42 protein-coding genes are annotated in these 42682 nt (G+C 42.7%); 23 read left to right on the top strand and 19 right to left on the bottom strand.

Annotated elements, in window-relative coordinates; all coding sequences use genetic code 11:
- Complete coding sequence (locus CAPGI0001_RS12910; RefSeq protein WP_002667189.1) at positions 1 to 186, bottom strand: hypothetical protein; 186 nt, start codon at positions 184 to 186, stop codon at positions 1 to 3.
- A 113-nt stretch (positions 187 to 299) separates the two neighbouring features.
- Entirely contained in the window at positions 300 to 1388 is a 1089-nt protein-coding gene (locus CAPGI0001_RS04620) for a DUF4434 domain-containing protein (RefSeq protein WP_040359668.1), read from the bottom strand.
- A 392-nt stretch (positions 1389 to 1780) separates the two neighbouring features.
- Here CAPGI0001_RS04620 and CAPGI0001_RS04615 point away from each other — a divergent pair, with 392 nt between their 5' ends.
- From CAPGI0001_RS04615 to CAPGI0001_RS04530, 18 genes are all read left to right on the top strand, one after another.
- The gene (locus tag CAPGI0001_RS04615; RefSeq protein WP_002667153.1) at positions 1781 to 2569 is read left to right on the top strand and encodes a hypothetical protein; all 789 of its coding nucleotides are present in this window, start codon (positions 1781 to 1783) and stop codon (positions 2567 to 2569) included.
- Positions 2570 to 2625: 56 nt separating this feature from the next.
- Entirely contained in the window at positions 2626 to 3321 is a 696-nt protein-coding gene (prfH, locus tag CAPGI0001_RS04610) for a peptide chain release factor H (protein ID WP_002667128.1), read from the top strand.
- A gap of 3 nt (positions 3322 to 3324) precedes the next feature.
- Positions 3325 to 3774 carry a hypothetical protein gene (locus CAPGI0001_RS04605; protein ID WP_002667176.1) on the top strand — a complete coding sequence of 150 codons (450 nt, stop codon included), beginning with the start codon at positions 3325 to 3327 and terminating at the stop codon, positions 3772 to 3774.
- A 189-nt stretch (positions 3775 to 3963) separates the two neighbouring features.
- The gene (locus CAPGI0001_RS04600) at positions 3964 to 4371 is read left to right on the top strand and encodes a hypothetical protein (protein WP_002667172.1); all 408 of its coding nucleotides are present in this window, start codon (positions 3964 to 3966) and stop codon (positions 4369 to 4371) included.
- A 32-nt stretch (positions 4372 to 4403) separates the two neighbouring features.
- Entirely contained in the window at positions 4404 to 4859 is a 456-nt protein-coding gene (locus CAPGI0001_RS04595; RefSeq protein ID WP_002667169.1) for a hypothetical protein, read from the top strand.
- An 11-nt stretch (positions 4860 to 4870) separates the two neighbouring features.
- Positions 4871 to 5317: a hypothetical protein gene (locus CAPGI0001_RS04590; protein ID WP_002667184.1), complete on the top strand. Its 447-nt coding sequence runs from the start codon at positions 4871 to 4873 to the stop codon at positions 5315 to 5317.
- Between the two features lie 88 nt (positions 5318 to 5405).
- Positions 5406 to 5960: a 3'-5' exonuclease gene (locus tag CAPGI0001_RS04585; protein ID WP_002667199.1), complete on the top strand. Its 555-nt coding sequence runs from the start codon at positions 5406 to 5408 to the stop codon at positions 5958 to 5960.
- Between the two features lie 10 nt (positions 5961 to 5970).
- On the top strand, positions 5971 to 6591 hold the full coding sequence (locus tag CAPGI0001_RS04580) for a hypothetical protein (RefSeq protein WP_002667232.1): 621 nt from the start codon (positions 5971 to 5973) through the stop codon (positions 6589 to 6591).
- Between the two features lie 36 nt (positions 6592 to 6627).
- Positions 6628 to 7464 carry a hypothetical protein gene (locus CAPGI0001_RS04575; protein WP_002667195.1) on the top strand — a complete coding sequence of 279 codons (837 nt, stop codon included), beginning with the start codon at positions 6628 to 6630 and terminating at the stop codon, positions 7462 to 7464.
- 25 nt (positions 7465 to 7489) lie between these two features.
- The gene (locus CAPGI0001_RS04570) at positions 7490 to 7837 is read left to right on the top strand and encodes a hypothetical protein (RefSeq protein WP_002667193.1); all 348 of its coding nucleotides are present in this window, start codon (positions 7490 to 7492) and stop codon (positions 7835 to 7837) included.
- On the top strand, positions 7834 to 8232 hold the full coding sequence (locus CAPGI0001_RS12905) for a DUF4304 domain-containing protein (RefSeq protein ID WP_002667231.1): 399 nt from the start codon (positions 7834 to 7836) through the stop codon (positions 8230 to 8232). Before CAPGI0001_RS04570 ends, CAPGI0001_RS12905 begins: the two co-directional genes overlap by 4 nt.
- 6 nt (positions 8233 to 8238) lie before the next feature.
- The gene (locus tag CAPGI0001_RS04560) at positions 8239 to 9630 is read left to right on the top strand and encodes an RtcB family protein (protein ID WP_002667151.1); all 1392 of its coding nucleotides are present in this window, start codon (positions 8239 to 8241) and stop codon (positions 9628 to 9630) included.
- Between the two features lie 122 nt (positions 9631 to 9752).
- The gene (locus CAPGI0001_RS04555; RefSeq protein WP_002667165.1) at positions 9753 to 10805 is read left to right on the top strand and encodes an ankyrin repeat domain-containing protein; all 1053 of its coding nucleotides are present in this window, start codon (positions 9753 to 9755) and stop codon (positions 10803 to 10805) included.
- Between the two features lie 54 nt (positions 10806 to 10859).
- Entirely contained in the window at positions 10860 to 11438 is a 579-nt protein-coding gene (locus CAPGI0001_RS04550; protein WP_002667185.1) for an SMI1/KNR4 family protein, read from the top strand.
- Between the two features lie 76 nt (positions 11439 to 11514).
- The gene (locus CAPGI0001_RS04545) at positions 11515 to 12291 is read left to right on the top strand and encodes a hypothetical protein (RefSeq protein ID WP_002667130.1); all 777 of its coding nucleotides are present in this window, start codon (positions 11515 to 11517) and stop codon (positions 12289 to 12291) included.
- Between the two features lie 32 nt (positions 12292 to 12323).
- Positions 12324 to 12932: an SMI1/KNR4 family protein gene (locus tag CAPGI0001_RS04540; RefSeq protein ID WP_002667203.1), complete on the top strand. Its 609-nt coding sequence runs from the start codon at positions 12324 to 12326 to the stop codon at positions 12930 to 12932.
- A 35-nt stretch (positions 12933 to 12967) separates the two neighbouring features.
- On the top strand, positions 12968 to 13672 hold the full coding sequence (locus CAPGI0001_RS04535) for a DUF4272 domain-containing protein (RefSeq protein WP_002667178.1): 705 nt from the start codon (positions 12968 to 12970) through the stop codon (positions 13670 to 13672).
- Between the two features lie 106 nt (positions 13673 to 13778).
- Complete coding sequence (locus CAPGI0001_RS04530; RefSeq protein WP_002667233.1) at positions 13779 to 14462, top strand: hypothetical protein; 684 nt, start codon at positions 13779 to 13781, stop codon at positions 14460 to 14462.
- A 36-nt stretch (positions 14463 to 14498) separates the two neighbouring features.
- Here CAPGI0001_RS04530 and CAPGI0001_RS04525 read toward each other — a convergent pair whose 3' ends face one another.
- From CAPGI0001_RS04525 to panC, 3 genes are all read right to left on the bottom strand, one after another.
- Entirely contained in the window at positions 14499 to 15770 is a 1272-nt protein-coding gene (locus tag CAPGI0001_RS04525; protein WP_002667159.1) for a polysaccharide deacetylase family protein, read from the bottom strand.
- A 106-nt stretch (positions 15771 to 15876) separates the two neighbouring features.
- Positions 15877 to 16671, bottom strand: a complete 795-nt coding sequence (locus tag CAPGI0001_RS04520) for a TrmH family RNA methyltransferase (RefSeq protein ID WP_002667190.1) — start codon at positions 16669 to 16671, stop codon at positions 15877 to 15879.
- A gap of 2 nt (positions 16672 to 16673) precedes the next feature.
- Positions 16674 to 17519 carry a pantoate--beta-alanine ligase gene (panC, locus tag CAPGI0001_RS04515; RefSeq protein WP_002667156.1) on the bottom strand — a complete coding sequence of 282 codons (846 nt, stop codon included), beginning with the start codon at positions 17517 to 17519 and terminating at the stop codon, positions 16674 to 16676.
- A 103-nt stretch (positions 17520 to 17622) separates the two neighbouring features.
- On the opposite strand from panC, the gene CAPGI0001_RS04510 reads away from it, so the two are divergent.
- On the top strand, positions 17623 to 18429 hold the full coding sequence (locus tag CAPGI0001_RS04510) for a glycogen/starch synthase (RefSeq protein WP_002667154.1): 807 nt from the start codon (positions 17623 to 17625) through the stop codon (positions 18427 to 18429).
- Between the two features lie 20 nt (positions 18430 to 18449).
- Here the strand turns inward: CAPGI0001_RS04510 and sppA are convergent, their stop codons facing one another.
- From sppA to CAPGI0001_RS04440, 13 genes are all read right to left on the bottom strand, one after another.
- Complete coding sequence (gene sppA, locus CAPGI0001_RS04505; RefSeq protein ID WP_002667132.1) at positions 18450 to 20240, bottom strand: signal peptide peptidase SppA; 1791 nt, start codon at positions 20238 to 20240, stop codon at positions 18450 to 18452.
- 20 nt (positions 20241 to 20260) lie between these two features.
- Positions 20261 to 21586, bottom strand: coding sequence for an anaerobic C4-dicarboxylate transporter family protein (locus CAPGI0001_RS04500; RefSeq protein ID WP_002667155.1), 1326 nt, complete (start codon positions 21584 to 21586; stop codon positions 20261 to 20263).
- A gap of 127 nt (positions 21587 to 21713) precedes the next feature.
- Positions 21714 to 22283 carry a hypothetical protein gene (locus CAPGI0001_RS04495; RefSeq protein WP_002667192.1) on the bottom strand — a complete coding sequence of 190 codons (570 nt, stop codon included), beginning with the start codon at positions 22281 to 22283 and terminating at the stop codon, positions 21714 to 21716.
- The gene (locus CAPGI0001_RS04490; RefSeq protein WP_002667171.1) at positions 22280 to 23107 is read right to left on the bottom strand and encodes a hypothetical protein; all 828 of its coding nucleotides are present in this window, start codon (positions 23105 to 23107) and stop codon (positions 22280 to 22282) included. The genes CAPGI0001_RS04495 and CAPGI0001_RS04490 overlap by 4 nt, the downstream gene beginning before the upstream one ends.
- A gap of 12 nt (positions 23108 to 23119) precedes the next feature.
- Complete coding sequence (locus tag CAPGI0001_RS04485) at positions 23120 to 23590, bottom strand: hypothetical protein (protein ID WP_002667137.1); 471 nt, start codon at positions 23588 to 23590, stop codon at positions 23120 to 23122.
- A gap of 13 nt (positions 23591 to 23603) precedes the next feature.
- A complete protein-coding gene (locus tag CAPGI0001_RS04480; protein WP_002667133.1) occupies positions 23604 to 24509 on the bottom strand; it encodes a hypothetical protein in 906 nt (301 codons plus the stop codon).
- Positions 24510 to 24657: 148 nt separating this feature from the next.
- Positions 24658 to 25125, bottom strand: a complete 468-nt coding sequence (locus CAPGI0001_RS04475) for an SMI1/KNR4 family protein (protein ID WP_002667228.1) — start codon at positions 25123 to 25125, stop codon at positions 24658 to 24660.
- On the bottom strand, positions 25122 to 25445 hold the full coding sequence (locus CAPGI0001_RS04470; protein ID WP_040359661.1) for a hypothetical protein: 324 nt from the start codon (positions 25443 to 25445) through the stop codon (positions 25122 to 25124). Before CAPGI0001_RS04470 ends, CAPGI0001_RS04475 begins: the two co-directional genes overlap by 4 nt.
- Before the next feature lie 225 nt (positions 25446 to 25670).
- Positions 25671 to 25868 carry a hypothetical protein gene (locus CAPGI0001_RS04460; protein WP_002667157.1) on the bottom strand — a complete coding sequence of 66 codons (198 nt, stop codon included), beginning with the start codon at positions 25866 to 25868 and terminating at the stop codon, positions 25671 to 25673.
- A complete protein-coding gene (locus tag CAPGI0001_RS04455; RefSeq protein ID WP_002667181.1) occupies positions 25865 to 26404 on the bottom strand; it encodes a methylated-DNA--[protein]-cysteine S-methyltransferase in 540 nt (179 codons plus the stop codon). The genes CAPGI0001_RS04460 and CAPGI0001_RS04455 overlap by 4 nt, the downstream gene beginning before the upstream one ends.
- 18 nt (positions 26405 to 26422) lie before the next feature.
- Positions 26423 to 27775 (bottom strand): SMI1/KNR4 family protein, encoded by a 1353-nt coding sequence (locus CAPGI0001_RS04450; protein WP_002667174.1) that lies wholly within the window; start codon positions 27773 to 27775, stop codon positions 26423 to 26425.
- A gap of 10 nt (positions 27776 to 27785) precedes the next feature.
- Entirely contained in the window at positions 27786 to 28403 is a 618-nt protein-coding gene (locus tag CAPGI0001_RS04445; protein WP_002667197.1) for a hypothetical protein, read from the bottom strand.
- A 146-nt stretch (positions 28404 to 28549) separates the two neighbouring features.
- Entirely contained in the window at positions 28550 to 29707 is a 1158-nt protein-coding gene (locus CAPGI0001_RS04440; RefSeq protein ID WP_002667205.1) for a 5-(carboxyamino)imidazole ribonucleotide synthase, read from the bottom strand.
- Between the two features lie 372 nt (positions 29708 to 30079).
- Here CAPGI0001_RS04440 and CAPGI0001_RS04435 point away from each other — a divergent pair, with 372 nt between their 5' ends.
- Together CAPGI0001_RS04435 and CAPGI0001_RS04430 are read left to right on the top strand one after the other, a co-directional pair.
- A complete protein-coding gene (locus CAPGI0001_RS04435) occupies positions 30080 to 30976 on the top strand; it encodes a YitT family protein (RefSeq protein WP_002667207.1) in 897 nt (298 codons plus the stop codon).
- A 1-nt stretch (position 30977) separates the two neighbouring features.
- Positions 30978 to 32108 carry a DUF2062 domain-containing protein gene (locus tag CAPGI0001_RS04430; protein WP_002667229.1) on the top strand — a complete coding sequence of 377 codons (1131 nt, stop codon included), beginning with the start codon at positions 30978 to 30980 and terminating at the stop codon, positions 32106 to 32108.
- A gap of 333 nt (positions 32109 to 32441) precedes the next feature.
- Here CAPGI0001_RS04430 and CAPGI0001_RS04425 read toward each other — a convergent pair whose 3' ends face one another.
- Positions 32442 to 32978, bottom strand: a complete 537-nt coding sequence (locus tag CAPGI0001_RS04425; RefSeq protein ID WP_002667235.1) for a PAS domain-containing protein — start codon at positions 32976 to 32978, stop codon at positions 32442 to 32444.
- Positions 32979 to 33218: 240 nt separating this feature from the next.
- Here CAPGI0001_RS04425 and nhaD point away from each other — a divergent pair, with 240 nt between their 5' ends.
- Positions 33219 to 34550, top strand: coding sequence for a sodium:proton antiporter NhaD (gene nhaD / locus CAPGI0001_RS04420; RefSeq protein ID WP_002667187.1), 1332 nt, complete (start codon positions 33219 to 33221; stop codon positions 34548 to 34550).
- 218 nt (positions 34551 to 34768) lie between these two features.
- On the top strand, positions 34769 to 42682 hold a 7914-nt coding region (locus CAPGI0001_RS04415), incomplete at its 3' end, for a hypothetical protein (RefSeq protein WP_002667166.1).

The following is a 42682-nucleotide window of genomic DNA, read 5'->3' as shown; positions in this document are numbered from 1 at the left end:
TCATCGTAGTTCTCTTATTGCAGCCTCTACGGCTTGGTCATAGAGGATATTTTTGTGATGATGTGTTTCTTTGTAAGCCTTGAACTGGTTGTAGAGCTGTTCTTTTTCACTGCGAGCGGCCTTACGGAGATTCATTTTCTTATAGGAGGCCATCAGGCGGTAGTAGTCTATCACAAAAGGGCGCAAGACCTTATCCTTATACTACTCCTTATCGGCCAAGGAGAGTTTCTCCCTGAGGGTCTGTGCCTGTAAGAGCTGAGGAAGTAATAGTAGGAATAGGTATAAAATTCTTATAGTCATTATTTTATTTTTTGATTCAGCCATTTCTTGTAGGCTTCTCTAAGGGCTTGAGCTTGCGCCTTGTGAGGGCTGAGGGTACTCATATCGTCATAATACTGGAAGGAGACTGCCTTACTTACCTTGGGCAGTGCTGTTTCTATAGTGAGCTGTTGCTTTACCCTATCGAAGGATGCTGGCGTAAAAGGGTATTCCCCTGTAGGAGAATAGAAGGTCTCCAGATCAGTCCAAAAAACTCCTTTGTAGTTCTTGTTTTCCTCAAAAAGTCCCTTTTGGGCACTTTGGTAATAAGTGCCTAATTGGTCAAGTGTTACGTGCTTGGCTCCTACGCCATCCTGTAACATGATGATTTGCAGATGGCTCTTAGCCAATTCTGCCATAAAGTGTTGGAGCTGAGCGGGAGAGGTAAGAGCGCTATTCCAAAAGGCGGCGATAGAAATAGGTTTGCGATCCCACTGATGGATGCTATCGGCAATAGGATTTACCAATACCTCTCTAAAAAGGGCTATTTTTTCGTCGGAACCATAAGCATAGGGTTCAGGTTCATGAGGTATATACCATCCTTTGAAAGCAGGATGATTACCAAACTGGGTATGCAGTTCTTTGGCTAAGGCAATACAGCGTTGGGCATTAAGCTCCAGCCAAGCCCTATCGGTCTGGTGCTGCCAATAAGAATCGTCAAAGTGGAGTCCTATATGTACCTCTACTCCTTTCTTTTGTGCTGCCTCAAGGACTCGTGCCAAGGTAAGGCGGCTCTTCTGAGTGGTGAAAGTATTGGCTGAATCGAACCAAGTAATATCGTTATACGCATTTTTGAAGGCAGTATATTGTACGATGAGGGTATGGATTCTTAGCTCCTTGAGTTCCGAGAGGTACTGCTCCCATTGGGAAGGGGTCCAGTCATCTTTTCCAAAGAGCTGGAGGAAAGTTCCTGTAAGAAAAGTCTCCTTGGAGGAGGACTGTTCTTTTGAGGGAGAGGGGTGTCCCTCTTCCTTTTTAGGCATAGGGAGCTGATTGTCGTAAGTGGCCTTATTACAAGCCGTTAGCAGCAAAAAGCTGCTAAGAATAAAGGGTAAAAAATACTTTTTCATAGAGTGCAAAAATAAGGATTAATTTTAATATTGAACGATTAATGTTTATCTGGAAACTGTTAATTATTTGTTATTAATCATTAATCGTTGAACATTAATCGTTACCTTTGCTCCCGATTTCGAGAACAAATTGTTTAACCTTAATAAAAATAACAGAAGAAATGAAATATATCAAGTTACATATTACCATAGAATTACCTTTGCACAAGGTAACGCTTCGTGGCGTATTAGCTTGATGTAGCATTACTCTATCATACAACAAAAGCCCGGAGCGACAGCTTCGGGCTTTTTGTTGCTACTTTCTACAAAAATCCCAAGCAAATATCGATTTAATTGTTAATTGTTAATGGTTAGCCTGATTACTGACCACTGACAGCTAAAAACTGATTAGCATGGGAAATCTATATATCACCCCCGAAGGCGTTTCTCGCCTCCGCAATTTGCGTTCTCGCAAGCGCATTGCTCGAGAAGACCACGAGAAGTATTTGCGCGCGTGCATCAAACGCCAAAAAGCACTCTTTAAACAACGTCGTGAACTGCCACTTGTGCCACTTGAAAAACCTTACCAAAAGGGCTATGTGCGTTTCTTTGTACTGAGGGAAGATGTGCGACAAGGCAAGCAAGCCGATTTCTTTGAAACTCTTTTAGAGAAAATCAACACCTATCAATACGCCGATACACGTAAGTTCCAGAAGAAGAAAAAGCGCCGTGGCAAGCGTGTTTACATAGCTCGCAAACAGGAATTGTACACTTTTAGTCAGTGGGAATGGGAAAGAGCCCTTGAAAGGGGGAAGTTCACCCAAAAAGAACGTGCCTATTTTGCAAAAATAGAGTGTTTCAATCGGCAAAAAGACCGTTTTGAAATCCATTACGAGTTTACCGAGGCGTGGCGTTTTGAACTGCGCGTAAAGCCTAATATGATTACGCATTACCGTCCGGTAGATGTAGCCATAGAACGCGAACTCGCCGAGCTTGATAAAATCATAAATGATTACAACAACTGGAACATCATTACCAAAAAAATATATGGGCATAGCTATCGCTATTCTTGGATGTACTATGAAAAACGCTATAATCCAAAAGAAAAGTACAAGCGCACCCCGCTGAAAGAAATCACAGCCCTTAAGTATCACACCTCAGCAATGGAAATCGCAGATATCCTTTTGGAGGTCAATCTTTAACCTTATCCGACCAGTCCGCCCTGTCCGACTCGTCCGGTTTACAAAAAAACAAAAAAATGGAAGAAAAAATCATACAAATCACCGCAGGTCGCGGTCCCTTAGAATGCCAATGGGTAGTGGCGAAAGTGCTCAAGACTTTCCTGCAAGAAGCTACTCAAGCAGGCATCAGCTATACCATTCTCAGCCGAGAGGAAGGCGATGCCAATCTCACTGTAAAATCGGTTACCCTGCAACTCAAAGGCAAGGAGTTAGCGTCGTTTTTGAAAACTTGGCTCGGCACCGTGTGCTGGGTAGGCAAGAGTACTTTTCGCAAGTTTCACCAGCGCAGCAATTGGTATATAGGCGTTTTTGAGCTCGACCAACTGCAACGCCAGCTTTTCTCAGAGCGCGATGTACAGTTCCAAACCACTCGCTCGCAAGGCAATGGCGGACAGAATGTGAACAAGGTAAATTCGGCAGTGCGCGCCACCCACCTGCCTACGGGTATCAGCGTATTGGCACAAGATTCACGTTCACAACTGGACAATAAAAAACTCGCCCTTGCCCGCCTTAAAGAAAAACTCGCCGAAATGGAGCTTCAGCAACTTGCTGAGCAAGCACAGAACCATTGGAACAATCACACCCAAGTGCAACGCGGTAACCCTGTGCGCACTTTCAAAGGCACCGATTTCAAAAGCACTTATGTAGAAAAAAGCTATAAGAAAGAACGTGCAGAAGCGAAGAGGGAAATTAAATTAGTTGTTAGTCGTTAGCTTATGGTAAAATACATACAAGAACTCTTATATAGTATTCCTCAGGAGGTTACTTATACTACCATTCCTGAAGAACTTGATCTTGAAGATGTGCCACAAGAGCGCATTGATGGTGTGTGTAAATTACTAACCCATGAAGAGGAATATATACAGCTATCAGCAGCTATCTTGCTCTGCTCTTGGGGTATAGATGAAGGTTTTCAGGCATTGGTACAACGCTACGAAACAGGTGCTGTAGAAGGTTGTTATACCCATCGCTTGTATGGCTATGATGAAACGGCGGAACATATCTTGTGGGCTCTTATATTTTATCAAGGAAACAAAGCAGATATTTCTGAGCAAGCAGGAGAGAAAGCCCGCCAACAGATACAGCCTTATGTAAAGGAACTTTTGCAAAAAGTCGCTCACCCTGAAGATTGGGAAAAAACAAGAGTAAAAGAAATTCTTGCATAAAGGGATAAATCGTTTATGGTACTACGACCTTTGGCAAAGTTTATTACTCTGATAATCAATCACTTTTAGAGTATGTTGTGTAGGAAAGCCAGCGATAGCTGGGTATGTGCTGCAAACGCCCATAAAACAACGTTTTATAAATGCTCTCCAAAAAAGAACTTTTTAGACACTCTCAAAAAAATAAACTTTATGACAGGAAGAATGTACCAAGATACCCATTTCAACCTTACGTTGCTCAATGGTTTGCCCATAGAGCAACTCAAAGTGTGTGTAAATCCTGATGATGGAAATGTTTTAATCGTCTATCTGAAAGCAGAAGGACAACCTATTTTTCATTTCTTTTTAGATGTGGGTATTGCTTTTTGTGAGTGTTGGAATGAGTATGAAGTAGATGAGGACGATGATGACTATCGCTTTGATGACCTTACTGAGGCTTGGCAACTCAAAGGCAAACACATTAGCGCTATTTTTGCCGAAAAAGTAGCCGGAAATAGTGAGATTACCTTTCTTTTGGAAGAAGGTGAAAAGCTCAGACTCTACTATTGCCCCACAGAAGATAAGAGCTATTTCATTAAGGACAATGAGGCAATGGGATAATTTGGCGAAGATGAGTAAAAACTAAAAGCAATATGATCAGAACAATTATTTTTGAAAAAGAAGAAGGTATATCCTCTACCATTAGCGATATATTGATTCCGAGTTTGGGTGCAACACTGCCTATATGGATATATAATGAAACAGGAGAAGCAGGTTTCTTTTCGCCTAAGCAAGAAGTTGCCTTTGAACAGTTCTTTTATCACAATTCCTATCGGGAACAACTGAAAGAGCAATTGCGGGACTTTTACGAAGAGTTGGTTAACGAAGGAGAGCTGGAGCGAAAGAATACACACCATTTCGAGCTTGATTTTGAGTTTGTAGCTATTCCCAGTCAGTGTAAGACCTCTAAAAATGTTATTTATGTAGGAGCTTTTACCAATTGGGATAGAGAGGATAGTGAATTTCCTTTGGAGGTAGAAATTTGTTTTGAAGATGGAGAAGTGATGTGGATAGATGAACTCCACGGTAATTATATTTTTCCACATTAAAAAATAAAGTTATGGAAGAACAGATACAAGAACTTTTAAATAGTATTCCTCAAGGAGTTACTTACACTAGCTTTCCTGAAGAACTCGAACCAGAGGATATTTCTCAAGAGCGCATAGACGGTCTTAAGAAACTGCTTACCCACGAAGATGTCTTTATTGAGCTTTGTGCTGCTAAATTGCTTTGTGCGTGGGGCATAGATGAAGGTTTTAAGGCTTTGATACAACTGTATGAAGCAGGAAAAGCCGAAGGTTATTTTACGCATCGCTTGCACGGTTATGATGAAACTGCTGAACAACTCTTCTGGCCACTGTTGTATTATCAATCTACTAAGGAAGGGATTTCAAAAGAAGCAGGCGAGAAAGCCCGTTTGCAGATTCGCCCTTATGTAAAGCAATTGTTACAAAAGGTACATAACCCAGAGCAATGGAAAAAATATGTAAAGGATATTATCAATTAATACATTCATTCTATCACAAAAAGAAATATTCACGGTATTCGTATTTTTGAAAGTGATATAGTATGAGTTTCATTAAAAAATTAAAACAATGACAAACAAAATCATTATTATAGACTTAGAAGCGACTTGTTGGGAGGGAATACCCCCCAAAGGAGAAGTGAGCGAAATTATAGAAATTGGCATTTGCCTGCTCGATACCCTTACAGGTGAGGTCAGTGATAACAGAGGTATTTTGGTAAAACCTACACATTCCAAAATCAGTCCTTTTTGTACCCAACTTACCACCCTTACCCCCGAACTGGTAGCGCGGGAAGGCGTAAGTTTTGAAGAAGCCTTGCAAATCCTTAAAAAGGAATACCAAGCCTATCAGTACACTTGGGCGAGTTATGGGAATTACGATAGGAATATGCTCCAAAAGCAATGCGCTCTTAGGAAACTGCCTTACCCAATGCGCAATGAGCATATCAATGTAAAGGAACGCTTCCAAGAGGTAACCCAGCACCCCAAGCGATTGGGAATGCATCAGGCACTGAACTATCTCAAGATACCCCTTGTAGGAACCCATCACCGAGGCAAAGATGATGCTTATAACATTGCCAAGATTATGTATAAGTTAATAACTAACCCTCTGGAACAAAATTAAAAGCAATATAATGAAAGAACTTACTTGTCCTAATTGTAACAGAACCTTCCTGCCGGAAACACTTTCTGATTATGACTTTAATTTTTTGAAGGAAGCTATCGGGAAGCAAATGCAGTTTATGTTTTTACATTGCCCTCATTGTACAGCTATGTTTGATTTTAATCCTATGCAATGGATATCGCCTTCTGCACTATCTCAAAGTAAGGAAAATCATACAAGTAGCCCTAAAAGTGTAAGGTCATTGCCAGGGAATAAGGAAGTTAAATCCTTATCCCCAAAATACAGAAACTATCTAAAAGCACAGAAAGAGATCGTTTGTTTTCCTATCTTTTCAGAGCAAACGCCTTTTGTGTTGTATTCATTGGAAGAACTTTGCAAAGAGATAACGATAGACAAGCATCAATGTACTATCATTACTCAGCTAAAAGCTTATGCTACTACGCTGCAAGAGGTAGGCTATGAAGAAGGTTCTTTCTCTTTAGAAAGATTGTCGCAAAGCCTTTCCATAGGATATGAGAATGAACGCCTTTTGTTTGTTGATAGTCAGGACAATAGTTCACTTTATATATTTGAGGTAGAAGATGGTGATATACTGAAAACGGATTATACCTTAACCGATTTAATTCGTTAATTTTGGTTGTCAGGGCTTACAATAAACAACTGTTTTATGAAAAATAAAGATATTTACGGCGTTCATATTTTTGAAAGCGATCTCGCTAATGAGTTGGATAGCATAGTAGAAGATGCTTATCACTACGGCGCTACAGAAGCTGAAATACGCTCCCTTATAGACACTTTTCGCAAGGAAGCTGTGCGCACTACCTTGGAGAAGGAAATATTTTTGACCCTTCGCCTTGCTATTTTGTGGCAGTATGGGTGGTTGCGCCCCGAGGAGGTAGCTCCCCTGCAACAGTTGGTACAAAAAGGAGTTTCTAAAAAGTGGCTACAGCAGTTTGGTACTGATACCCCCCAGATGAGCTATGCAAAGCGACAACAGCAAGTAGTACGATTGCTCTCTCGCCTTGCCACTGCCAATACAGCAGTGCCTGCACGCGAACATTGGCAAAAGGTAACCGATTTCCTTTTTGCGCCTTATGAAGTGCTGAGCGTACCCTTGTTGGGAGGTCAGTATGGTGCGGTATGGCTATTGAGGACTGATAACTATGAGGGCGACGGACATTATACTTTCGTGGAACTATTATATAAAAGTACTGAAAAGCCAACGATGAAATCGCTAATGGAGGCGCGCCTTCAGCTGATGGGAGATGGTGAGAAGGAAGTGCTCAGTGATGTGCGTAGGGTGAGTCATAAAGCCTTGTTGCTCTTTGCTGAACGCTTGGAGAGGATAGGTACTGCAATTCCTAAGAAATCCCTGCCAGCGCCTTCGCCCTATATAATAGCCTACGATTCTTTTGAGAAATTCGTACAGCGATGGAACAGCGATACAGGTATCCCCGATAAAAGGAAAAGGAAGAAGTTCAAGTCAGTCGTTGCCCATTGGTAAATTAGTAAATTGACAAATTAATCCTATGAAAAAGTTTGAATTTAAATACCAATTTGAGTTCTTTTGTTCCCCTATTTGGATAGAGGAAAATGTGAAGAATCCTACCCCTCGCAATGTGGAGATTGCAGATTTGGATATCAATCCGTATCTAAAAGAAGAATTAGAGGAACTCAACCACTTGTATCAAGAGATTTTCAATGACAATTACCCTCCTGAATCCGATTTCAAAGATGTTATAAGTGAGTATATTTTCGTAAACCGCGTACTCACCTCGGCAAAACTTTTAGAGAAAGAAGTAGGCGAGCAATACACTTTTGTCTTTGATTACCCAAAATGGAGAGAAAGAAAAGAACAATTAACAAATCTACTATGAAAGAGAAAACAGCTACACAAATTGAGTTCGACGAGATGGTAAAAGAACTCTATCAAATACTAAAACCCTTAGGATTTAAGAAAAAAGCACTACATTTTTACCGTGTAGTGGAACAAAGCCTGCAAATGATTTCTATTCAAAAAGGCGCTTATGGCAGCGCTGATGAAATCTATTTCACGGCAAATATCAAAAAAGCCCCTTATAAGGAGCCTATCTCTTTCTATCCTGATGATAATACCCAGCGTATAGGTAATATCAAAGGCAATGGCGATATTTGGTATGAGTTTTCTGGTTCTATCATCGATATTTTTAAACGAAAACAAAAAATTAAAGAGAATAGAGAAGCCTTTTTAACTGATATTCAGCAAATCGTGCTTCCATATCTATCTAATTAGCAAATTATGGCAAATTTAAAACTCAAAGGGAAAGACCTCCTCAAGTTAGGCTTCCCGAATAATCAATCTATTAATGTAGCGTTAGAAGTGATGAAACGCAATTACGCTACTAAAAACTTGGCGTACGTAAAGTCTGTGCTTGAAGATATATTAAAAAATCCTGCGCAGTATGAAGGACACCTTACTTTTGGTCAGATAGCCGAAGCGCTGCTTTCGTCTACTAAAACCGAAAAACGACAGCTCAACGCTACCCGTGCCCCTTATCACATCTTTGGCGACGACATCACCGAAGAGGCAAAAACGCAACTCTATACGGCTCTCAAACTCCCTATTTCGGTAGGCGGTGCGCTAATGCCCGATGCGCATAGTGGCTATGGTTTGCCTATAGGGGGCGTACTAGCGGTGGAGAATGCGGTCATTCCTTACGGGGTAGGCTTGGACATCGGTTGCCGTATGTGCCTCAGTATCTTGGATATCCCTGTATCCTACCTCTCGGGCGCGCGTGATAAGTATGAGAAAGCCCTTGTGGAACATACGAAGTTCGGTATGTACGAAACTCATAAATCGCACGTAGACCACGAGATTTTCGACCGTGATACTTTTTCGCTAATCCCTATCCTCAAGCGATTGAAGGATAAGGCAATCAAGCAGATGGGTACTTCGGGCAGTGGCAATCACTTTGTGGAGTTTGGCGAGGTAGAACTCTTAGCAGACGACCCTCAAATAGGTTTACCCAAAGGAAAATATCTCGGTATACTTTCGCATAGCGGTTCGCGTGGTTTTGGTGCTGAAATTGCCCAGTATTATGTGCGTGTGGCAGCCGAACAATGTCCGCTACCCAAAGAAGCCCAACAGTTTGCGTGGCTGGATCTCTCTACCCACTTAGGTTTAGAGTATTGGACAGCTATGAACCTCGCAGGCGATTACGCATCTGCCTGCCACGACGATATCCACCGCCGATTGATAAAGGCTGTAGGCGGACGATTGAGAGCGCGCATCGAGAACCACCACAATTTTGCCTGGAAAGAAATTCACGATGGCAAGGAGGTGATAGTACATCGCAAAGGAGCAACTCCAGCAGGGGAGGGGGTACTGGGTATTATCCCTGCCTCAATGACCGATGCCGGTTATATCGTGCGCGGCAAAGGCAATACCGAGAGTTTCGATTCAGCTTCACACGGGGCAGGGCGGGCTTTCTCGCGCAATGAGAGCAAGAACCGCTTTACCAACTCCGATATCAAAAAAGCCCTCAAAGCCAAAGATATTACCCTCATCGGAGGCAATGCCGAAGAAGCCCCTATGGCGTATAAAAATATAGAAACCGTAATGGCTTCCCAAACTGATTTGGTAGATATCATCGGCACTTTCCAGCCAAGAATTGTTCGTATGGACAGGTAGTTAATGAGCCAATGAGTCAATTAGTAATTAGCTCATTAACTCATTGGCAAATTAGTAAATTATTTTTATCTTTGTACCTGCAATCATTAACCATTGACAATTAACTATTAACAATTAAGAAAGTGGCCAAGAAAAAGAAAACCCTCCCCGCTAACTTCTACGAACTATTAGAAGCCAAAGATTTAGAAGCGCTTAAAGCGGTGTTCAACGAATGTGAGCTAAACGCTTATGACCGTCGTTCGTTCAACAAACCTACTCTATCATTTTACGATGTTCCCTTGGAGCTGATGAATTGGCTCATTGCTCAAGGAGCAGACATTAATGTAAAAGATGAGTACGACCGTACCCCTCTACATTATCATGCTCAAGTAAATGATGTAGAAAGAGTAACCCTTTTGTTAGAAAAAGGAGCTGATATTGAGGCAATAGCCGAATATGATGAGACACCCTTACACGCTGCGGGTTATTACCCTGAAGTAACTGCTTTGCTTATAGCTAAAGGAGCTAATGTGAAAGCAAAGGATGATATGAAACATAATCCTATGGAGGCAATGTTGTACTCTGTTCAGAGTATTGATATTCCTAAAGCAGCTAAAACGGCTGAACTTTACCTCAAAGCAGGAGTCAAGCCTACCAAGTTTGCTAAAGAACAAGTAACTCGCATAGGAGAAGATTTTGAGTTTCACCGCAACAATTTCAATCCAGAGTATTTGGAGGAAACTGATGCTGGATTACAGCAATTATACAAGCTATTTGGCGTACCTCCCGTACCTCGCCGTATCCAGCACGATGGCAAATCTCCTATCGTACTTACAGGCAATACTTGGGAAGCGCGTTATGAGCAGGCATGGACACTTTTGGTGCCCAGTAGTGGTAGCGCAACTACGGTGCAGGGTGAGGTAGTGCGTATAGCAGGTAGGGTAAATGACGAACTCCTGCGCAATGCTATGGGCAACTGGGATAAGGAATACCGCAAGATGCTCACCGCCATTAGCGGTTACCTGCAACAAGGCAACTCCCTCTCGGAGAGTGAACTTGCCGAAGTAGCCGATATTCAAAAGCATATCTTGGAAGACGACGGCACTGGCACCCAACGCCTATGCGAATTGGCAACCGCTTGGGTCGTACAGAATCCTCAGCCTATTGCTTTAGGGAAAGTAAATTATAAGTATTAGCGGATAGGAAATAATGGGGAAAGCTGTAAAAATAAATGACAAATATGATGTACAATGAATAACAATACAAAATATCTTTGGCAGAAGATACAACAATCATTACTTGCTATTGCGCCTTCAATAGGTAGAAGTTTTCAAAAACCTGCTCAGGAGGCTCAAATTAAAGCGTTAGAAGATACTATAGCGCAACCCCTCCCTGAGAGTTTCAAAGAGTATTTGCGCACTTTCAACGGGCAAGAACAAAGCGATAGTCCCCACTATTTTATGGGGTATAATTTATTGCTTCCTATAGATGAAATTATTGAAACCTACCAAATGCAGGTGGAGGACTTTGAAGGGGAATCTATTGCGGATGACATCAATCCTAATAAAATTCAACCTGTATTATGGGATAAAGGTTGGGTTCCATTTACAGATTTTGAAGCGACAACGCGTATTTGCATAGATCTCAACCCTGCTACCAATGGGGTGAAAGGGCAAGTGATTATGCTATACCCTGGGATTGATTACCAAAGTGATGAGGTGGTATTAGCCAATTCTTTTGAAGAGTTCACTCAGAAAATATGGAATATATTAGATTCAAAGGATTATTCTTTTGAAGAGGGTATTATAGAACAAGATTTTTTAATTTAAAAGTGCAAGGAGATTATACTTATTATCTGCTTTCGGCAATAAAAGCCCCTCATAGGTGTAAATAAGGTTTATAATAATGAGTTTAATAAGAAAAAAAGATCCTAAAAATCAATTTATTTTCGCGAAAAAGCTACTGAAAATAGCACGTATAATACTAATTGTATCGGTAATTTTCAATATATCATATGCTTTATTGAAGAAGCCTTTTCTTGTCTTTGGTGGCAACTTTACAGGTGATGTAATTGGTTTATTCTCTCCGTTGGTCTTTTTTGTATTGTTATATGTATTTGCTTATTTATGGGCTCTTGATCGGCATATTGCCTACAATCAATATACAAAGGCGGAATTGCCTTCTCTTATTAAAGTCAAAGCAGTGAATGATAGAATTATTCAGGTTTTCCTGCTCATCTTCTTCTGGACTTTTTTGGTGTGGTTGTTTTGGAGTACAATTCAATATTTTATAGGACAACAGAATGGAGGAGATAGACCTTTTATGACATATATAGGAATAACTCTTTTAGTAGGCATTATAGTGGCATCTGTTTATGATTTTATAAGGAATTATCGGGGTACTTTCTACGCTTTAGAAATACGAAATGAATCGCTTTATATTTTTTACAAAGAAGCACTTACCGATACTATTCCCTTAAATAGTATTCATCACATTCACTTTTTTGCCAAAAAGCAAGGAAAGTCTACGAGAATACATCCTCGTATGCAGGTCTATACCTCGAAGATAGAGCGGATATTGCACATAAAACTGAGTATTGACAACTACCATTTATTAAAAACTTTTTTCTATCGCAAGCAGATAAAAGTAATAGATGAATATAGTTCTAGATCTAAAAAATAAATAGAGAGTATAAATGAAATAAATTTAATATTATGACCTTAGCAGAACAATACCTAGAAGGCTTGAAAGCCGCCTATATTGATAACGGTGGAAAAGAAGCGTGGCAAAAGCTTATGGATACAGCTCACGGCGCTACTGAAGCTGATTTACAATCCCTTTGCAATTGTTATCCACAAGTGCCTGAGAGTTTGCTGGATTTACTTTGCCATATTGATGGGACTTATTGGCGTGAGTATGAAAAAGGCACTATTTGTGATCTTATCTTAGGAGCTGATGAAGCTATGGGAGATTACCCTTATTATCTGCTTTCGGCTCAGGAGATAGTAGAAACTCAAAATGAAGCCTTTGATTTTTATGCCGATTATATCAATCGTAAGTACGAGGAAGTTCCTATTGATGAGCGCATTACCAGTGATGCTTCTCAACTTAATTGGCTGCATTTTTCCGATTGTATGAACAATGGCGGTACCTCTCAGCTTTTTATAGACTTTTCGCCTTCTGCTACGGGAAAAGTAGGGCAGGTAGTTCGTTTTGTACATGACCCTGATGCTATGGATGTAATTGCGAACAGCTTTGATGATTACCTCAAAATGCTTATGGATAGGGAGTATTGCTTTATAAATGAAACGGATTTTGAGTAAGAACAATGAAGGATATTGTTGAAATATAATATGTTATGAATAATAATGTTATTACTGCACAAGAGCGCAAAAATAGGAGTATTGCGATACTTGTCTCGCAAGGAGTACCTTATATAGAACATTTGCCCTTTCGTTATGAAACAGAGGAAGTAACCCCTCGTGATAAAAAGGAAGTCATTGAGCGGGCAGTATGCTCATTTGCTTCTATAATGTGTGCTTTATCTATCAGTGAAGGTGAATATTCTGAAGAAGATAGAGTATATGCAGAAGATTTTCTTTCGGAAAAATACAATGCCCTCGAGTTGCTAACTCCTATGGAACAGCAGGTGATTGCAGGTACTATAAGTGAGGCAGGAGCTATGAATGCCTCTTGGAAATACGAGTCATTATGGGTATTACTATGGGCTCTGGGCATCGTAGAAGAACTATCATTCCCTAATGAGATTTGCGATTGCGATTTGATAATGGATACAATGGATGAGTTTGAAGGGCTTGATGACTTTATGGCACATACCACCCTGCGCCCCATAGAAGAAATCTTACAAGCCTTAGACTTGCACTATCGCTACCACTGGACAACAGTAAATGCTCGTATATACGGTTCGGACTTAGCAGGTTTAGACGAAGATATCGTAATGGAACGCCGTGCAGGCTTGGAATGGTTGTGTTGCAAAGGAGAAGAGAACGACAACCTTACTGATACTTACAACGCTTGGGATTATCCCGAACTAGGTACTTAATAAGTTAGAGAATAGGAAATAGAGAATAGGAATTAGCCTTTAGTCCTCTGACTTGTCAGCTTCGTTCAACCCCTACCCCCTATCCGCTGAAACCTAACCCCTAAAAATGAAAATCATCTCTAAATTCAAAGATTACTACGACTATAAAGTCGCTGAGTACGGCATAGACGAAAACCTCGTCTATGACCGCCGTTTGCCACCAGAGGTAGGGATGAGCCTCCCTCAGAGAAGTTGGCTCACCTTTGACGACCCCACCGATGATGAGGCACTGCACTCGGCACTCTATGTGGGCACTGCGCTTGTACACCTTTTTGCTACATGCTCTAAGATATACACCCATTGGGATTTTGCCGACCCCGATGATTGGCATTACAACCTATTTGATTTGTGGTATGGTGAACGCTATGCACTGATGAATGACGGGAAAGAAATTAGGATAACTTCCTACTTATCGTCTACTTGTGATATCCTGCTGGAACAAATGGAAGCCCCACGTGAGCAGAATATCTTTAAACTGGAAGACCGCCCCCCTTGGCTGGTGTTGAAAAGTCCGTTATTGCTCATTTACAACAAAGACCATAGAGAAAATAATAGAGCTACCCATTATATAAATTTGCAGGAACTCGGCATCTATATCGACCCCGATTTTGTATGGCAGCACATCGTGCAATACCTTTCCGACCTTAAAACTCAAGCCGAGCAATCGCCCGAACTGCCCAACGAGCTAAAAATAGACAGCAAAGGCTTTGACAAAAGACGCTCTTTCCGCCCTAAGATGAAGGGGCAGTGAGCAGGGGTGTGAGTTCTTGCTGACTTTACCCATTACCTAATTAACCACTTTTTTATACAAAGAGAAACGGTTAGGGGCTTTGCTGAGGTATTCTGGGGAAAAGATGGAGATAAAATCCCCCTTGAGGTCTGCTACTTGTTGCTTTATCGTTTCTATCAAGTAGAGGGTTTCTTTAGTGCATTGTTTTTCAATATGTTGCCAATGCAGTGCGAAGGAATGTACCACAATAGGAATCTGTACTTCCAGGCGGATATCGTAGAAGATATAGGGCGTGCAAGTCCCTGCTCGAAAGCCTATATGAGAGAGATACCCCATGGTATAATCCTCCTTGAACTCTGTCGCGGCCAAGTGTTGGTAGAGCTCTGGCAAGGGCAATAGGTTGTTATTGGCACGAAAGCGCCTTACAGGGCGGTTGATGATATTGCTCATACGTTCACGCTCTTTAAGCAATATCTCCTCCCGAGAAGTGGCATCATAGGATCCTAAGACAGAAACAATGGCATAATCAGCAATATGTTTTATTAAGTACTTGTATCTCACATTGTTATACGAAAGCCCCTGATCGTAATAATTATAATCTCCTAATAGAAAAAAGAAAGTTGGGTGTAGTTTTCTCTCTTGGAAGAAGTCAATCAGTGCTTCATAGAAATCAAAGGGATCTTTACTCCTGCCCATCACCACGCGAAGGAGTTCTCCCAGTTGTGTCCATTGTAGGGTAAAAAAGTAAGTCAGCCCCCTCAATAGCGTACGTAGGATACCCTTGTGTTTGTATTTGAATGCCTTAGCCACTTCGATAACGGAAACTGTCGAGGCCTCACGGGGAGCAAAGGTTAGGTTAGGATACTTCTCCACCAAGGCATTGCGGAACTTCTCCACCCATATATCCACGATAGGAAGCTCTAAGAAATGATACTCATATCCTACACTATCTGTGGCAGCAAAAGGAGTGGACGGATGTGCTTCATGGTGTAGGTATTCCTCATAGCGAGTCAGTAGAAAAAAAGCCGCAGAGAGGATGTCAAAAGGAAGATTTCCTTTTTTAGTAGCAAAAAAATAGGGAATGCCCTCCCAGTGATCCACCAAGAGTTCTATAGGCTGCACTCCCTTTTGGAAAAGGAGCCCAAAGTTTTTGATAAAGAACTCATTCCCAATAGGTGATTTGGCATAAGAGAGCTTACTTTCGTCAGATTTGACAAAAGTCTCCAGATCGGTAGTGATCTCTATGGAGAGTCCCAGCATATTGACAAAGATATGTTCGCAGATATACATCAGGCGAGGACTCTTTTTTTCTGTATAAATCAGTAACATAGTTATACCTTTGGGCAAAGGTACGCAAAAAAATGTATAATGGTTTCTTTTAGGAGTGATAAAGTTTTGGTAAAATTAGGGGGAGTTCTCTGCTCAGAGAGCAACTTCATTCTTCACTATGTCTCTGCCGTACAGCTTCGAATATCAGTACAGCGGCGCTTACCGATACATTCATGGAATCTATTTTGCCTCGCATAGGGATAATGATATTTTGAGAAGAAGCCTCAAGCCACAGGGGAGAGAGACCTACATCCTCAGTACCTACTGCGATAGCAGTGCGTCCTTTGTAGGAAACACTGTCATAGGGAACAGAGGCTGAGAGGGCAGCACAATAGAGGGTAAAATCCTCTTGTGCTAAGAAATGTAGCAACTCTTCGGTACTTGCTGTGGCTATAGGGACTGTAAAGAGGGTACCTACACTGGAGCGAATCACATTGGGGTTGTACATATCTGTCTTGGGGTTGGCGATACATACCGCATCGACCCCAGCGGCATCAGCGGTGCGAAGTAGCGCCCCTATATTGCCAGGTTTTTCAGGCGCCTCAGCGATGAGTAAGAGTGGATTTTCTTTGTTAAAAGATAGAGCTGAGAGGGAAAGATCTTTCCCCTGGGCAAGCGCCAGAATTCCCTCGGTAGAAGAGCGATAGGAGAGCTTTTCATAGACAGGGAGTGATATCTCGGTCAGGGGATAGCCTGCAAAGGAGCGTTCTACCTCCGCTGCCGGAAGGATAGCAGGGCAAAAGAATAATTGCTTGATATGGTAACCGGCAGCGATGGCCAAGGAGAGCTCTCGCTTTCCCTCAAAGAGAAACTCCTGATGCTCCCTTCTGAGCTTGGATTTCTCAGAGAGGGAGTATAGGTATTTGATCAGGGAGTTTTGAGTACTGGTAATCTGTTGCATAGTTAGAAGGCTAAGTTGTCAATCAGGCGTACACCCTCGATATAGGCGACGATAAAAGCGCGATAAGCTACACCAGCTTCCTTCTCAGTGGCGGGCTGTAGGGTACGCTCATCGGCAATGATAAAATACTCCAGTTCGAACGCCGCTTTCTCAGCGAACTGTTCTTTGACAAAAGCCGTAACCTCCTCGACGGAGTGGGAAGCAAAACGCTCCTTAGCCTCAGTAAGTACTTGGTAGATAAAAGCCGCCTGTGCCTTTCCCTGAGGGGAGAGGCGCTCATTGCGAGAGCTCATCGCCAGCCCAGAGGCCTCACGTACGATAGGGCAGGGGACAAGGGTAAGATTAAGCTTGCGCTGGGCGACCATACTTCTGATGATCAGAATCTGTTGATAGTCCTTTTCGCCAAAATAGGCACGGGTAGGGCGCACCAAGCGAAAGAGTTTTTCTACGATGGTAGCCACTCCATCGAAGTGACCTGGGCGGGAGCTTCCTTCCATGACCTTGTCCAATCCATGAAAGTCATAGCTCTCTGAAGTAGGAGTGCCCTCATACATCTGAGAGACCTCAGGGGCAAAAAGGATGATTTTATCGGATAGTGTTGCTATAGTGGCAGCATCTCGCTCCAGGTTGCGTGGATACTTCTCTAAGTCCTCTGCATTGTTGAACTGGGTAGGGTTTACAAAGACACTCACCACTACCACCTCATTCTCTTCTAAGGCTTTTTTCATCAGGGAGAGATGCCCCTGGTGCAGAGCCCCCATGGTAGGAACTAAACCTATGGTCTTTTTTTCTTGGTGAAAAGGAGCTAAAAAGCGCTCTAATTCTAACGTTTTGTTAAAAATTTCCATTTATTTAATAATTATAGATGTAAAAACAACAAAATAAAAAATAATTCAACTTTTTTTTGTAACTTTGCCCTTGAATAGTTTTATTATCTAAAATAAGAATACTATGAAAAGTAAAAAGATACTTTATGTCTCCTCCGAGGTACTGCCCTATCAGGCAGAAACGGAAGTATCCAAACTTGCTTTTGATTTGGCAAGAGCTCTCAATACTACAGGAGGGCAATTGCGTATATTCACACCCCGCTATGGGGATATTAATGAGAGAAGACATCAACTACATGAGGTGATTCGTCTCTCAGGGATGAACTTGGTTATCAATGATATAGATATGCCCTTGATTGTCAAGGTTGCTTCTATTCAGAAAGAGCGCATGCAGGTGTATTTCATAGATAACGATGAGTACTTCAAGCTCGAAGAGTCCTTCGATAAGGATGGTGAGTTATACGCGGACAACGATGAGCGCTGTATCTTTTTTGCTAAGGGCATAGTAGAGACGGTCAAGAAGCTCAACTGGTCGCCTGATCTGATCCATATACAGGGTTGGCTTGGGGCACTACTGCCACTATACTTACAGACCTACTGTAAGGAAGAACCCATCTTCCAACATACCAAAGTTATCACTTGCTTTTTGCGTGAACCTTTTATAGGCTCTCTCGATGAAGGAATTCTTGAAAAAATTGCCTTTGACGAGATTACTCCTGATCAAGCGCCAGAGCTCAAAGAACCCAATAGTATGAATCTTATCAAGCTGGCCAGTCGCTATTCCGATGGGGTTACTACCCTCAGAGGGACTTTGCCTGACGAGGCTATCTCCTATATTACCTCCCTTGGGAAACCCTTCCTCTGTGAGGAAAATATAGAGACCACTTGCAAGAGTTATCCTCAGTTCTATAAGGAAGTCATGGGCAAGTAGTCTCTATACTTCATGGCTTTTTATCGGATTCTTACCTGATAGGGCATCTTGGCTTGCAGGAATGCTCCTGAGGTAGGAAGTGCTTGCTTGGTATGTTGGAGCTGTTCGTATAGCTCTTTTCCTATTTCTTCCTGTAGTAGCATTTTAAGCTCTGCTTGCGAAGAGGCACGGAATCTCTGTTTCATATAATCCATAAAATTCACTTCTATAATAGGGTAAGCCACAGGTAGGTACTTTCCTTCGCTGAGTTTCTGCTCCTTAGCAGCGTAAGCGATGGTCTCTCTTAGTGAACCTATCTCATCTACTAAGCCCTTTTCTAAGGCTTCTTGTCCTGTCCATACACGTCCTTGAGCAAGAGCATCTACCTCTTCCCACGACATATGACGACCATCCGCTACACGTTGGACGAATTTTTTATAGAAAGCCTCAATTCCTTCAGTGATTACTTGGCGTGTTTTTTCTGGAGTTTTCTCAAAAAGGCTATAGGAAAGTGCATAAGGGTGGGTGCTTACCTGCTGGCTGTGTATTCCCCAACGCTGGGTGAGTTCGCTCAAGTTCGGCACCACTCCAAAGACTCCTATGGATCCGGTGAGTGTCTGCCGATCAGCAAAGATACGTGTAGCATTGCAACTAATATAGTACCCTCCAGAAGCGGCTACATTGCCCATAGAGGCGTATACAGGTTTTTTCTTTTGGGTAAGACCTATTTCCCTATGGATGAGTTCGGATGCCAAACCACTTCCGCCAGGGGAGTTTACTCTTAGGACAATAGCCTTGACCCGCTTGTCCTCGCGTGCATCACGCAGGGCTTTGATAATGGTCTCGTGCCCTACCCTTCCAGCAGTAGACTGCCCATCAATGATCTCTCCATCACAGAAGATCACGGCGATTTTGTCGTTCTTGATCTCTTTATATAAATTTTTCTTGCGGTCAAGGGTTACCTTTTCTGTATATTTCTCAATAGGCACCCATTGTAAGTCATTGACTTCTTTGCATTTGGATGCTTTTCGAACACTCTCTTCGAATTGGTCACGGAAGGCAATTCTGTCCACTAAGTGGTGCTGGAGCGCCAGTTCAGGAGTGCGCCCCCACAGACTATCGGCCACTTGATCAAGTTCGCTCAGGGAAAGACCACGACTGGAGCTAACTGCCTCGGCATAGCTATTCCAAAGCGAACGGAGATAGCTGGTGATCTGCTCTCTATTGGCATCACTCATGGTATTCTCCAAGAAGGGTTCTACTGCACTCTTGTACTTGCCATGACGGAAGACCTCCATGTGTACTCCTGATTTTTCTTGTAAATCCTTGTAATAGAGAACTTCAGCACTGAGCCCTTGTACCTCTACACTGCCTAGGGTACCCACAAAAACTGAGTCGGCAACACTTTGCAAATAGTAGTCATACTGGGATGCTCCTTCGCTGAAGGCATATACGAATTTTCCAGACTTTTTGAAATCCTCCACTGCATGGCGAATATCTGCTAAGTGTGTTTTCCCTTCCACCCCTTCAGTGGATCCCAATACAATTCCCTTGATATGGGGATCTTCCTGAGCATGCTTGATAGCTCTGAGTATTGCCTGTAGGGTATTCTCCTGAGCGATCTCATAGTCGAAGTCCTTCACTCGCATAGGTGCACCATACTCATATACAGGCTCGGTGAAGTTGAGCTCCAAAATAGCATTGTCCTCCACGACAAAAGCCTCTTCCTTGGGAGCAAAAGTGGAAGCAATTCCTATAAGTGCAAATAAGGCAATACTTAAGGTGATGAAAAAGCCCACGATGACTGCCAAGACGGTTTTTAGAAAATTCATATTTTGTTTTTGTTAGTAAATTACATAAAAGCAATAATGATATACCCCACTATGATAGCAACAATGGTAGCTACAAAGCCTGGTATCTGAAAAGAGTGGTTCAGTACATACTTGCCAATGCGGGTGGTACCAGTACGGTCAAAGTTGATTGCTGCTACCACCGTAGGATAGTTAGGGATGAAGAAGTACCCATTGACAGCAGGGAACATCGCGATAAGTGCCATAGGAGAGATCCCTAATAACAATCCTAATGGATAGAGTGTACGTACAGTAGCCGCTTGACTAAATAGGAAAATAGACATCACAAAAAGGGCAATAGCAAAGAGGAACGGATAGGCCGTTACAATCTCGGCGATATGACTTTTGAAAAATTCCATGTTGCCATTGAAATACGTGTCTCCCATCCAAGCAATCCCAAAGATAGCAATAACCGCCTGCATACCTGCGATAAAGACCGATCCTTTGACTGCTTTGCCTATATCTGCCTTAGAGAAAATGAGCATAAGTCCAGCGGTAGACATCATCACTATCTCTATGATTTGGGTCATCTCCATTGTGACTTTCTTATGATCAATCTCAAAAACAGGACGAAGGGCATCTATGGAACCAAAAAGAACGATAGAGAGCACCCCAAGGAGGAAGATGATTACAGAGAGCTTAGCACGTTTTTGCTGTTCAGGAGTAAGAACTTCTTTTTCATCCTTATCTGTTTTGATAAGTCCCTCTTGTACACGGCGGAGGTATTCAGGGTCTTTCTCTAAAGGTACCCCGATGAAATTGACTGCAATAGCCCCCACAATCACTCCAATAAGGGTGGCAGGGATACATACCATAAGGATATTACCTAAGGTGATCCCTTTGCCTCCTAAGAGTTCGGCAGAGAGGAGAGCGGCGGTAGCCGCTGAGATAGGACTCGCAGTAATCGCCTGTTGGGATGCGATCACTGAGATAGAGAGCGGACGCTCAGGACGTACCTTGCTATCGGTGGCTATCTCCGAGATAATTGGAAGCAGGGAGTAAGCGATGTGCCCTGTACCAGAGAATAGGGTAAAGAAATAGCAAACTACAGGGGCAAGGAAGGTGATCATAGCAGGATTGCGGCGCAGAATCTTCTCGGCCACCTTGACCAAGTAATCCAATCCACCTGCTGCTTGTAGGGTAGCGGCAGCGGTAATCACCGCTACGATGATTAGCATCACATCGATAGGTGCCTTCCCTGGTGGCAAACCAAAGCCAAAGACCAAAATTCCCAAGCCAAGCATCCCGAAGATCCCCAGACCAATACCTCCGACCCTTGCACCAACGAAAATAGCCGCAAGGACAACGAGCAATTCCATGTAAATCATAGCAATTTTATTTGATTAAATAGGTTGTTATTTTCGAGCCACAAAGATACGAATTTAATGATTAATGAGCAATGATTAATTATTAATTTGCAGCAAGGGAAAAGGATTATTCTTAGTTACAGATCCACTATCCTCTAATGATCTTTCCATCATAATCGATGAGATAATTTTCGTAATTGAAATCGACTAGTTCAATTCCCATTGGAGTGAAGGTAAAAGCGGGAGTGCGCTCTGTGGGCGAGACAAAAATATCCTTTCCACTGAACTGCCAGAGAATTTCGCCCTGCTTGTTGAGGCGTACTATCTCCACCTCGCCGTGGGTAATATAATCATCTTGATAGGGAGCAATTTCAAAGCAAGTAGCCATATCTACCTGTGTATGCCAAAGGAGCTCTAAGGAGGGTAAGAGAATACAGAATACCTCGTAGCCACAAGCCACCAAAAGTCTATCATTATCCAAAAGAATCCCTTTCTCATTGAGCACATTATAGGTATCAGCCACAAGCAATACTTTGCCCATAGGTTCTTCATTTTCATAGAGCCGAATGCCTATCAATTGGTCATAGTCACCTATTTCTCGGTCGTAAGGCTGGCGCTCTTGATAACGAGTAAGGGCTTTTTGATTATCATCAAGATTAGTTTCGTCTATAATCTCTATCTGATAAGGATTTTTATAAAGCCAAAGGGTGTTTTTCATAGTGCGTGTTCTAAAAAGTTTTCTTCTATTACTTTTTCAACGAGTTCCTCTACTTTCTTGAGTTTCCCTCCAAAGTATTTTTTGTCTTCTATGATTTTTTCATAAATATCATCTATACTATTGGCAGGTGAGAGCGTCCATAAACTATAAGGCTTCAATTGTACGGAGCCTATCTTCTGGAGAGAAGGCAGTATCGCTCCTAAATTTTTATGATTGAACCAGCAATCGGTTTTGAGGGCGAAATCTTGATTGTTTTTCCCACAGGCGAGTTCGCTTTGCAAAAAGTCGGTCATCATAGGGAACTGCTCGCTTATATAGCGCGTACAAGCAAGGTGATACTCTATCTTTCTTGGGCTAACTTCTACAGCTGAGACAAAACAGATGCCATAACGTTTATCAATGGTAACCACCAACACATCTCCTACTTCAAAATAAGGTGTTTTAGGTTTCTTTGGAGCAGGTTTCACAAGATGCCTGGGGTTATCCTCTTGCAATTGTAGTTTGAGCTTGTTGAGTGCTTTCTGTCGTTGTTTTTGGGCTTTACTGTCTATCTCATTCCAGAGCGGTGTTGCTCCTTGTTCGATGAGTTGCAAGGCTTTGGCGCGTACTTCATCGTGGGGATAACCTATTTTCCAAAGGGAATACGCAAAAGCCGTCCAGTAGATTTCAGTATACAATTCATCAATACAGAAATTAGCTTCCTCATTGAGCCAATCCTGTCTGATTTTTTCTATATCCTCACCGTCTTTATAACGCTCGGTGATGTTGTTATAAATGTCGTAGCCACTATCGCTATCTATGATTTTTACGCCGTCTATTGCCATAGTATTGTGTTTTTAAGGTCGTATGATTGTTTCTTCTACTTTGCCTTTAATGATATTTTCAAGGGCAGTATAGAGGTCGCCTCCGTAGAAGTGGTAATAGGTCTTTCTTGGCACCCAAGAGGTAAGGTCGAGTACAGCCCATACACTGCCTACACTATCGATGCAAAGGAGGATTTCATCGGCGTTGATAGCACCAAAGGGAATAAGCTTGGTAACTCCTGCGTCGGATTCGTAGTATAGCATCTCTTCGCGAGTGGGGAGATTTTGCGAATATATAAAAACCATATAGCCGTCGCGGCGCTTGATATCCTTGCCGTCGAATATAGTAAGGAAAGTGACGAGTTCGTGAGGCAAATCGTCATAGCCTGCCTCGCGATAGCGCGCTTTGATAGTTTCGGTACGAGCGCGTCGCTCTTCTTTAGAGAGACTATTGAGTAAGGTAATACCTTGCTGGGCTAAAAGGTTTTCTAATGATTTTTTCATTATTCCTGTTTTTTTACCACTCGCGATATTCATCGGTGATATCTACATTATCGGCTAATTCTAAACCTGTTTTGCGAATAAGTGTATTGAGCCACTCGCAAAGTTCCTCACGCTCCATTGTTTCTATAAGTCCGTATTTGTCATTAATTTTATTGAGTTTTTTCACCAATTTGCCCATAGAATTATAAACGGTAGTCGCATTTTTCTTTTGCATCGCTTCACAAAGTGTCTGCACATATTCCGTAAGGGCTGTTTCTACAGCGGTAATGCTTTCTTCTGAAAACATATCATCGCCCTCAGCCATACGCTGGCGCCACTCTGGGATAGGGATTTCGGAGAGAAAGGCTTGTATTTCAGGAATACGATTAGGGTCTATGTTTTTGTTTTGTGATTTGAGGAGGGCTTTTAGGCGGATGCGCTCTTTTTCATATAGTTCTAATTTGAATAACATTAGCCTGTCCAGTTGTTCCTGAGGATTCAGAGCCACTAACAAGCTAAATTCCTCAAATAAAACATCATAAGTAGAACCATAATCACTCACTTCTTTACGCGTAAGCTTCTTGCCTATTTTCTGTTCAATGGTTGTTTTATCATCGCCAATGTTCAATCCAAAAGGCAGGTTTATATCAGAAATTTTTCCATTGGGTGCATTCTCAGAATCAATGGTAATTTGATGCAAAATGAGTTGGTCTTTTTCCTTGTTATAATTGCCAATAGGCTCTCCATAAGCGGGAGCATATCTCACATATCCAGTAAAGAGGCAGCGAATGGTCTTTTCTTCATTATTAACTGGTACCCAAAACAAGTTTCCGTAAGCATCGTATTGAGGTTCAGGGTTTTGCGGTAAATGATATTTTGCAAAAAATTCTTTAATTTCAGGAGAATGAATAAGTCTGCCCAACAAATATTGTAATTCCATTTTTTATTATTTAATTTCTATATTCGTTAAGTTCTGAAGTTCATATACAAGCCTTATCAAAGTTTTTAGACTTTGACAAAGCTTATTATGCTGTTATAAATGTGCTATCTATGATTTTTACGCCGTCTATTGCCATAGTATTGTGTTTTTAAGGTCGTATGATTGTTTCTTCTACTTTGCCTTTGATCATATTTTCAAGGGCGGTATAGAGGTCGCCCCCATAAAAATAATGATAGGTCTTTCTTGGCACCCAAGAGGTAAGGTCAAGTACGCCCCATACACTGCCTACACTATCTATACAGAGAACTTCATCGGCATTGACATCACCAAAGGGAATAAGCTCGGTAACCCCTGCATCCGATTCGTAGTATAGCATCTCTTGGCGGGTAGGGAGGTTTTGTGAGGAAATAAAAACCATATAGCCGTCGCGGCGCTTGATATCCTTGCCGTCGAATAGGGTAAGGAAAGTAATAAGTTCGTGAGGCAAATCGTCATAACCTGCCTCGCGATAGCGCGCTTTGATAGTTTCGGTACGAGCGCGTCGCTCTTCTTTAGAGAGGGTATTGAGTAAGACAATACCTTGTTTTTCTAAAAGGTTTTCTAATGATTTTTTCATTGTTTCCTCAATTTTTCTTCGTAATCACAAGCCGCTACAGCTTCTACCTCTTGTTGTCTGAAATAATCCAAAATCGTATATGTAATGGCTACATAATCGGTTGTGGTAATTTCCATATCCAAAAGATATAGATAGTACAAGAAACCATCAGTTCGTTGCACCTTTTTAGGGTCATACTCATCATTACGACCAATATATAGGTCACCCCAAGGGAAAAGTAGTGTGTTTATATCAATACTTTTCGCTTGTAACTCTTTTGCCAACGTATCTAACAATGTAGTTTTATCTCCTTGATAATTTACGAATATTTTGCAATACATGTTATTTTGTCAATTTCTTAAACAAATTCACTAAGCCAAGAATAGGCAACCCTACTATTATTAGAAAGATTACTGCTATAAAGAAAACAAAAAGAGCGATTGTTATTACAACTAAACCTAATAAAGGGTTGTAGGCATTGACTTTGATTACTTTATCAATAGTGGTATTCAGGAGCCTTGAATGTATTATTCTATTTAGGTTCATTCTTCACTATTTATTTCTTATTATTTCTTAAACAAATTCGCCAAGCCAACAATAGGCAATGTCACTAACATTATAGGGAACATTAGTACATAGATAATACAGAAAAAAGTTATCATCAAGAAGCAACCTAAGTATTCGTTGTAGGCAAAGACTTTGTCCAATAGGACTATGGTCTTATTTACTATCCATGATTTTTCTATTTTCTTCTTAAGGTTCATAAGGTTTTATTTTTCACTTCTTCCACTCCCTCCAATTCCAGCAAAAACTTCTTCCGCCACAAGCCTCCACCATAGCCTGTAAGGGTACCATTGGAGCCAATGACTCGATGACAGGGGATTAGTATAGAGATATGGTTTTGGCCATTGGCATTGGCAACCGCTCGTACACTTTGGGGCGATCCCAAGGCAATGGCTTGCTCTTTGTAGCTCCACGTTTGCCCATAGGGAATGGTTCGTAAGACCTGCCAGACACTTTTTTGAAAATCAGATCCAAACGGTTGTAGTGATACCGAAAATTCCTGACGTTTGCCCACAAAATATTCGCTGAGTTCCCGTTCTAAGATCGCGAAAAAAGGACTCTCTCCTTCTATAATAGGGGCTTTTTCTATTTTGGAAATATTTTGTAGTTCTCTTTCTAACATTTTGCTATCGGAGAACTCCAACATACAGATACCCTTATCGGTAGCACAGGTTACCATAGTGCCTATAGGGGTTTCTATATACTTGAGGAAGATTGGTTTGTCTCTATTTTTCATACTTTACTTTTCGTTTTTTTACTTTCTTGCTTCCTCTATGGTGAGACCAAAGGAAGCTAAGCGGTGTTCTAAGTTGGAAAGGATATAATCCTTTTCTTCGGGGAAACGCTTGGCAATGGCTTTGTAATAAGGCAGTAAGCGTTTGTCTTCCAACCCAGAAAGGGCTTGCATAACTGTGCAAAGAACACCGGTATCGGTCTCTTGTAGCCCTTTGATGAAGGTATCAAGGTACTGTTCTCTTTTCTTGCTTTCGCCGAGTGTATAGTAGGCTGTGCTACGTATTTGAGGATTTACATTATCAGTGAAAGGCAGGATCGCTTCCTCGAAATTGTCATCTCCTTCCGTAAGGAGGTAGGTAGCAAAATCAAAGGTTCTTTCGTCGGTAATGGTAGGCAATAGCTTTTTTACAACAGACACCCAGTCGGCACAATGGTCTTGGGCATACCACCATACGAACTGAAATACCTTTTTAGGATCTTTGGTTACCAAATCTTGCAAGTAAGGCTTGGCTCGCTCATAAGACGATTGAGTAAGAATTTCAATTAAGAAGGTTCTATCTTCATTATCTAAGGCAATGAGCTTTTCTATCTTGTCTAATAGAGCAGGTTCTAAAGGTGGTTTTTTATGATATACCCCCTCGAGGCAGTCGGTTTGAGTTTTGCGGTCGGTAGTGTGTTCATATTCATTGAGGAGCACCTCAGCGGGTTCGCCCCGATGGTAGCCAAACCACGTAGGACGGTCGTCTATAAGTTGCCCAGAGATCACCTCATCAAGATAGCGTTCGTACCAATCTAAGAAGTTGGTTTCGAAAGCAAATTTAGGTTGCAAGAGGTCTAAATCTACATTCACTACACGACCGGCATATTTGCCATTGAGCACCAAGGCGTGTTCATAGGTACAGCCCTGACTTCCCAGAGGCAGAAGTCCGCCAAATACTTTTGCTCGTTCGGCAAAATACTTATCATCGTCTTCTTCCTCTTCCTCTTCTTCAGAGGGCAATAGTGGATCGGAGAGCGTTTCCCATTCTTCTTGAGTCATATCAGGAGAAAGGTTGCAAGGCGCTTTGAGGTAGGTTTCTATTTTTTCGTAGAGTAGGCTATCTAAAGAAGTTCCAAAGGCATACAAGCCGTAATAAGGTCCTGCTATAAAGTCTGATTTTTTAGCTTTAGCATCGCCTACAGTAAGCATAAAGGCACGATAGCATTCGGGGAGTTGTACGCCATATTTCTTTTCAAAAGCAAGGACTTCCGCCTCGCTTACGGGCGGGTTGAGGTGGTACTGGTGAGTATCGGCACCGAATACTTCTAAATTCTTATCAGCTTCTTTGGCTTGGGCTAATTTCTGTTGGATACGGTGGAGTTGTTCTTTCATTGGTTTATTTTTATATGTTCCCATAGACCTCTATATAGGCGCAGGTGGAAAGTTTTTCTTCTACATCGGTGATAATTTTTTCTATAAAAATCTTTACTTTATCATCGGTAAATGTATGTTGGCGCAGTTGTGTGATGATTTTTCGGCACGTGGTGGAGTCAAAAACATTGCTGGTTGTACAATTGAAATAGTTTTCGACTTTGTCCCACTGGGGTTGGTATAGGGGAAATACGGACTTAAAATCTTCTAAAAGATATTGATCAAAATCTTCTATTGGGATAAAGATAGAGCGCTCGGGCAGATTGTTCAAATTGCCATCCAAAGCACTGATGAGATAGCCCATACCTCTTTCGCTTTTGTCTCTTTCACCATTAACACTTATAGTTAGTGAGGTACTATATATGTGTTTTACAGCCTTTTCGACATTATAATTGAAACGCTCGTATACACTTTCGGCTTCCCAGCGCTCACATTCGGTTTCTGCCATTATAGAGGTTATATTTTCTTGGTGATAGAAGGCTATGGCGGCGGGGATATCGCCTGCGGTTTGTTCTAATAGGGTTTTGGCTTTCTGCAAGGGAAGAGCAAGCTCGGTTTTAAGAATTTGTATTTCTTTTAAGTAGTTCATTCATTTGGCTATTATATATAAGCAATTTATATTCCTCCCACATATCCAGTTGGCTACACTGCTCACTGCTCACTGCTCACCGTTCACTGTTCACTGTTCACTGTTCACTGCTCACTGTTCACTGCTCACTGCTCACTGCTCACTGTTCACTGCTCACTGACCACCGCAATTGTTTCTTTTACTTTTTGGGCGATGGCACGGGCGGTTTCTATGTCGGGATGGGTGATGGTGATATGCCCCATTTTTCTAAAAGGGCGCGTTTGCCGTTTTCCATAGATATGAGGGGTCACTCCTTCCAGTGCTAATACTTCTTCTATATGCTGGTAGATAACATCTCCTGCATAGCCTTCTGCTCCGACAAGGTTTACCATTACTCCGGCTACCTTGCTTTTGGGGCTACCCAAAGGCAAGTCTAAAATGGCTCTTAGGTGTTGTTCGAACTGCGAGGTGTAACTGGCCTCGATGGAGTAATGACCTGAGTTATGCGGGCGTGGAGCTACTTCATTCACCCATATTTCTCCTTCTTGGGTAAGGAATAGCTCCACAGCCAAAAGACCAATGCTGCCAAAGGCTTCGGCTACTTGTAGGGCTATCTTTTGTGCTTTCTCACTGATAGTAGAAGGAACGCGTGCAGGGCAAAGTACATATTCTACTTGGTTGGCTTCGGGATGGAATTCCATCTCTACCACTGGATATAAGGCCACTTCTCCACTGGGACGACGCGCAACGATCACAGCCAATTCTTTCTCGATAGGAGCACAAACTTCTGCCAAGCAAGGGGTATCGGGGAGTGTGTCAAGGTCTTGCTTTTGGCGGACGATTTTTACTCCATTGCCATCGTATCCAAAGCGGGTGCTCTTCCAGACGAAAGGAAAAGACCAGCGCCCCTCCTTGACAGCCTCTTGCAGTAGGGCAACAGAGGAGAAAAGTTCAAAAGGAGCCGTGGGGATACCATGTTCTTTATAGAAAACCTTTTGTAAGCCTTTGTCCTGAATAATGCGCAGGCTCTTTGGAGTAGGGAATACCCTGACCCCCTCACTCTCGAGTCGTTCCAAGGCATCTACATTTACATTCTCTATCTCAAAGGTAAGCAAGTCCACCTGTTTGCCAAAACGGTATACTGTATCATAATCCATCAGGTCGCCCTGAAAGAAAGCATTGCAGCCCAAGCGTGCAGGGGCTTCTGCACTTGGGTCAAGCACAAGTGTGCGGATGTCCCACTTGAGGGTCTGGGAAAGGAGCATCTTGCCCAATTGTCCTCCTCCGAGGATGCCTAAAGTAAAATCTGTTGAAAAAAAAGACACTTTGTTAATTGTTAATTATTAATTATTAATTTTCAGTCCCTAAGACATAAAACTTAGCCTTTTGGCTGTAGGGAGTGTTAAATCTTCTTTTATATATTTTCCTGAGCTTCGAATAGGATAATTAAAAGGTAGACAGCAGTCCTTAGTAAGACCGCTCACTTTTCACTCTTCACCACATACCCAAGCTCATTCGCTTGGCTACACTCTTCACTCTTCACTCTTCACTCTTCACTCTTCACTCTTCACGGACCTCGCAAAGGTACAAAAATATTTTTATTTTTGGCTGAAAAAATATTGTTCAAAAATCTTTTTTTACTCTAAAAAAATCGTATTTTTGTGCCACGAAAAAAAATAGCAATAATAGCTTGTGTTATGGATAAAAAACGCAACACCATTGAGTATTTGAAATCTTTCTATATCAAAGATTATCTCTATATGGCTCTGGCCATAGCTATCTACACCATTGGGCTTACAGGCTTTATCATGCCCAATCAGATTGTTTCTGGAGGGTTGGCAGGAGCTGCATTGCTTCTGAACTATGCTACAGGGATCAAAGTTTCTACCACTATTTTAGTGGTCAATTTTGCTCTTTTGATACTAGCATTTCGTCCTTTGGAAAAAAAATTTGTTATCAATACCATTATAGGAGCTGGGATGCTTACTCTCGGGGTGAGGCTCGGGGAGATGTATCTAAAGCCCTACTTCTTGGCCAACCCCGTGGTACATGACCCCTTTATTGCTATTGTTTTAGGAGGTATCTTCATGGGAGTAGCCTTAGGAATGGTCTACTCGGTTAATGGAAGTACCGGAGGAGTGGATATTATTGGTTTCTTGGTAACTAAATATTTCAAAATACGTATCTCTCGTATTCTTCTTTTAGTGGATGTACTTGTGGTGACATCTTCTATATTTGTCCTCAAGGGATATACTATGGAGAAAATGGTGTTAGGGCTTATTCTCTTACCTGTTATGTATCAGGCAGTGGATGTGATTATGAATGGTGCTAAACAGGCAATACAAGTCATTATTCTCTCGAAGAAGTACGAGGAAATAGCCACTCATATCAATACAGAACTCAAGCGTGGCTGTACCGTAGTGGATGGTACAGGTTGGTATACCAAGAATCCTCAGAAGGTCATTATTGTCTTTGCTCGTAGGGGAGAAGGGACTACTATCTTCCGATTGGTCAATAGCATAGACCCCGATGCCTTTGTCACCCGAACCAACGTCGAAGCTGTCTATGGTAAGGGATTCGAAAAATTTAGTTAAATTGAACTACGCCATACTGATTCCTACCTATAACAATGCCCCTACACTTGCCCGTGTTCTTAAGGGGGTACTTTCCTATACTCAGGAAGTATGGGTGGTCAATGATGGCGCGACAGATCACACTGCTCAGGTGCTTTCTGAGTTTCCTCAGGTCAGGGTTATTACCTTACCTAAAAATCAAGGTAAGGGCAATGCTCTCAAGATAGGCTTCCGCACCCTCTTGGCTCAGGGCTATGACTATGCCCTGACAATCGACTCCGACGGGCAGCACTTCCCTGAGGATATTCCTACCTTTCTCAGTGCCCTTCAGGGGCGCACCGAGCCTGTACTCTTGGTAGGGAGTCGGGATATGACAGGCGAGTCAGTGCCTAAGAAAAGCAGCTTCGGCAACAGGTTTTCCAACTTTTGGTTTCACCTCGAGACCGGTATCCGCCTACCCGATACCCAATCGGGCTATCGCCTCTACCCCCTATCACAGCTCCCTAAGCGATACTTCTCGGGTAAGTTCGAGTTCGAGATAGAAGTCCTAGTGCGTACGGCATGGCGTGGTGTAGCGGTGGAGAATGTTCCCGTTCGTGTCCTCTACGACCCTGCCGAGCGTGTGTCTCACTTCCGTCCCTTGCGCGACTTCATGCGTATCAGTCTCCTCAATACCTGTTTGGTGCTCATCGCCTTTCTTTATATAAAGCCTCGAAATTTCTTTAGGAAGTTCAAAAAAAAAAGCTTCTCTCAGTTTCTTAGAGAAGATCTTTTGGAGAGCAACGCTTCTCATAGCAACAAAGCCTGTTCAGTAGCCTTAGGACTTTTCTTTGGCATTGCCCCTTTCTGGGGGTTCCAGACCCTGATCACCCTCTCCTTAGCTGCTCTCTTAGGACTGAATAAGTCCTTAGCTTTCCTCTGTTCCAATATCAGCATTCCTCCTATGATTCCTTTCTTAGGTTTAGCTTCGCTTAAGTTAGGGTCGCTATTTGTCGGTGGAGACATCCTCCCCTCCGAAGGTAAGATCACTCAGGAGTTTCTTATGAATAATCTTTCCCAATACCTTGTAGGTAGTTTTCTCTTAGCCTCCCTTACCTCCGCCCTCTTAGGTAGTATGACCTACCTCTTTCTTAAAGTCAGCAGTAAGCAGTGAACCAAGTATGAGGGACAATTTGTCCTAATAAACAGAAAAATCAAAAGTGAAGAATATCCCTCTCAAGGATATTCTTCACTTTTCACTATATAAATGTGAATAAAGAGTTAAAGAATATTAGTAGTTAATTTGTTAAGGAACAATGATTGCATCTTTATCCTCACATTGAAAGAGTCTTACCTAATAGGCATAGTTATTCATAGAGATATAATTTATTGTTTTTTTAGATTGTTAGGGAATGGGTATTCTCTATTTTATATTCACTCTATAATATTTATGGTATAAATCTAAAAAAAGACCTCATTAGGTAATAGGTAGTTTACTATTCTCCGCTTACTTAAACTCAAGTATTGCATTTTCGATATAGTCTATATAGTCGATATAACCATTTTCTTTAAGAAAGTTCGCAAGGTAAGCTCCGCTGGCTTCCATACCTCCTACTGCCTCTACTTGTAGCATTTTGGCATAGAGGGGAGCGATATACTTTTCCACACTTTGAGTAGGTACAGAAGTACGGCGAGCTAGATAACTGACGATCTTCCCTTGGGCATCCTTGATGATATCAAAGTCTGTTACTACCCAGTAGTATTCTCCTGATTTGGCTAAGTTCTTCGCCACTGCGTGGAAGTTGATCCCTTGTTGGATATTATCCCAAAGCACTTTGAAGATCACCCTTGGCATATCTGGATGGCGGATAATATTGTGAGGAGAGCCTAAGAGTTCTTCGGTTGAGTAGCCGCATACGTCACAGAACACCTGATTGACATAGTCAATAACGCCTGCTGCATCCGTACGACTCATAATGGTTTTCGATTTATCCCAATTCACCTCCCGATCTATAGGAGTAGGATATTGAAAGTTTGGTATCATAGAATTGATTTTTGGTTCTTTATAATATCGCAAAGGTACATTTTTTTACAAAATAAAAAGAAAAAATGTAATTTTTTTCACCGCACATCATTAATCATTAACCATTAACCATTGATCATTAATCGTTAATCATTAAAAAAAGTTATTAACAATTGTAGAAAAAAATATTTCACGAATGTTGGTTTTTTTGATAAATTTTTTATAACTTGCAGCCTGAAAAACAAATTAATAATTAGCGAGATGGAATATCTTATTGTAGCAGTCTTTTTCATTGGTTATCTGTTTATTACAGTCGAACACCAGGTCAAAATTGACAAAACTATTTCCGCTTTAGGTATGGCAGTTATGTGCTGGACAATCCTGAAAACTGCCGATTTAAGCGTTTTTGAAGTTAGTGAAACAGGAGGGCTTATCTCCCAAGCTGACAAATTTCAGGGAGGAAACCCCGAGGCTATTGATAGCATGTTGCTTCATCATCTCGGAAAGGTAGCCGAAATCCTCTTCTTTCTCATAGGGGCGATGACCATAGTTGAGATTATTGATATGCATCGTGGCTTCGAGATCATTAAAAAAATGGTCAAAACACGTAAGAAGAAAAAACTCCTTTGGGTACTCGGGATTGTAGCCTTTTTCCTTTCTGCGCTCATTGACAATTTGACTACTATTATAATAATGATTACCATCTTGCGCAAGCTCGTACCTTTCCGTGAGGAACGTATTTGGTATGCTTCGCTCCTAATAATTGCTGCCAATGCCGGAGGCGCTTGGTCTCCTATAGGCGATGTGACTACTACCATGCTTTGGATGGCGGGTAAGGTCAGCGCGGCACGTCTTGTTGACTATGTAGTGTTGCCTGCAGTGCTTTGTTTTGTAGTGCCTTTTGCAATCGCTTCACTAATGCCTATCTTCAAGGGACGCTTAGAAATCCCTCAGATGGATAAGACCGAGGCTTACAAGAGCAGTACCCCTATCCTTACTATAGGAGTCTTGGCAATCATCTTTGTGCCGGTGTTCAAGTCCTTGTTCCACCTGCCCCCTTACTTGGGTATGTTGTTCTCTTTGGCCACTGTATGGTTCTTCTCCGAGTTGCTCAAGCCCAATAGCGAGCTCAGTGAGGAAGCCAAGCCAACTTTCTCAGTGCACAAAGCCTTAGGACGTATAGAGCACTCCAGTATATTATTTTTCTTAGGAATCCTATTGGCCGTAGCCGCATTGGAGTCTACAGGTAGCTTGTTCCACTTTGCTGGCACGCTCAAGGAGGTGGTTCCTAATACCAATATAGTAGTAATGATTCTGGGCTTTGCCTCTGCGGTCATTGACAATGTTCCCTTGGTAGCTGCTGCTATCGGTATGTTCCAGGAAGGAATGGACGCCTCTATTTGGCACTTCATCGCCTTCTCTGCCGGAACAGGAGGTAGCTTACTTATCATCGGATCTGCTGCAGGTGTTGCTGCCATGGGTATGGAGAAGATCGACTTCTTCTGGTATGTAAAACACATCTCTTGGCTTGCCCTTTTGGGATTCCTCGCTGGTAGTGGTGTCCTTATGGCCGTAGAAGCTATTTTTAGATAATATTGGGCTCCGTAGGGGCGAATTGCAATTCGCCCATTGAATCGCAATTCGCCGACAGAATCGCAGTTCGCCCACAGAATTGCAATTCACCCATCGAAATGATGAATTGCAATTTGTTTAATCACAATTTGTATAAACCAAATTTAAAAACCTAAACTATCCCACTCCCCTTCGGGGGGAGGGGGAACAATTTGCTAACAGAAAAAACCAAGCATATTATGAGATTATTTTTATACCTATTGCTTTTGGTACCGATATTCAGCCGCGCTCAGCAGTGCCGCGTGAATTATACGGCCACAGTGGAGAATACTACCTGTGGCGGTAGTGTCAAGGTTGCCTTGGCCTCTGCCGATACCAATTGTATTAGCCAGTACTGGGCGGTCTTGTACGACAGTGCTGGTGCGGTGCAAGCACGACAGAACCTCTCTGCCGCAGGGAAAGCAGACTTCGCTAACCTCTCCTCAGGAACTTATAAGGTAAAGCTTGAAAAGAAGGATGGTAGCGATACGCATCCTACTGCATTGAGTGTTACGGTGGTGAGTACCTATAGGCGCTTCTCTGTGGATATGACCAAAGCTACACAGACAGCCGCTACAGGAGAATGTGCAACTGACGGAAAAGTGGCGCTCAAGATTAAGGATGGTTCTGGTCCCTTTGTAGTGAAGTTCTATGCTTTTGGGGCGACAACTCCTACCTTTACTTCCCCTGCTACTAATAAAACGGGGACTGAGACAACTGTTAATATCACAGGTCTTAAGCCAAGTACAAAATATGATATAGAAGTGGAAGATCGTGCTGGTGGGGGAACTTGTTCTCTTACTGAGCCGAAAAACGTGCGTAGCATTACTACACAGGCTGCGTCAGGTTCTTTTATTCGTAACCTGACTATGGAAACTTGTCGTCCATTGAAAACTGGACAGACAGTAGGTGCCAATGGTGTGATTGCCTTAGATGTACATACTTCAGGAAGCTATACTATAAAGGTAATCAATAAAGATACTAATGAAGTGCTTGTAAACACTAGGGCTGTTACAGCTACTGCAGGAGTAGTTCTAAATATAGAGCCTGATGCAGGTAAAAAATTAGAAGCTAATAAGAATTATAAGGTTACAATAGAAGGAGGAGGATGTACTGCAGAGAGGATTTTGATCAATCCCTATGTCTATTCTCCTGATTACTTAAATCTTCACCTTGTTCCATCTTGTGCTAATTGTAATGATTACAAAGTTGCTATATCATCACATTATAATGAGCGAATGGTGGAAAGTCGCTATTTCCCCTATAAGATTACTATCAAAGTTACTCGTGGAGGAACGACTGTATTTACCAATGAGTTTGATAAAAATGATGCTTTACCAGTATCTGGGACAGATACAGAAGGAGTCTTATATGGAGCTAATAAAGAATTCCGTTTTTGGAATTGGTGGAGACCGAGGGTGCATACAATGACTAATCTTGTAAAGGAAGGAGATGTCATTACTGTAGACTATTCAGATTGTAATGGAGTGACAAGGAATCTCACTCATACAGTTACTCCTCCAACCAACATACTTGAATCTAATATTAAAATATTGCCAAATACGGCTACATCAAATCCTTGTGACAAGGATGTGGTTATCAGTACTAGATTTCAATTGGCCAGTGGAAGAGCCTTTTATAATGCTTTCTGTAATACTACGGGTCTGCAGAGTAGAGTAAACCTATCAGGGACTTGGCAGACTCCTACTATAGGAGGGGATGGACTATTTACTTTTTTTGATGAGATAAATGGAAATGTTCATGAAGTAAAAATACATAATACTACAGCTACTTCCTATCAAGTAGAATATGCAGAAGCAACAGGAACACTTGATGGAACAAATACAAAGAATTGCAAACATTATCTTTCCAAAGTATTCACTCAATCAGAGCTTGCAGGATTTAATACACTATCAGCTATAAGACATTCGGTAGGAGGATCCATAGGAGGAGTATTAGATATATCAGGAAGAGGAAATAAATTTTTCTTAGGACATGATAATTCTCAACTCGCAGGACTGGATTTCATAACAGACAACAATAAGCTTACAGTAACAATAGAAAGAGCAGATGGACAGCCTAACATTCAGGATGTTACTGTACGAGGCCCTTGGAACTTAGCAGGAACATATAGGTACAAATTCCCTTGGACAAAAGTTTTCTATCCAAGTATGAATTTAGGGAATAAAAACCTATATCAAATGTTCGACCTTCCTACAGGAAAATATAATGTAAAGTTATCTGATGAATGTGGGTCAACAAGGTCATTTACTATTGATATAAATGCGATTAATGATGTTTCTTTTGATATTAAAGAACCTAAGGTAACTACAGATTGTGCACAAGGGGGACAATCAAGTAGGGGGAAGGTAGTCTTTGAAGCCAGTGTGGATAAGCTTACTTCTTCTGGATTTTGGGGAATGTATGTCTTCAAAGATCTGAATAATGGTCAACCTATACACAAAAGAGTAGGTTCCTCAGCTTATAAAGCTATTGGTATACCTGGTACCGATGGAGCAGATCCTGCCAGAAAGTATTATAAGCAAGAGATAAAAGATCTTCCTCCAGGAAAGTATATCTTAGGAATTACTTTAGGACCTTGTTACCATTCTGTAGTACCTTTGGATGTAGCAGACGAAAGAGGATATATGTATCATTTCCAACCTACAGAAAGAGGAAAAGGATTTATATGTAAAACACTGATCTACAAAGAATTTGAGATTAGAGGATATAGTGATGTTACTCCAACGGTTAACATCGGTATGTGTGATCCATCGAATGCGAGTTCAGGGATGGTAAGGGTTGAGTTGCCTGCGGGATCTGAGCCACAATATCCTATTACCTATACTTTATATAAGGTATCGGGAGGGACAAAGGCGATAGCTACTCACTCGGATGGTACGCAGGTAGCTCCTGTAAGGGTAGCTACTCGTCCTACGAGTTTGGAGGATGCCTTTGCTACATTTCAGAATATACCTAAGCTATCTGGCAGTGACAGTTATGAAGTGAAGTTTGAATCAGGCTGTTTGGATCGTTTGGTACCTGTTCCTGAGTTTGGTTCTTTGCAGAATCCACAGGTACGTACATCAGCGGCGATGGCATGTGCGGGTACTCCATTGACATTGAGTGTGGACTTACCAGCGAGTTTGTATGAGTTGGAGTGGAAGTCAAGTCCTGCTACTGCTCTTTCAGGAGTAGCGGACAAGACGCGTCCTTCGATCACCTTGAATCCTACGGTGGATGCAGAGTACTGGGTTACCTATAAGATGAAATCAGGTTTTGGATGTACTCCAGTATCTAAGGATACCGCCAAGAAGCAGGTGAACCTGATCCGCAGCAACTTTGCGGCATCGGATATCACAGGCTTATCGGATAAGACAGGAGTACTGCCAGTGAACCAGTGTGCAGCGGATGTAAGCTGGACATCCCCTACGATCAATGACACGGCGGGGTGTGGCTACAAGCTCACTTGGGAGGTAACCAAGCCAGACGGAAGTAAATATACCCCTACGCCGGATGCCAATGGTAATACGCCAGCCACCAGCTGGAATGGTTTTCCTGTGGGCGAATCTACAGTAACCTATAAGGTAGAGGGCAAGATAGCAGGGGGCACAGCAGCTACTAAGAGCTTTAAGGTAACGGTAACGGCTCCGAACGTAAATATTCAGATCACCAGTTCTTTTGTGGCCAATGTGGGCGGCACTACAGCCCTCACTTCGGTAGCCAAAGGAAGTACAGTATATTATAAGGTAACGCTCAAGAACACTACAGCTACTTCTATCAGTACAGGCGCCTTGAGGATTACCCTACCGGATAACACGAACACCAACTATGAGCTACCTGCAGCGAATGACCCTGCGATAGTTACCTCACAGTTGGGCGGTGCGGTGAATGTAAGCTATGACACAGGCAACCCGAGAGTACTGATCTTGGCAAATATCACCGGAGGTGTATTGGCACAGAATGCGGAACGCTCAGCATATATTCCGATCAAGATCAAGCAGGATCAGGGTTGTGATGCGTATGTGAATGCATGTCAGGCAATACTTACAGCACAACCTAAACTTATCTATAGTGTAGGAGGAGCAGGATGTGTGGCAGAGAATACCATCCAAGGGGACGGCATTGCGGCAGAGATTGACAGTCGTGCCACCTGTCCACGCGAGGAACTCTACTGCGGTGGTAGCTTCACGCTTACAGCTTTGGGTACAGGCTATACCTCATATAAGTGGTATAGTGGACAGCCAGGTAGTTTGACTCCATTGGCAAGTACCACTAGTAGCCAAGCGGTAAGTGCGGCAGGCTACTATACAGTAGAGAAGATAGCCACTTGTAGTGGTATTGAGGCGAAGACTACAGAAGTGATCCGCTTGGTGGACAAGAGTGATACCACGGTAGATCCTATCAGAGCCTTAGCGGGCAATGTAGGCGGGGTATGTGCTACGGATAACACCAAATGGCAAAGCCACTTCTACTTCTGTGGAGGTACAGGCAGCAAGGTATTGCAGGTAGCCTACCACCAGTCAGGAGTAAAATGGCAGAAAGAGGGCTCAGGCTGTAGCAATGCCAACCAGCCAAACTGTTATAATACCAGTGCGGCATGCTGGTCTACAGTATCTACCGATAGGAGCTTTACCATAGGAGGTACTACCCCAGGTAAGTACCGCTTACAGGTGGGCAATGGTAGTTGTACCAGAGAGTTCTACTTTGAGGTCTTCACCACCCAACTCTCAGGAACCTTAATAGGAACCCCTACCCCACATACAGCCTTGAGCTTAGGGGCAGCGAACTTCGAGATGGGTACCCATGGAGTACAGTATGAGTACGTAGCTACCCGCTCTGATGGTAGAACCTTCACAGGAAATGGCCCTGCTTCAGGCGCCAATATGCACAAGGTGGACGTAACAGGTCTGGAAGTACCGAACAATAGGAGTCAGGATACCTTTAGAATAGTGATCAAGGCTAAGGGAGGTGCGCTCAATGGATGTACCTTCGAACAGACAGTAACGATCAACCGCTTGGAGACCATGAAGGCAGAGGTAGAATATACTGGAGAGTGGTCTACTACAGAGTGTAACAAAGCTAAATATAACTTCACGGTATACGGTGGGGTACGTAACTACCGATACCTTATATATAAGATAGATGGTCAGTTGGCCAAGACAGAGTATGCGGGCAAGGTATTTGAGCAGCTTCCTGATGGTGACTTCTCAAGTGCAATCACCCCTACCAATGCAGTAGGTACGGTACCAGATGTATTCTCCTCTTGGATAGAAGTTCCAAGAGAAGGTAAATATATCTTCTTGGTACGAGATAATGATGATAGATATGCCTTGACCAATGAGGTACAGGTAAGCCAAGCCTCTCGCTATGCGGTAGAGGTTACCAAGGTAGACCTTACGTGTGCGACTCAACATGGAGGAAGCATCTCGGCTAAGTTCTTGGAGAGCAATGTACCAAGTCCAAGTGTGAAGTTGGAGAAATACAAGACCGACGGCACTATGGACACGAGCTTCCCAGCACAGAACAACCTTGCAGGACAGTTCAACAACCTTTCAGCAGGTAAGTATAGAGTGACCCTTAGCTACCTCTTCAATAGTGGAGGAGGTGGACGTCGTTGTGAGATTGTCCGAGATATACGTATAGAATCTCCAGCACCTATAGAAGCCTCTATAGGGGTAGTGAGTGCGAACAACTGCGATGGCAACAATGGCAAGTTCTTGCTCAAGGTGAACTGGGTGAAGGGAGGTTCTGGCAGCTATCAGTTTATGTCTACCTCAGGTACAGGCTCCTACAGCCCAGATAGGACTTTATTGGTGGACGGAGGTAGCCAGGCCAATCCTAAGGTTAAAGTATTTGTAAAGGATAGCAATGGCTGTATTGCCGAGTTCGAGGTAATGGCCAAGAAAGACTTGACCAAACCTACTTTGGCAGCTTCTACAGTGGATTATGACTGTGGTGGCAACGGAACCTTTACAGTAACGCCAACTGCTCCAGGGGGAGCTACTTATACCTATGAATATAGCTTGGACGGCGGCGTACGTCAAGCGCCAAACTTAGGCAATGCGATGCGCTATACAGGTTTGGCAGGCAGAGCTACGCCATATTTAGTTCGAGTATACTATACAGAACCCGCTACCGAGTCGGTGAACCAGCTCTACAATGAGACCTTTGCCGACATGGAAGACCTTGACGAGAGCGACGGGGCTCCTACAGGGGTAGGTTCTGCTAAGACAACAGGCATACTCTCTGCGGGAGTGCATGTGGTAACCAAGCAGTTACCAGCCACTCCAACTACCTACCGCTCTTTGGCAGGTACAGGCAGATACTATGCGATACACACAGCACCAAGCGATAACCGCTTGTATGTGAAGGATATACAGAATGTGGTACCACGTGCTAAGGCAACAGTGAAGTTCAAGTATGTGAACTTGGGCAATGATGCCAATACGGCGGCGAGTGTACCACTGAGAGTGACCCTACAGGTGACCAATCCAGGGGGGGCAGGTACGACAGCCTTTGTACGTACCCTTCCAGCAGCAGCGCAGGGAGGTACATGGCAGAGTGGTGAAGTGACCTTTGAGGATTTGGAAGGCTTCAACCAGCACACCCAGTTCCGCTTGATTATAGAAGCGGGCGTGAACAATGCTGCGGTGGGTCTGGATGAGATAGAAGTGATCCAGCCTACTAAGAACTGCCAGTCGGGAGAGCCTATCTCGGTACAGGTAGAGCCAAGCAAAGGCTTTGGAGCAACCATCACTCAGGTAGAACCTCCTAAGTGCCATGGTGGAGAGGGTACCCTATTGGTAAAACTCAGAAACATCAAGGCTGGGGCTACCTTTGAGTACCAGCTTAACGGAGGAGCGTATAGAAGTACTACTTTGGTAGGTACAGATGAGCTGAAGATACCAGCTCCAGTGACAGCGCCTTCGGATCCAGCTCATACCTTGAAAGTACGTATGGTAAACCCAGATGGTACCTTGTGTGAGATTACTGCAGGTGGGGTAGAGGCACGTATCAATGATGTTCCTGCCTTGACCATAGAAGAGGTGAAGATCTCTCCTAAGGGCTGTATAGCACCTTACATGACAGCCAGAGCGATCATCCGTGTAGCTTACGGACGCACACATAGTGGAACACATCCATATACAGTACAGAAGAAAGGCCCTGCTGATGCAGACTTTGTGGATGTACCTACGGCGGATGTGACATGGACAGGAACGACAGCTACAGTGGCGAACCTTACCGATGGAGTACACTATCAGTTTAGAATTAAGGATGCGAATGAGTGTCTCTCGAATATAGAGCAGAAGTTTATACCTGCAAAGATAGATATAGATGTAACCTTGACCCCAACCTTGTGCTTACAGTCAGGTAGGACAGGTGAGGTGATGGTACAGGTGAACAATGGTAATGGAGGCTATGAATTTAGCAAGGATGGCGGAACCACTTGGGTAAGTGACCCAGGCAACCCAACCGAATACCGCTTTGATGGTCTGAACCCAGCAAGCTATACCATAAAAGTAAAAGACGCCTTAGGCTGTGAATTTACCCAAGTGGTAGTGATACCACAGGTGATGGAAGTAGGTCTTAGCTCAGATGATGCCTTTGGATGTACCACCCCACAAGAGCAGATCACCATTGAGGCCAAGGGAGGTGCCCAAATATCAGGAGGATATACCTTCACTTGGAAGCGAGGTGGCGTAGCTACAGATCCATCGGGTTATAACCCAACGACAGATACGGACGGCGGCAATGTACTTACCAATGTTACACCGGGAGCTACAGTTACTTATTTGGTAACGATTAAGACAGCGGGAGAATACCACTTCAAGGTGGTAGATGCCAACGGCTGTGAACATATAGTAAGCAAGGAAGTAAAAGCTGAAACTCCAGCCTTCCTTACAAATCCTGGTCTTTCTGCCAGCATGGTAGCTTGTACAGGAGAGTCTACGGGAGTGATAGGTGTATATGATGGAACGGCTTACTTACCGATAACAGATGCGATTGATAGAACTAAGGGAGTAGCTCCTTATGTGATAAAGATCTACAAATATGCTACCACTCCAGGTAGTGCAGAGACCCTACAGTCAAGCAATACCGGTCGAGACTTG

This window comes from Capnocytophaga gingivalis ATCC 33624, from assembly GCF_000174755.1.
GTDB classification, from domain to species: domain Bacteria; phylum Bacteroidota; class Bacteroidia; order Flavobacteriales; family Flavobacteriaceae; genus Capnocytophaga; species Capnocytophaga gingivalis.
Note: the sequence above shows the minus strand (reverse complement) of the source record. Positions and strands in the feature narration are given on the sequence as shown.

Bases quoted from the DNA above. Each gene is read 5' to 3' on its own strand.
- CAPGI0001_RS04435 (WP_002667207.1), top strand. From the start codon at position 30,080: ATGGATAAAAAACGCAACACCATTGAGTATTTGAAATCTTTCTATATC.
- CAPGI0001_RS04455 (WP_002667181.1), bottom strand. From the start codon at position 26,404: ATGAAAAATAGAGACAAACCAATCTTCCTCAAGTATATAGAAACCCCT.
- CAPGI0001_RS04445 (WP_002667197.1), bottom strand. From the start codon at position 28,403: ATGAACTACTTAAAAGAAATACAAATTCTTAAAACCGAGCTTGCTCTT.
- CAPGI0001_RS04470 (WP_040359661.1), bottom strand. From the start codon at position 25,445: ATGTATTGCAAAATATTCGTAAATTATCAAGGAGATAAAACTACATTG.
- CAPGI0001_RS04525 (WP_002667159.1), bottom strand. From the start codon at position 15,770: ATGTTACTGATTTATACAGAAAAAAAGAGTCCTCGCCTGATGTATATC.
- CAPGI0001_RS04615 (WP_002667153.1), top strand. From the start codon at position 1,781: ATGGGAAATCTATATATCACCCCCGAAGGCGTTTCTCGCCTCCGCAAT.
- CAPGI0001_RS04560 (WP_002667151.1), top strand. From the start codon at position 8,239: ATGGCAAATTTAAAACTCAAAGGGAAAGACCTCCTCAAGTTAGGCTTC.
- CAPGI0001_RS04510 (WP_002667154.1), top strand. From the start codon at position 17,623: ATGAAAAGTAAAAAGATACTTTATGTCTCCTCCGAGGTACTGCCCTAT.
- CAPGI0001_RS04585 (WP_002667199.1), top strand. From the start codon at position 5,406: ATGACAAACAAAATCATTATTATAGACTTAGAAGCGACTTGTTGGGAG.
- CAPGI0001_RS04570 (WP_002667193.1), top strand. From the start codon at position 7,490: ATGAAAAAGTTTGAATTTAAATACCAATTTGAGTTCTTTTGTTCCCCT.
- CAPGI0001_RS04485 (WP_002667137.1), bottom strand. From the start codon at position 23,590: ATGAAAAAATCATTAGAAAACCTTTTAGCCCAGCAAGGTATTACCTTA.
- CAPGI0001_RS12905 (WP_002667231.1), top strand. From the start codon at position 7,834: ATGAAAGAGAAAACAGCTACACAAATTGAGTTCGACGAGATGGTAAAA.
- CAPGI0001_RS04535 (WP_002667178.1), top strand. From the start codon at position 12,968: ATGAATAATAATGTTATTACTGCACAAGAGCGCAAAAATAGGAGTATT.
- prfH (WP_002667128.1), top strand. From the start codon at position 2,626: ATGGAAGAAAAAATCATACAAATCACCGCAGGTCGCGGTCCCTTAGAA.
- CAPGI0001_RS04605 (WP_002667176.1), top strand. From the start codon at position 3,325: ATGGTAAAATACATACAAGAACTCTTATATAGTATTCCTCAGGAGGTT.
- CAPGI0001_RS04500 (WP_002667155.1), bottom strand. From the start codon at position 21,586: ATGATTTACATGGAATTGCTCGTTGTCCTTGCGGCTATTTTCGTTGGT.
- CAPGI0001_RS04540 (WP_002667203.1), top strand. From the start codon at position 12,324: ATGACCTTAGCAGAACAATACCTAGAAGGCTTGAAAGCCGCCTATATT.
- nhaD (WP_002667187.1), top strand. From the start codon at position 33,219: ATGGAATATCTTATTGTAGCAGTCTTTTTCATTGGTTATCTGTTTATT.
- CAPGI0001_RS04550 (WP_002667185.1), top strand. From the start codon at position 10,860: ATGAATAACAATACAAAATATCTTTGGCAGAAGATACAACAATCATTA.
- CAPGI0001_RS04530 (WP_002667233.1), top strand. From the start codon at position 13,779: ATGAAAATCATCTCTAAATTCAAAGATTACTACGACTATAAAGTCGCT.
- CAPGI0001_RS04450 (WP_002667174.1), bottom strand. From the start codon at position 27,775: ATGAAAGAACAACTCCACCGTATCCAACAGAAATTAGCCCAAGCCAAA.
- CAPGI0001_RS04595 (WP_002667169.1), top strand. From the start codon at position 4,404: ATGATCAGAACAATTATTTTTGAAAAAGAAGAAGGTATATCCTCTACC.
- CAPGI0001_RS04590 (WP_002667184.1), top strand. From the start codon at position 4,871: ATGGAAGAACAGATACAAGAACTTTTAAATAGTATTCCTCAAGGAGTT.
- CAPGI0001_RS04520 (WP_002667190.1), bottom strand. From the start codon at position 16,671: ATGCAACAGATTACCAGTACTCAAAACTCCCTGATCAAATACCTATAC.
- CAPGI0001_RS04575 (WP_002667195.1), top strand. From the start codon at position 6,628: ATGAAAAATAAAGATATTTACGGCGTTCATATTTTTGAAAGCGATCTC.
- CAPGI0001_RS04495 (WP_002667192.1), bottom strand. From the start codon at position 22,283: ATGAAAAACACCCTTTGGCTTTATAAAAATCCTTATCAGATAGAGATT.
- CAPGI0001_RS04545 (WP_002667130.1), top strand. From the start codon at position 11,515: ATGAGTTTAATAAGAAAAAAAGATCCTAAAAATCAATTTATTTTCGCG.
- CAPGI0001_RS04620 (WP_040359668.1), bottom strand. From the start codon at position 1,388: ATGAAAAAGTATTTTTTACCCTTTATTCTTAGCAGCTTTTTGCTGCTA.
- CAPGI0001_RS04600 (WP_002667172.1), top strand. From the start codon at position 3,964: ATGACAGGAAGAATGTACCAAGATACCCATTTCAACCTTACGTTGCTC.
- CAPGI0001_RS04460 (WP_002667157.1), bottom strand. From the start codon at position 25,868: ATGAACCTTAAGAAGAAAATAGAAAAATCATGGATAGTAAATAAGACC.
- CAPGI0001_RS04480 (WP_002667133.1), bottom strand. From the start codon at position 24,509: ATGGAATTACAATATTTGTTGGGCAGACTTATTCATTCTCCTGAAATT.
- CAPGI0001_RS04580 (WP_002667232.1), top strand. From the start codon at position 5,971: ATGAAAGAACTTACTTGTCCTAATTGTAACAGAACCTTCCTGCCGGAA.
- CAPGI0001_RS04425 (WP_002667235.1), bottom strand. From the start codon at position 32,978: ATGATACCAAACTTTCAATATCCTACTCCTATAGATCGGGAGGTGAAT.
- CAPGI0001_RS04490 (WP_002667171.1), bottom strand. From the start codon at position 23,107: ATGGCAATAGACGGCGTAAAAATCATAGATAGCGATAGTGGCTACGAC.
- sppA (WP_002667132.1), bottom strand. From the start codon at position 20,240: ATGAATTTTCTAAAAACCGTCTTGGCAGTCATCGTGGGCTTTTTCATC.
- panC (WP_002667156.1), bottom strand. From the start codon at position 17,519: ATGGAAATTTTTAACAAAACGTTAGAATTAGAGCGCTTTTTAGCTCCT.
- CAPGI0001_RS04475 (WP_002667228.1), bottom strand. From the start codon at position 25,125: ATGAAAAAATCATTAGAAAACCTTTTAGAAAAACAAGGTATTGTCTTA.